General features: G+C 65.1%; 45 protein-coding genes and 1 pseudogene (1 of these 46 only partly in view). 10 read left to right on the top strand and 36 right to left on the bottom strand.

The features are described 5' to 3' along the window. Nucleotides 1–485 precede the first annotated feature (485 nt). Nucleotides 486–1,025 carry a GNAT family N-acetyltransferase gene (locus tag CXY77_RS10240; RefSeq protein ID WP_092341084.1) on the bottom strand — a complete coding sequence of 180 codons (540 nt, stop codon included), beginning with the start codon at nucleotides 1,023–1,025 and terminating at the stop codon, nucleotides 486–488. A 56-nt stretch (nucleotides 1,026–1,081) separates the two neighbouring features. Further along, the gene (tyrS, locus tag CXY77_RS10235; RefSeq protein WP_092341083.1) at nucleotides 1,082–2,383 is read right to left on the bottom strand and encodes a tyrosine--tRNA ligase; all 1,302 of its coding nucleotides are present in this window, start codon (nucleotides 2,381–2,383) and stop codon (nucleotides 1,082–1,084) included. Nucleotides 2,384–2,527: 144 nt separating this feature from the next. On the opposite strand from tyrS, the gene CXY77_RS10230 reads away from it, so the two are divergent. Continuing rightward, nucleotides 2,528–3,145: a hypothetical protein gene (locus CXY77_RS10230; protein ID WP_092341082.1), complete on the top strand. Its 618-nt coding sequence runs from the start codon at nucleotides 2,528–2,530 to the stop codon at nucleotides 3,143–3,145. Next, nucleotides 3,142–3,741 carry a hypothetical protein gene (locus CXY77_RS10225; RefSeq protein ID WP_104088882.1) on the top strand — a complete coding sequence of 200 codons (600 nt, stop codon included), beginning with the start codon at nucleotides 3,142–3,144 and terminating at the stop codon, nucleotides 3,739–3,741. The genes CXY77_RS10230 and CXY77_RS10225 overlap by 4 nt, the downstream gene beginning before the upstream one ends. Here the strand turns inward: CXY77_RS10225 and CXY77_RS10220 are convergent. The 8 genes and pseudogenes from CXY77_RS10220 to argC all read right to left on the bottom strand — a co-directional run bounded on the left by CXY77_RS10220 (nucleotide 3,738) and on the right by argC (nucleotide 12,531). Beyond that, nucleotides 3,738–4,333, bottom strand: a pseudogene (locus CXY77_RS10220) (DNA-3-methyladenine glycosylase). The gene CXY77_RS10225 and the pseudogene CXY77_RS10220 sit on opposite strands and share 4 nt — an antisense overlap. A 2-nt stretch (nucleotides 4,334–4,335) precedes the next feature. Then, nucleotides 4,336–5,766 carry an argininosuccinate lyase gene (gene argH, locus CXY77_RS10215; protein ID WP_092341080.1) on the bottom strand — a complete coding sequence of 477 codons (1,431 nt, stop codon included), beginning with the start codon at nucleotides 5,764–5,766 and terminating at the stop codon, nucleotides 4,336–4,338. Between the two features lie 7 nt (nucleotides 5,767–5,773). Further along, a complete protein-coding gene (locus CXY77_RS10210) occupies nucleotides 5,774–6,973 on the bottom strand; it encodes an argininosuccinate synthase (protein WP_092341079.1) in 1,200 nt (399 codons plus the stop codon). 162 nt (nucleotides 6,974–7,135) lie between these two features. Beyond that, nucleotides 7,136–8,065, bottom strand: a complete 930-nt coding sequence (gene argF, locus CXY77_RS10205) for an ornithine carbamoyltransferase (RefSeq protein ID WP_092341078.1) — start codon at nucleotides 8,063–8,065, stop codon at nucleotides 7,136–7,138. A gap of 107 nt (nucleotides 8,066–8,172) precedes the next feature. Next, a complete protein-coding gene (locus CXY77_RS10200; protein ID WP_092341077.1) occupies nucleotides 8,173–9,354 on the bottom strand; it encodes an acetylornithine transaminase in 1,182 nt (393 codons plus the stop codon). After that, nucleotides 9,351–10,265, bottom strand: a complete 915-nt coding sequence (gene argB / locus CXY77_RS10195; protein ID WP_104130026.1) for an acetylglutamate kinase — start codon at nucleotides 10,263–10,265, stop codon at nucleotides 9,351–9,353. Before argB ends, CXY77_RS10200 begins: the two co-directional genes overlap by 4 nt. A 2-nt stretch (nucleotides 10,266–10,267) precedes the next feature. After that, nucleotides 10,268–11,449 carry a bifunctional glutamate N-acetyltransferase/amino-acid acetyltransferase ArgJ gene (gene argJ / locus CXY77_RS10190; protein WP_104130025.1) on the bottom strand — a complete coding sequence of 394 codons (1,182 nt, stop codon included), beginning with the start codon at nucleotides 11,447–11,449 and terminating at the stop codon, nucleotides 10,268–10,270. Then, nucleotides 11,446–12,531 carry an N-acetyl-gamma-glutamyl-phosphate reductase gene (argC, locus tag CXY77_RS10185; protein ID WP_104130024.1) on the bottom strand — a complete coding sequence of 362 codons (1,086 nt, stop codon included), beginning with the start codon at nucleotides 12,529–12,531 and terminating at the stop codon, nucleotides 11,446–11,448. Before argC ends, argJ begins: the two co-directional genes overlap by 4 nt. Nucleotides 12,532–12,859: 328 nt before the next feature. Here argC and CXY77_RS10180 point away from each other — a divergent pair, with 328 nt between their 5' ends. Together CXY77_RS10180 and CXY77_RS10175 are read left to right on the top strand one after the other, a co-directional pair. Next, nucleotides 12,860–13,258, top strand: coding sequence for a hypothetical protein (locus tag CXY77_RS10180; protein ID WP_104130023.1), 399 nt, complete (start codon nucleotides 12,860–12,862; stop codon nucleotides 13,256–13,258). Beyond that, on the top strand, nucleotides 13,255–13,875 hold the full coding sequence (locus tag CXY77_RS10175) for a hypothetical protein (RefSeq protein ID WP_092341072.1): 621 nt from the start codon (nucleotides 13,255–13,257) through the stop codon (nucleotides 13,873–13,875). Before CXY77_RS10180 ends, CXY77_RS10175 begins: the two co-directional genes overlap by 4 nt. 193 nt (nucleotides 13,876–14,068) lie before the next feature. Here CXY77_RS10175 and pheT read toward each other — a convergent pair whose 3' ends face one another. From pheT to CXY77_RS10140, 7 genes are all read right to left on the bottom strand, one after another. Then, complete coding sequence (gene pheT, locus CXY77_RS10170) at nucleotides 14,069–16,729, bottom strand: phenylalanine--tRNA ligase subunit beta (RefSeq protein WP_104130022.1); 2,661 nt, start codon at nucleotides 16,727–16,729, stop codon at nucleotides 14,069–14,071. After that, on the bottom strand, nucleotides 16,729–17,754 hold the full coding sequence (pheS, locus tag CXY77_RS10165; RefSeq protein WP_104130021.1) for a phenylalanine--tRNA ligase subunit alpha: 1,026 nt from the start codon (nucleotides 17,752–17,754) through the stop codon (nucleotides 16,729–16,731). Before pheS ends, pheT begins: the two co-directional genes overlap by 1 nt. A gap of 156 nt (nucleotides 17,755–17,910) precedes the next feature. After that, entirely contained in the window at nucleotides 17,911–18,762 is an 852-nt protein-coding gene (locus CXY77_RS10160; RefSeq protein ID WP_104130020.1) for an amino acid ABC transporter permease, read from the bottom strand. Further along, a complete protein-coding gene (locus CXY77_RS10155; RefSeq protein ID WP_092341068.1) occupies nucleotides 18,759–19,406 on the bottom strand; it encodes an amino acid ABC transporter permease in 648 nt (215 codons plus the stop codon). The genes CXY77_RS10160 and CXY77_RS10155 overlap by 4 nt, the downstream gene beginning before the upstream one ends. A 92-nt stretch (nucleotides 19,407–19,498) precedes the next feature. Beyond that, a complete protein-coding gene (locus tag CXY77_RS10150) occupies nucleotides 19,499–20,392 on the bottom strand; it encodes a glutamate ABC transporter substrate-binding protein (RefSeq protein WP_092341067.1) in 894 nt (297 codons plus the stop codon). Between the two features lie 96 nt (nucleotides 20,393–20,488). Next, nucleotides 20,489–21,277: an amino acid ABC transporter ATP-binding protein gene (locus CXY77_RS10145; RefSeq protein ID WP_092341066.1), complete on the bottom strand. Its 789-nt coding sequence runs from the start codon at nucleotides 21,275–21,277 to the stop codon at nucleotides 20,489–20,491. A 132-nt stretch (nucleotides 21,278–21,409) separates the two neighbouring features. Continuing rightward, on the bottom strand, nucleotides 21,410–22,882 hold the full coding sequence (locus CXY77_RS10140; protein WP_338061580.1) for an MFS transporter: 1,473 nt from the start codon (nucleotides 22,880–22,882) through the stop codon (nucleotides 21,410–21,412). A gap of 142 nt (nucleotides 22,883–23,024) precedes the next feature. Here CXY77_RS10140 and CXY77_RS10135 point away from each other — a divergent pair, with 142 nt between their 5' ends. Continuing rightward, nucleotides 23,025–23,870 (top strand): helix-turn-helix transcriptional regulator, encoded by an 846-nt coding sequence (locus CXY77_RS10135; protein WP_104130019.1) that lies wholly within the window; start codon nucleotides 23,025–23,027, stop codon nucleotides 23,868–23,870. 60 nt (nucleotides 23,871–23,930) lie between these two features. Here CXY77_RS10135 and CXY77_RS10130 read toward each other — a convergent pair whose 3' ends face one another. From CXY77_RS10130 to CXY77_RS10110, 5 genes are all read right to left on the bottom strand, one after another. Beyond that, the gene (locus CXY77_RS10130; RefSeq protein ID WP_233197335.1) at nucleotides 23,931–25,082 is read right to left on the bottom strand and encodes an acyltransferase; all 1,152 of its coding nucleotides are present in this window, start codon (nucleotides 25,080–25,082) and stop codon (nucleotides 23,931–23,933) included. A 17-nt stretch (nucleotides 25,083–25,099) separates the two neighbouring features. Then, entirely contained in the window at nucleotides 25,100–26,839 is a 1,740-nt protein-coding gene (locus CXY77_RS10125) for an FAD-dependent oxidoreductase (protein WP_233197334.1), read from the bottom strand. Continuing rightward, nucleotides 26,836–28,110 (bottom strand): VCBS repeat-containing protein, encoded by a 1,275-nt coding sequence (locus tag CXY77_RS10120; protein WP_199181910.1) that lies wholly within the window; start codon nucleotides 28,108–28,110, stop codon nucleotides 26,836–26,838. Before CXY77_RS10120 ends, CXY77_RS10125 begins: the two co-directional genes overlap by 4 nt. Continuing rightward, the gene (wecB, locus tag CXY77_RS10115; protein WP_092341061.1) at nucleotides 28,107–29,273 is read right to left on the bottom strand and encodes a non-hydrolyzing UDP-N-acetylglucosamine 2-epimerase; all 1,167 of its coding nucleotides are present in this window, start codon (nucleotides 29,271–29,273) and stop codon (nucleotides 28,107–28,109) included. The genes CXY77_RS10120 and wecB overlap by 4 nt, the downstream gene beginning before the upstream one ends. 66 nt (nucleotides 29,274–29,339) lie before the next feature. Beyond that, complete coding sequence (locus CXY77_RS10110) at nucleotides 29,340–30,023, bottom strand: hypothetical protein (RefSeq protein WP_134343665.1); 684 nt, start codon at nucleotides 30,021–30,023, stop codon at nucleotides 29,340–29,342. Between the two features lie 222 nt (nucleotides 30,024–30,245). Between CXY77_RS10110 and CXY77_RS21105 the strand changes: the two genes are divergently transcribed. Genes CXY77_RS21105 through CXY77_RS10095 form a run of 3 tightly spaced genes read left to right on the top strand, consistent with a single transcriptional unit; the run spans nucleotide 30,246 to nucleotide 32,535 of the window. Further along, complete coding sequence (locus CXY77_RS21105; protein ID WP_104130018.1) at nucleotides 30,246–31,085, top strand: alpha/beta hydrolase fold domain-containing protein; 840 nt, start codon at nucleotides 30,246–30,248, stop codon at nucleotides 31,083–31,085. Then, on the top strand, nucleotides 31,082–31,612 hold the full coding sequence (locus CXY77_RS10100; protein ID WP_092341058.1) for a hypothetical protein: 531 nt from the start codon (nucleotides 31,082–31,084) through the stop codon (nucleotides 31,610–31,612). The genes CXY77_RS21105 and CXY77_RS10100 overlap by 4 nt, the downstream gene beginning before the upstream one ends. After that, nucleotides 31,606–32,535, top strand: coding sequence for an LLM class flavin-dependent oxidoreductase (locus CXY77_RS10095; protein WP_092341057.1), 930 nt, complete (start codon nucleotides 31,606–31,608; stop codon nucleotides 32,533–32,535). The genes CXY77_RS10100 and CXY77_RS10095 overlap by 7 nt, the downstream gene beginning before the upstream one ends. Nucleotides 32,536–32,538: 3 nt before the next feature. Here CXY77_RS10095 and CXY77_RS10090 read toward each other — a convergent pair whose 3' ends face one another. The 4 genes from CXY77_RS10090 to infC all read right to left on the bottom strand — a co-directional run bounded on the left by CXY77_RS10090 (nucleotide 32,539) and on the right by infC (nucleotide 34,731). Next, nucleotides 32,539–33,339 carry an RNA methyltransferase gene (locus CXY77_RS10090; protein ID WP_092341056.1) on the bottom strand — a complete coding sequence of 267 codons (801 nt, stop codon included), beginning with the start codon at nucleotides 33,337–33,339 and terminating at the stop codon, nucleotides 32,539–32,541. A 133-nt stretch (nucleotides 33,340–33,472) separates the two neighbouring features. Next, complete coding sequence (gene rplT, locus CXY77_RS10085; RefSeq protein WP_092341055.1) at nucleotides 33,473–33,865, bottom strand: 50S ribosomal protein L20; 393 nt, start codon at nucleotides 33,863–33,865, stop codon at nucleotides 33,473–33,475. A 52-nt stretch (nucleotides 33,866–33,917) separates the two neighbouring features. Beyond that, nucleotides 33,918–34,112 (bottom strand): 50S ribosomal protein L35, encoded by a 195-nt coding sequence (gene rpmI / locus CXY77_RS10080; RefSeq protein ID WP_092341054.1) that lies wholly within the window; start codon nucleotides 34,110–34,112, stop codon nucleotides 33,918–33,920. Then, nucleotides 34,105–34,731, bottom strand: a complete 627-nt coding sequence (gene infC / locus CXY77_RS10075) for a translation initiation factor IF-3 (RefSeq protein WP_104130035.1) — start codon at nucleotides 34,729–34,731, stop codon at nucleotides 34,105–34,107. The genes rpmI and infC overlap by 8 nt, the downstream gene beginning before the upstream one ends. Before the next feature lie 289 nt (nucleotides 34,732–35,020). Here infC and CXY77_RS10070 point away from each other — a divergent pair, with 289 nt between their 5' ends. Continuing rightward, nucleotides 35,021–35,386 (top strand): DUF1844 domain-containing protein, encoded by a 366-nt coding sequence (locus CXY77_RS10070; protein ID WP_092341053.1) that lies wholly within the window; start codon nucleotides 35,021–35,023, stop codon nucleotides 35,384–35,386. An 82-nt stretch (nucleotides 35,387–35,468) separates the two neighbouring features. Here the strand turns inward: CXY77_RS10070 and CXY77_RS10065 are convergent, their stop codons facing one another. From CXY77_RS10065 to CXY77_RS10030, 8 genes are all read right to left on the bottom strand, one after another. After that, on the bottom strand, nucleotides 35,469–36,257 hold the full coding sequence (locus tag CXY77_RS10065) for a DNA-formamidopyrimidine glycosylase family protein (protein WP_092341052.1): 789 nt from the start codon (nucleotides 36,255–36,257) through the stop codon (nucleotides 35,469–35,471). Next, nucleotides 36,250–40,875: an ATP-dependent helicase gene (locus CXY77_RS10060; protein WP_104130017.1), complete on the bottom strand. Its 4,626-nt coding sequence runs from the start codon at nucleotides 40,873–40,875 to the stop codon at nucleotides 36,250–36,252. Before CXY77_RS10060 ends, CXY77_RS10065 begins: the two co-directional genes overlap by 8 nt. 45 nt (nucleotides 40,876–40,920) lie before the next feature. Continuing rightward, nucleotides 40,921–41,781 carry an SseB family protein gene (locus CXY77_RS10055; RefSeq protein WP_092341050.1) on the bottom strand — a complete coding sequence of 287 codons (861 nt, stop codon included), beginning with the start codon at nucleotides 41,779–41,781 and terminating at the stop codon, nucleotides 40,921–40,923. Next, nucleotides 41,781–42,527 (bottom strand): bifunctional 1-(5-phosphoribosyl)-5-((5-phosphoribosylamino)methylideneamino)imidazole-4-carboxamide isomerase/phosphoribosylanthranilate isomerase PriA, encoded by a 747-nt coding sequence (gene priA / locus CXY77_RS10050; protein WP_092341049.1) that lies wholly within the window; start codon nucleotides 42,525–42,527, stop codon nucleotides 41,781–41,783. Before priA ends, CXY77_RS10055 begins: the two co-directional genes overlap by 1 nt. An 83-nt stretch (nucleotides 42,528–42,610) precedes the next feature. Beyond that, entirely contained in the window at nucleotides 42,611–43,240 is a 630-nt protein-coding gene (hisH, locus tag CXY77_RS10045) for an imidazole glycerol phosphate synthase subunit HisH (protein WP_092341048.1), read from the bottom strand. Beyond that, the gene (gene hisB, locus CXY77_RS10040; RefSeq protein WP_092341047.1) at nucleotides 43,237–43,860 is read right to left on the bottom strand and encodes an imidazoleglycerol-phosphate dehydratase HisB; all 624 of its coding nucleotides are present in this window, start codon (nucleotides 43,858–43,860) and stop codon (nucleotides 43,237–43,239) included. The genes hisH and hisB overlap by 4 nt, the downstream gene beginning before the upstream one ends. A 4-nt stretch (nucleotides 43,861–43,864) precedes the next feature. Further along, nucleotides 43,865–44,959 carry a histidinol-phosphate transaminase gene (locus CXY77_RS10035; protein WP_092341046.1) on the bottom strand — a complete coding sequence of 365 codons (1,095 nt, stop codon included), beginning with the start codon at nucleotides 44,957–44,959 and terminating at the stop codon, nucleotides 43,865–43,867. Between the two features lie 31 nt (nucleotides 44,960–44,990). Then, nucleotides 44,991–45,419, bottom strand: coding sequence for a LysM peptidoglycan-binding domain-containing protein (locus CXY77_RS10030; RefSeq protein WP_092341045.1), 429 nt, complete (start codon nucleotides 45,417–45,419; stop codon nucleotides 44,991–44,993). Nucleotides 45,420–45,710: 291 nt separating this feature from the next. On the opposite strand from CXY77_RS10030, the gene lexA reads away from it, so the two are divergent. Beyond that, entirely contained in the window at nucleotides 45,711–46,415 is a 705-nt protein-coding gene (gene lexA, locus CXY77_RS10025; RefSeq protein WP_092341044.1) for a transcriptional repressor LexA, read from the top strand. A gap of 54 nt (nucleotides 46,416–46,469) precedes the next feature. Here lexA and metE read toward each other — a convergent pair whose 3' ends face one another. After that, complete coding sequence (gene metE / locus CXY77_RS10020) at nucleotides 46,470–48,812, bottom strand: 5-methyltetrahydropteroyltriglutamate--homocysteine S-methyltransferase (RefSeq protein WP_092341043.1); 2,343 nt, start codon at nucleotides 48,810–48,812, stop codon at nucleotides 46,470–46,472. 87 nt (nucleotides 48,813–48,899) lie between these two features. After that, on the bottom strand, nucleotides 48,900–49,450 hold the 3' portion of the coding sequence (locus CXY77_RS10015) for a methylenetetrahydrofolate reductase (RefSeq protein ID WP_092341042.1). The gene runs 415 nt beyond the window's last position; 551 of the gene's 966 nt are visible here — the last part of the coding sequence; its start codon lies beyond the right edge, outside the window; its stop codon occupies nucleotides 48,900–48,902.

The following is a 49,450-nucleotide window of genomic DNA, read 5'->3' as shown; positions in this document are numbered from 1 at the left end:
CTAGAAACGGGCCGACAACCACGAGGTTTTTGGCATTTGACATTGTGCACGCTGTTGAGTTCTCAAGGATCGGACACACCCAGCCGCCGGCCACGAAGACCATTGCACTGGAGTACTACTCTTATTTCTTGTCGCCCAGCACGAGTCAAATTGAATCGACTTCGTGTGAACTTCATCAAGTCACTGTCACGCGAAAAATTTCGGGCTATTTTGACTTGGGATTGGTCCCGCTTGAGGCCGGAAGCGCTTGGCTTTTTCCGAACCTGTGGGGTGACTTAGATGACATTACGGTGAATCCTGATACCCCGCAACTCACTGCTACATCCCGGGCGTGTCGGGGGCGGTCATCCGCTCGAAACACGTCCGAAATGCCCCTGGCGGGCCTCCCGGCGCGTCCGGGCCCACCTTCTAGCCGTGGGCCCAGTTTATAAACTGGGCCCACGGACGGGGCCTGGGCCCCGTCCGAAAGCAGGGAAGCGCGGAGGCTAGGGCTCGGGGGCGAACGCCAGGAAGAGTTCGCTCACCGAGTTGTAGTACTGGTCGGTCCTGCCCTTATGCGTCATGCCGATACGAAGGCACACCCGCTGCGACGGCCGGTTGCTGGGCGTGGTCACCGCCACCACCCGGTCGAGTCCCGTCTTCCAGCCTTCGGCCAACACAGCGGATGCCGCTTCAGTCGCGTAGCCGTGGTGCCACGCGTTCGGGTGAAAGTGCCAGCCGATCTCGGTATCCCCCGACGGCACGAGCGGCGTCACCGGACTCGACGCCGGAATGGACTTGAGCAATAGGTTGCCGAAGATCTCGCCGGTGTCGGCATCCGTCACCGCTCGAATGGCATGAATGGGATGTTCCATTCCCTGCCAGCGGTTGATCACCGCGATCGCCTCGGCGCGGTCGGTCATCACCCGTGGATTCAGCCCGATGTGTTGTTGCACGGACCACAGCGAATACAGACCGAAGACGAAGTCGGTGTCATCGAGGGTCCAGGGGCGCAGCAGCAGGCGTTCGGTTCGAAGAGTTTCCACGTCGACATCTTGCCATCCGCATCTGTCGCCCCCCTGCAACGGAGCCGTCGAGGTGGCTACTCGACGAAAATACCCGCGAGCGTCTTCTTGCCGCGGCGCAGCACCGCTACTCCCCCGGGAAGCACCGATCCCTCAATGGTCAGGTCGACACTGGTGACCTTCGCATTGTTCAGGTACACCCCACCCTGCTGAACCGCACGCCGGGCGTCACCGATGCTCTTCGACAGCTCGGTGTCGACGAGCAATTGCAGCACGGTCGCGTGCGGCGCCGTCGTGGTGTGCGGAAGTTCGCGCAGGGCGGCCTCCAGAGTGTCCGGGTCGAGCTCGGCCAGGTCACCCTGGCCGAACAGGGCCTCGGCGGCGTGGATGGCAGCATCCGTCGCCGCCTGGCCGTGCACGAGGCTGGTCACCTCGAGCGCGAGCCGGCGCTGCGCTTCTCGGCGGAACGGTTCGGTTTCGACGAGTTCGGCGAATCGCTCGATCTCACTACGTGAGAGAAACGTGAACACCTTGAGCCGAAAGACCACGTCGGCATCATCGGTGTTGAGCCAAAACTGGTAGAAGGCGTAGGGGCTCGTGAGGTTCGGGTCGAGCCAGACCGCGTTGCCCTCGCTCTTACCGAACTTGGTGCCGTCGCTGTTGGTGATGAGCGGGGTGCCGATGGCGTGCACGGTGCCGCTTTCGGCGCGACGGATGAGATCGGTTCCGCTGGTGAGGTTGCCCCACTGGTCGCTGCCACCGGTCTGCAGCACGCAGCCGTAGCTGCGGAACAGTTCGAGGTAGTCCAGGCCCTGCAGAATTTGGTAGCTGAACTCGGTGTAGCTGATGCCGGCGTCGGAATTGAGACGCGCGCTGACGGCATCCTTTTTGAGCATGGTGCCCACGCGGTAGTACTTGCCGATTTCGCGCAGAAAGTCGATCGCGCTCAAGGGCGCGGTCCAGTCCAGGTTGTTCACGAGCGTGACGGCATTCTCGCCCTCGGAACTCAGGAACCGGGAGACCTGCGCCTGCAGGTAGCCCACCCACTCTGCCACGGTGTCGGTGGGAGTCAGCGTGCGCTCGGCGGTGGGGCGCGGGTCGCCGATTAGTCCGGTGGAACCGCCGACCAGGCCGAGCGGATGATGCCCCGCCAGTTGCAGACGCCGCATCAGCAGCAGCTGCACCAGGTTGCCGAGGTGCAGGCTCGCCGCGGTCGGGTCGAATCCGCAGTAGTAGGTGATCGGGTCACCATCGAGCAGCGCTTTGAGCTCGGTTTCGTCGGTGGAGACGTGCACGAGGCCGCGCCAGTTGATCTCCTCCCACACGGAATCGAAGGAGAGATCATTGGTCTGCTGGGCAAGGATGGTGGGGTCTGACACGCGTTCAGATTACCAGCCGGGGCCGCCTCACCGAATCGGCGGCAGCATCCACTCTCCTCGCGTGACAATTCAGCCTAAAGCCTATACTGGACTTGATTTAGCCTGTGGGCTTAATTAGACTGAATGCAGGACGGAGCCTGAGCCATGTTTGTCATCACCGCTGACCAGATCGACAGCCGCAACGATCACGATCGTGCGCGGGAGATGATCGCCCGACTCCTGGCGCAGAATCCGGATGCCTTCAGCCTGCCGCCCGACCAGACCGCCGGCGATGAGATTCAGCTGCTTGTGTCGGCGGCGCGGCCGACTCTCTCCACGATTCTCGCGCTCCATCGGTCCGGCCACTGGAGCGTCGGGCTCGGTGTGGGAAGCGTGCGCACTCCCCTGCCGGCGTCTACCCGGCAGGCCACCGGCGGTGCGTTCATCGCGGCCCGCGATGCCGTGGTGCGCGCGAAGCGAACCGAGGCGCACTTTGCGCTCGAGGTCAGTCCAGCTGATGCAGCCGCCCCGGGCATCGAGGCACTCGTCACCATGCTGTTGCTGCTGCGTCAACGCCGTACCCCCCAGGGCTGGGAAGCCGGCGACCTCTTCGAAAGCGGGCTGGCCCAGACCGATATTGCTGCCGAGCTTGGAATCACGACTGGGGCCGTGAGCCAGCGACTCAAGGCAGCGCAGTACCGGGTCGAGCAGGCAGCCCGACCGGCGTTGGTTAGGCTGCTAGAGCAACTCGACCACGACGCGAACGAATCGGAAACCCTATGACTTTCAACGTTCTCACGTTCCTGTACTGGGTCGCCCTGATCCTGGTCACCCTGGCCTCGCTCACCTGCGCCGCGATCGCCTTCAAACTGCACCGCCAGCTCTACGCGATCGCTGCCATGGCCACACTCGCCCTGGCCCTCGTGCTCGCCGCGGTCCCGATGGGCCCCGGCCCCAGCGCGTTCGGTATCGTGCTCGGAATGCTCGCGCTGGCCCTCGCCGTGATCGGTGGCGGCCCGGTCGCCGTGCTCGCCCTCGATCTGGCCACCAACAACTCGGTACCGCCCGGCCAGCACGGCGGAATCATGGTGCTGAACGCCGGCAAACCGGCCCCGACCTTGGCCGGGGTCAGCGACCCGGAGACTCACGAGGTGCTGCGGGGCGGCGTGACCATCGGCATCCTGGAACGTCTGGCCGTGGCCGGCGCGATCCTGGCCGGCTTTCCCGAGGCCATCGCCATCGTCGTCGCCATCAAGGGTGTCGGCCGGTTCACCGAGCTGGCCGCAGCCGAATCGCGTGAGCGGTTCATCATCGGCACCCTGTCGAGCCTCATCTGGGCCTGCGGCTGCGCTGCCCTGGTGCCGACGGCGCTGGTCTAGCGACGCGCCTGCCGGGTCGATCGCCGATACGGCGAAACGGATGCCTCCACCGGCACCCAGAAGCGCCACGGGTACTCGACTGCCCACCGAGACCGCTCACCCCGGTACGCGGCCCGGTGGCGAAATCGGCGCGGCGGGCCGGCACCTCAAGGTCGAACGGTGCCACAGCCAGATCGGCGCCGTCATCGCCGAGCACAATGCCGAGGGCCTTGGTCAGCCGGGCCGGGCCGCGCGCGAGGTCAGCATCCGTTTTCGACGTCAGGCGTCGACTGCGGGCCTCGTCGATTCCCGCGACGACCTCGCCGCCGCGCAGGAGTACGGCCGATGCCTCACCGTCCGGCGAGCAGACAACGTTGGCGCAGACGTGCATGCCGTAGCTGAAATAGGCGTAGAGATGCCCGGGCGGGCCGAACATGGTTTGCGTGCGGGGTGTGCGACCGCGAAAGGCGTGCGAACCGGGGTCGCTCTCGCCGAGGTAGGCCTCAACCTCGGTGATGCGTACGGAGACCGCCCCACGGGTCGCTACCGCGCCGAGCAACAGCGGGGCGACCTCGAGTGCGGGTCGCTCCAGCAGGCCCGGCGCGAACGTCACTACTACCGGCTGAGCGCGGCCGTCAGGTCGCGTACGCGGGCCACGAGGTGGGCGCGCTGCTCGGCGACTCGCACCGGGGCGGTGCCGCCGGCGCCGTCGCGGCTGTCGACGGATCCACGGATGGTGAGAACGTCGCGCACCTCGGGAATGAGGTGCGGTGAGATCGCCAGTAGTGCGGCGTCATCGACCTCGTGCAGGTCGAGTCCGTTGGTCTCGGCGAACTTCACCAGGGAACCGGTGATTTCGTGCGCGTCACGGAACGAAACGTGGCGTTTGACCAGCCATTCGGCGACATCGGTGGCGAGGGAGAAGCCCTGCGGTGCGAGCTCGGCCATCCGCTCGGTGTGAAAGGTCAGAGTCGCAACCATGCCGGTGAAGGCGGGCAGCAGCACCTCGAGAGTGGTGATCGAGTCGAAGACCGGCTCTTTGTCTTCCTGCAGGTCGCGGTTGTAGGCGAGCGGCAGTCCTTTGAGCGTGGTGAGCAGCCCGGTGAGGTTGCCGATCATGCGGCCCGACTTGCCGCGAGCGAGCTCGGCGATGTCGGGGTTCTTCTTCTGCGGCATGATCGAGGACCCGGTGGAATAGGCGTCGTCGAGGGTGACGAACCCGAATTCGCGGGTGTTCCAGAGAATGATCTCCTCGGCCAGCCGCGACATGTCAATGCCGATTTGCGCGGTGATGTAAGCGAATTCGGCGACCAGGTCGCGGCTTGCGGTGCCGTCGATGGAGTTCTCGACCACGGCGGCGAAGCCCAGGTCGGTGGCAACGAGGTGCGCGTCGAGACCGAGGGTGTTGCCGGCGAGGGCGCCGGACCCGTAGGGCGAGGCATCCGCTCGCCGGCCCCAGTCGGCGAAGCGGTCGAGGTCGCGCACCAGCGGCCAGCAGTGCGCGAGCAGGTGGTGGGCGAGCAGCACAGGTTGGGCGTGCTGCAGGTGGGTGCGGCCGGGCATGATGGCGTCCTCGTGCGCTTCGGCCTGTGCGGCGAGGGCGTCGATGAGCTCGATCACGAGCGAGGCGAGAATGGCGGCGTGGTCGCGCAGCCACATGCGCACGAGCGTGGCGACCTGGTCGTTCCGGCTGCGGCCGGCGCGCAGCTTGCCGCCCACCTCGACACCGATGATGTCGATCAGGCCACGTTCAAGAGCGGAGTGTACGTCTTCATCGGCTTCGGCTGGCAGAAATTCGCGGGCGACGACGGCGCGCTCGAGTTCTTCGAGCGCGCCGACCGTCTGGGTCAATTCGGTGTCGGTGAGATATCCGGCGGCGGCGAGGGCCCGCGCATGCGCGCGGCTGCCCTGCAGGTCGTATTCCGCCAGCATCCAGTCGAACTGGGTCGACTTGCTCAGCCGCGCCAGTTCCGGCGACGGTCCCCCGGCGAAACGGCCACCCCAGAGGGCGCCAGCTCGGCCGGCGCGGTTTTTCTCACTCGACACGCGGGCCCTACTTCGCGGCGGCGTCGCGGCGTGCGGCGACCTTGCTCGGCAGCGACCACAGTTCGATGAATCCCTTGGCCATGGTCTGGTCGAAGGAGTCGCCGGTGTCGTAGGTGGCGAGGTTGAAGTCGTACAGGCTGGTCGTGCTCGAGCGTCCCGTGACGACGGCGGTGCCGGCGTGCATTTTCAAGCGGATGTCGCCGGTCACGTATTTCTGCGTGTCCTCGATGAACACGTCGAGGCTCTTCTTCAAGCCGGAGAACCAGAGTCCGTCGTAAACGAGTTCTGCCCATTTGCTCTCGACGCCGCGCTTGTAACGGGCTACGTCACGCTCGAGGGTCATGTTCTCGAGTTCTTCGTGCGCGGCGATGAGCGCTATTCCGGCGGGGGCTTCGTAGATTTCACGGCTCTTGATGCCGACCAGACGGTCTTCGACGATGTCGATGCGGCCGACACCCTGGTCACCGGCGAGACGGTTCATGAGCTGGATCATCTGCAGCGGACTGACCTTCTTGCCGTCAATAGCGACGGGCACGCCCTGCTCGAAGGAGATGACAACCTCGGTCGGGGCGCGGGTGACCGAGGGGTCCTGGGTGTAGGTGTAGAGGTCTTCGATCGGCGCGTTCCACGGGTCTTCGAGGAATCCGGTTTCGACGGCCCGACCCCAGACGTTCTGGTCGATAGAGTACGGGCTCTTCTTGGACTGCGCGATGGGCAGGTCGTGCTTGGCGGCATATTCGATGGCCTTGTCGCGGGTCAGTTCGAAGTCGCGCACCGGGGCAAGCGAGGTCAGCTCGGGGGCGAGGGCTGCGACGGCCGCTTCGAACCGAACCTGGTCGTTGCCCTTGCCGGTGCAGCCGTGGGCGACGCTGTCGGCGCCGAGTTCGATGGCGGTGGAGGCGAGGTACTTGGCGATCAGCGGACGGCTGATGGCCGAGACCAGCGGGTATCGCTTCTGGTACAGAGCGTTCGCCTTGAGCGTCGGCACGATGTAGTCGTTCGCGAACTCGTCCTTGGCGTCGATGACGATGGATTCGACGGCTCCGCAGTCCAGGGCGCGCTGACGGATCACGTCCATGTCTTCGCCCTCCTGTCCGACGTCGACGGCGAGGGCTACGACCTCTTTGCCGGTGGCATCCTTGAGCCAGCCGATGCCGACCGAGGTATCCAGCCCGCCCGAGTATGCGAGTACAACGCGTTCCGCCATGGTTCTCCCTAAATCTTGATCTGTCTAAAGTTTACGTGTTGCGCCGCGGCCCCCGGTCGCCCGCCTGCACTGCGGACGGGGCCCGGGCCCCGTCCACGGGCCCAGTTTATAAACTGGGCCCCGGGACGGGGCCTGGGCCCCGTCCCAAAGGCGAGGGGTCGGTCAGGCGGCGTTTTGCGCGAGCAGCCAGACCAGCAGCGCCTTCTGGGCGTGCAGGCGGTTCTCCGCCTCGTCCCAGATAATGCTCTGCGGGCCGTCGATGACCTCGGCGGTGACCTCGTAGCCGCGGTCGGCCGGCAGGCAGTGCATGAAGTGCGCGCCCGGCTTGGCCAGGCCCATGAGCTCGGCATCGACCCGGTACTGACCGAGGTCGCCGAGCCGCGCGGCCTTCTCCTCTTCTTTGCCCATCGACACCCAGGTGTCGGTGATGACCACATCGACGCCCGCGACAGCCTCACGCGGGTCGGTGAAGAGGGCGACCGAGCCGCCGGTGCGGGCGGCGATGGCCGTCGCATCCGCTACCACCTGGTCGGTCGGCGTGTAACCGACCGGTGAGGCGATGCGCACGTGCATGCCGGCAGTGGCACCGGCGAGCAGGTAGGACTGGCCCATGTTGCAGGCGCCGTCGCCGAGAAAGGCGAGGGTCTGGCCCGCCAGGTCGCCACGGTGTTCGCGAATCGTGAGCAGGTCGGCGAGCAGCTGGCAGGGGTGGAAGTCGTCGCTGAGCGCGTTGACGACGGGCACCGTGGTGCCGAGCGCCATTTCTTCGAGCCCGGCCTGGCCGTAGGTGCGCCAGACGATCGCGGCGACCTGGCGTTCGAGCACGCGGGCGGTGTCGGAGGCGGTTTCCTTGCCGCCGAGCTGGCTGTTCGCGGTGCTGATGATGAGCGGGCTGCCTCCGAGGTCGGCGATGCCGACGGCGAAGGAGACCCGGGTGCGGGTGGAGGACTTGTCGAAAATGACCGCGACGGTCTGCGGGCCAGCGAGCGGGCGCACCGCGAATCGGTCTCGCTTCAGCTCCAGGGCCAGATCGAGAATCTCGGCCTGTTCGGCCGGGGAGATATCGTCGTCGCGCAGGAAATGGCGGGTCACGGTGTCACTTTCGGTTGTCGTTGTTCAGTTGCAGAGCGGATGCCGCTCCACCGTCTTAAAATCACACGCGCCGGCGTAAAACCGGCGCAAAGTGGGATTCGTCCAGCCTAGAGGCTGGCGAGGGCGCGCCCGAACCGCACTTGGAAGTCGGCGATTTCGGCGTCGCCCACGATCAGCGGCGGGGCGATGCGAATGCTGGTCTCGTTGGCGGCGTTCACGATGAGTCCGTTGGCCAGGGCGGCCGCACCGAGCTTCAACGCGACCGGTTCGGTCAGGCCGACGCCGAGCAGCAGGCCGCGTCCGCGAACCTCCTCGATCAGCGGCGAGTGGAAGCCGAGGATGATCTCGCGCAACTGCTGGCCTCGCCGGAAGGCGTTCGCGGCGAGGTCGTCGCGTTCGATCACGCCGAGCACGGCGTTTGCTGTCGCGGTGACGAGCGGGTTGCCGGCGAAGGTCGAGCCGTGCTGGCCTCGCCGAAACAGGTCGGAGGCCCAGCCGAAGGTGACCAGCGCACCAATCGGAACACCGCCACCCATCCCCTTGGCGATGGTGACGGCATCCGGAAGAATCTCAGCGTGGTTGTAGGCGAACCAAGCGCCGGTGCGGGCGATGCCGGTCTGGATCTCATCGATGATCAACAGAACGCCGTGTTCGGTGCAGAGTTCGCGGGCGCGTTTGAGAAAGCCGTCGGGCAAGTCGATGACGCCGGCCTCGCCCTTGACCGGTTCCAAGAACAGGGCGGCGACGGTGTTGTCGATCGTCGCTTCGAGGGCCTTGATCGTGCTGTCGATGTGTTCGACCCCGCCGGGAACCGGTTCGAACGCCTCCCGCATGTGTGGCTTGCCCGAGAGCGCGAGTGCGCCCATGGTGCGACCGTGAAAGGAGTCGTGCAGCGAGATGATGCGGTTGCGATGGCCCGTGTTATTCAGCCGGGCCAGTTTAAACGCGGCCTCGTTGGCTTCGGCGCCGGAGTTGCAAAAGTAGACGCGACCTTCGTCGCCAGCGCCGGTGATGCGCTTGAGGCGTTCGGCCAGTTCAATCTGCGGCGGCGTGGCGAAATAGTTGGAGACGTGGCTGATGGTGCTGATCTGCTTCGTGACCGCCGCGACGACCTCGGGGTGGGCGTGACCGAGCGAGTTCACGGCGATTCCGGCCAGAAAGTCGAGGTACTGGGTGCCCAACTCGTCCCAGACGTAGCAGCCTTCACCGCGCACGAGCATCGCCAGTGGCGGGCTGAACGTGCGCATCATCGAATCGGCGAACCGATTCTGCCAGGGTTGGTCGGTCATGCGGGTATTACCTCCGTGCCAATGCCGCTTCCAGTGAAAATTTCGAGCAGGATCGAGTGCGGCACTCGCCCGTCGATGATCGCGGCCTTGGCGACTCCGCCGTCGACAGCGTCGAGGCAGGCCGTCATCTTGGGAATCATGCCCGATTCCAGCTCGGGCAGCAGGCCACGCAGCTCGAGAACGTCGATGATCGATACGAGCGAATCCCGGTTCGGCCAGTCGCGGTAGAGCCCCGCAACGTCGGTGAGAATCACGAGTTTGGCCGCGCCGAGGGCGATCGCGAGTGCGGCAGCAGCAGCGTCGGCGTTGACGTTCAGGGATTGACCCGGGACATCCGTATCTGGGGCGATCGATGACACCACCGGAATGCGGCCGGCCGCGAGCTGCGCGAGCACGGCTTCGGGGTCGACGCCGACGACGTCACCGACGAGTCCGAGGTCGACCTCGACGCCGTCGATGAGGACGCCACGACGCCGTCCGCGAAACAGGCCAGCGTCCTCACCGCTGAGCCCGGCGGCGAGCGGACCGTGCTGGTTGATGTGGCTGACCAGGTCGCGGTTGATCTGGCCGGTGAGCACCATGCGCACGACGTCCATCGCCTCTGGGGTGGTCACCCGGTAGCCGCCGCGAAACTCGCTCTCGATGCCGAGGCGTTTCAACATGGCCGAAATCTGCGGGCCGCCGCCGTGCACGACGACCGGACGGATGCCCGCGTAGCGCAGGTAGACCATGTCTTCGGCGAAGGCACGCTGCAGGTCTTCGCTCACCATGGCATTACCGCCGAACTTCACGACGATGATCTGGTCGTGAAAGCGTTTGAGCCACGGCAAGGCTTCGATCAGCGTTGCCGCTTTAACGGATGCTTCGGCCTGGCTGGTCTCGTCGGGCTTGGTTATGGGTGTTTCGGTCATGGTCAGCTCGAGTACGCGCTGTTCTCTTCGACGTAGTCGTGGGTGAGATCGTTGGTCCACAGGGTGGCCGTTTCGTCCCCCGCGTGGAGGTCGATCAGCACGGTGACCGAGCGCTTCGTGAGGTCGACGAGGTCGCGCGGCTGGTCGGGCTCCCCCGCGGTACACACCTGCACACCGTTGATGGCGACATCGATGCCGTACGGGTCGAAGGCGGCGTCCTTGACCGGGACGGTTCCGGCTGCGGCGAGCACGCGGCCCCAGTTCGGGTCGTTGCCGAAGATGGCCGACTTGAACAGGTTGCTGCGGGAGACGGCGCGGGCCACCGTGACGGCTTCGTCTTCGGAGACCGCGTTGGTGACAGTGATCGCCACGTCGTGCGCGGCGCCCTCGGCGTCGCCCTGCAGCTGAAGGGTGAGGTCGCGGCAGATCTCGACGAGCGCTGCGGTGAATTCGGCCAGGTCGGCGCTAACGCCGCTGGCCCCGGAGCAGAGCAGGCTCACGGTGTCATTGGTCGACATGCAGCCGTCCGAGTCGAGGCGGTTGAAGGTCACTCGCGTGGCCGCGTGCAGCGCAGTGTCGAGCTCGGCCGAGTCGAGCACGGCGTCGGTCGTGATGACGACGAGCATGGTGGCCAGTCCGGGCGCGAGCATACCGGCCCCCTTGGCCATGGCGCCGATGCTCCAGCCGGCCGGGGAAATGTGCGCGGCCTGCTTCGGCCGGGTGTCGGTGGTCATGATGGCCTGCGCGGCCAGGAGGCCGGCGGCGGGGGTGGTGGCGGCATCCGTTTTGATGGCGAGGGTCGCGTCCCAGACGCCCGCGGTGACGAGGTCGAGGTTGAGCTGCTCGCCGATCAGGCCGGTGGAGCAGACCAGAACGTCGCCGGAGGAGAGGTCGAGCCGCTTCGCGACCGCTTCGGCGGTGGCGTGCGTGGTCTGAAAGCCGATGCTGCCGGTGTAGCAGTTGGCCCCGCCGGAGTTGAGCACGATCGCGCTGACCTGGCCATCGCTCATGACTTGGGTGCTCCAGATGACGGGGTTGGCCTGGCAGCGGTTGCTCGTGAACACGGTCGCGGCGTTCTGCAGCGGGCCGAGGTTCTGCACGAGGGCGAGGTCGAGCCCACCGGACTTCTTCAGGCCGGCAGTGACGCCGGCGGCAGCAAAACCGGCGGGAAGGGTGACACTCACGGAGCAACTCCATTCATGGTCAAACCGAGTGTTTCGGTCAGACCGAGGGCAATATTGGCGGATTGGATGGCAGCGCCGGCGGTGCCCTTGACGAGATTGTCGATCGCGGTGATGGTGACGACCCGGCCGGCTGCTTCGTCGACGGCCAGTCCGATCAGTGCGGTGTTGGCGCCGAGTACGTCGGCCGTGCGCGGAAAATGTCCGTCGGGCAACAGGTGCACGAACGGTTCGTCGGCGTAGGCGTCCTCCCAGGCGGCGCGCACGGCGGCGGCGCTCGTTCCCGGCACGAGTCGAGCGGTCGCCGTGGCGAGGATTCCGCGGGACATCGGCACGATCACCGGGGTGAAAGAGATGGTGGCGTCGGGGGACGAAGCGCATGCTGCGCTGGTCGGGTCGGCGGGGCCCGCCGCCGCGGCCCAGCGCAGCGACTGCACGATCTCCGGAATGTGCCGGTGCGTGCCGCCGACCGCGTACGGGTTAGCTGAACCCAGGATCTCGGCCGCGAGGTTCGGCAGCTTAAGGCTCTTGCCGGCGCCGCTCGGGCCGACGGCGAGCACGGCCACGAGGTCCTGCGCTTCGATCACGCCCGCGTGGATTCCGGGGGCCAGGGCGAGGGCGACGGTGCTGGCGTTGCAGCCGGGAGCGGCGATGCGGCGAGCGCCGACGAGCCGGTCGCGCTGTTTGCCGGCGCCGATGGGCAACTCCGGGACACCATAGGTCCAGGCGCCAAAGTAGTCGCCGCCATAGAAGGCCGCCCAGTCGTCGGAATTCTCCAGGCGGTGGTCGGCGCCGCAGTCCACCACGAGGGTTTCGGCGGGGAGGTGGGCGGTGATCTCGCCGGACTTGCCATGAGGCAGGGCGACGAAGACGACGTCGTGGCCGCTGAGATTCTGCGGCGTCGTGTCGACCAGGGTGAGGTGGGCCAGGGAACGCAGCGAGGGTTGAACGTCGATCAAGCGCTGCCCGGCGTTGCTGTGCGCGGTGACCGTGCGCACCTCGAATTCGGGGTGTCCGGCGAGCAGCCGCAGCAGTTCGCCGCCCGCATACCCGCTCGCGCCCGCCACTGCCACCGAAAAAACCATGTGTTAAACCTAGCGCGGCCCTGGCGGCCCCGCTTCCGCGCCGGGTGCGGCGTCATGCGCGGGTCGGGGCGCATCCGCTTGCTGCGCCGCACCCCACCGCGCACGGCTCGTGGCACCCGGTCGGCTCGTGGCACCCGGTCGGCTCGTGGCACCCGCCCGGCTCGTGGCCCGTGTTGAGGAAGCTCGCACGTGTTCAAACCAGTGCCACGTTCCCCAACACGTGCCACGAGGAACGGATGCACCTCCTGCACATCACCCCTTGGCACGAATACTCCACAGGTCGTCTCCAGGTCACGGCTCACCCTCGTGCCCGCGGCACACTGGCCACATGCGCGAGATCTTTGAGACCTGTGAGGCCCTGCACGATGGTCTGATCCCGGCGGAGGCACTGCGCGCCTCGGGCATGAACTCCCATGCCGTGGATTCACTTCTCAAACACGGCGAGCTCGTGCGGGTGCGACGGGGGGTGCGACGGGGGTGGTATGTCCTCGGCCCGCGCTGGGAGGAGATCGGTGCAGATGGTCGATACCGCCTCCTCGTTCGGGCGACAGCGGCCCAGGCCAAACGTGACTTGATGTATTCGCACCATTCCGCCGCCGCACTGCACGGACTGCCGCTGATTGGCCAGTGGCCCCAGGGCGTGCATGCCATCGATCCCGACACCGCCGGTGGCAGCAGCTCGAGGCTCCTCACGACTCACCGAGGGCCGGTCGACCCATCCCCGTGATCATCGACGGCATCCGAGTAACGAGCCTGTCGCGCACTCTGATCGATGTGGCCGCGACGTCGAGCTTTCTAGTCGGAGTCACGATGATCGACCACGTTCTACATTGTGAAGCAGCCCGGATGGCCGCCGCCCAACGGTCCGGGAGTGTTGGGGCACCACCGATCACTCATGCAACGCTACTGACCGAGCTGGATGGGGTGCAGCCGAGAAATGGGCACCGGGCGGCCGAGAGGGCCATCGCATTTGCCGATGGGCTCTCAGCTAACCCCGGCGAGTCGCTCGGGCGCGTGCGGTTCGAGGAATTGGGCTTCGAGATTCCCGAATTGCAAGTGCGTTTCGACGTGGGCGGGCGCACCTGCTACGTGGACTACTTCTGGCGAGGGGTGCGCAAGATCGGCGAGTTCGATGGCCACATCAAGTACACCCGTGCGGCAGTTATGGCCGGTCGCGACACCGTACAGGTTGTCGTCGACGAAAAGGACCGGGAGAGCGTTCTACGGCCGGAGGTCAACAGCTTCGACCGGTGGGGATGGAAGCTCGCGCTCTCGCCGCAGGCGTTTTATCGCTTCCTGATGGACAAGGGTGTGCCGCGAGCGCCCACAAGACGCGACAGGTGACGACGGCACGCGCCTGACTCACGAGAGGGATCGTGGCACTCGTTGGGGAAGCCCGCACGTGTTCAAACCAGTGCTAACTTCTCAAACACGTGCCACGAGAGGCGGATGCCACGCAGCCGGCCCCGTTAGGGCGACTCACGGCATCCGCTGCCCGCGGGCGGCACAGGCACAGGCACACGCGCAGGCACCAGCGCTATTCGCGCAGGGTGGCCCCGAACCGGTCGGCGGCCAGGGCCACGCCGGCCAGACGGGCGGCGCTCGCCTCGGCGGCGGTCAGCGTGCGGTCCTCGCCGCGAAAACGAAGCGCGAAGGTGAGCGACTTGTGGCCGGGTTCGACACCGGCACCCCGGTAGTCGTCGACCAACACGATGCTCTCGAGCAGCCCACCGGCCCCCTCGACGACGGCCGCGCGCAGGGCCGCAGCCGGCACTGAGGCCGCGACGACGAGCGAGAGGTCCTGCGTGGCGGCGGGCATCGTGCCAATGGGCGTGACCGTGAGATCCCCGTCGGACTGCCCGAAGACGAGTCCCAAGTTGATCTCGGCGACGGCGACGACTGCGGGCAGGTCGTAATCGTCGGCGACTGTGGGAAGCAGCTCGCCGGCGAATCCGACCGACACCGTCGAAGCCGCGGCAGTCGCAGCGCCGGGCTCGGTGACGAACAGCTCGGCCGTGCGACCGGGGTGCATCGCCGGGTGCAGGCCCTGGCGCACCTCGATGCGAACCCCGGTAGCCAGAGCCACCTGCTGCACGGCGGCCAGCGCCGACTGCCAGCCGGCAGCAACGGCGGGCTGGTTCGGCTGGTGCCGCACGTCGTTGCCGACGAGAACGAAGCCGACCAGTAGCGGCTGCGGAACGATTCCCGCGTAGAGGACCGCCTCCACCTCAGCGCTCGGGCGCTCTCCCCCAGCCGGAAGCACGGGCGTGCCATAGGTCACTCCGGGTTCGGGCCGAAAAACCAGTCCCTGCTCGTAGATGGCGAGATCCACGAGGCCGCGCGAGCGGTTGCGGTGTGCGATCTGCAGCAGGCCCGGCAGCATCGTGGTGCGCAGGAACGGCGCCTCCCCGTCAAGCGGGTTGGCGACCTTCATCTGCGGCACCGAAACGGGCACCGAAACCGAACCCGCCAGAGCGGATGCCGCACCCGCGTCGGTAACGCCGGCGTCAGCATCCGCTTCGCCAGCTGGCACAGTAACAACCGAAGCAGCGGCGGGCGCAACGGCCACGCCAAACAGGTTGTTCGCCGCTTCCGACACGAACGGATAGGTCAAAACCTCGGTGTGACCGGTGGCCGCGAGGGTCTGCGCGACCGTGCGGCGCAGTGTCTGCGTGCGAGTCAGGCCGCGGCCGGGCGGCGCGACGGGCAGCACGGAGGGAATGCGGTCGTAGCCGACGATGCGGGCGACTTCCTCGGCGAGCGTCCACTGGTCGGTGAGGTCGGGGCGCCAGCTCGGCGGGGTGACCTGCAGGTCACCATCGGCCTCGACCAGCGAGGTGCCGATCTGAACGAGGGCATCGCGTACTTCGTCACCGGTGTAGGCAAGGCCGATGAGGCCGGACACGAACCCGGTCGGCAGCAGAATCGGCTCGGGGGCCGGTGCCACGTCGTAGACCGAGCCGAGGTCGTCGGCGACTCCCCCGGCGAGGTCCACGAGCAGCTGTACGACGCGGGCGGCGGCAACGGCGGCCACGCGGGGGTCGACGCCGCGTTCGAACCGTTTGCTCGCCTCGCTCGGCAGCTTGTGGCGGCGGGCAGAGCGCGCGATCGACACCGGGTCGAAGTTGGCGGCCTCGACGAGTACGTTGACGGTCGTCGAGGTGATCTCGGTGCTCGCCCCGCCCATCACGCCGGCCAAGCCAATCGGCCCGGATTCGTCGGTGATCAGCAGATCTTCGACGTTGAGCGTGCGGCTGACTGCGTCGAGCGTTGTAAATTTCTCACCGGCGGTCGCGCGACGCACGATGATGCCGCCGGCCAACTTGTCGAGGTCGTAGCCGTGCAGCGGCTGGCCGAGCTCGAACATCACGTAGTTGGTCACGTCGACCACGAGGGAAATGGAACGGATGCCGACCAGCCCCAGCCGGGCGATCATCCAGGCCGGAGTCGGCCGGGTCGGGTCGACGCCGCGCACAACGCGGGTCACGAAGACGGTAGAGCCGATCCGGTCCCGAATCGGAGCCTGATCGTCGATGGTGACCGGGAAGCGGGTGACCGGGGCCACGACGGTGAGAGCGAGGGCAGGGTCGCGAAACGCCACGCCGGTGGCGTGCGAGTATTCGCGGGCGACGCCGCGAATGGAGAAAGCGTAGCCGCGGTCGGGGGTGACGTTGATTTCGACGGCGCTGTCATCCAGGCCGAGCAGGGGAATAGCATCCGTTCCCACCGGGGCGTCGATGCCGAGGTTCTTCAGCAGCAGAATGCCGTCGTGCTCGTCGCCGAGGCCGAGTTCACGGGCCGACGCGATCATGCCGTCGGAGACGTGGCCGTAGGTCTTGCGGGCCGCGATCGGAAATGGGCCGGGCAGCGAGGCGCCGGGCAGGGTCACGACGACCTTGTCGCCGACGGCGAAGTTGTGGGCGCCACAGATGATGCCGTGAACGGCTGGGCCGCCGTCAGCGGCGAGTTCACCATCGGGTGCGACGCGCACCTGGCACCAGTTGATGGTCTTGCCGTTGGTCTGCTCTTCACCGACGAATTCGAGTACTTCGCCGACCACGATCGGGCCGGAGACCGCGATTCGGTGAATATCTTCCTCTTCGAGGCCGACGCTCACGAGGGCAGCATGGACGTCTTCCGGCGTGGTGCCGGGCGCGAGGTCGACGTATTCGCCGAGCCAGCTCAGTGGTACGCGCATTAGAGGTTCATTCCGAACTGCTGGCTGAACCGGATATCGCCCTCGACCATGTCGTGCATGTCCTTTACGTCATTTCTAAACATCACAGCTCGTTCTACACCCACGCCGAACGCAAACCCGGAGTACACCTCGGGGTCGATCCCAGCCGAGCGCAGCACGTTGGCGTGCACCATGCCGCAGCCGCCCCACTCGATCCAGCGTGCGCCGTCCTTGAAGGTGGGGTGCCAGACGTCGAGCTCCGCGCTCGGTTCGGTGAAGGGGAAATAGTTGGGGCGCAGCCGCACCTTGGCCTCCGGGCCGAACAAGGCCTGCACGAAGTGGTCGAGCGTGCCGCGCAGGTTGGCCATGGTGAGGCCCTTGTCGATGGCGATGCCCTCGATCTGGTGGAACACCGGCGTGTGGGTGGCGTCGAGCTCGTCGGTGCGAAACACGCGTCCGGGCGCGACCACGTAGACGGGCAGTTCGCGGCTGAGCAACGCGCGCAGCTGCACCGGCGAGGTCTGCGTGCGCAAAACGAGGTGGGCATCCGTCGGTTCGACGAAGAAAGTGTCCTGCATGGCGCGGGCCGGGTGGTCCTCATCGAAGTTGAGGCCGTCGAAGTTGAACCATTCGCTCTCGAGCTCCGGCCCTTCGGCGACTTCCCAGCCCATGGCCACGAACACGTCGGCGGCCCGTTCCATGAGGAGCGACGTGGGATGCCGCGCCCCGGCTTTCCAAGCGGATGCTGCTGCGGTCACGTCCACCGTTTCAGTCAGGAGCCGGGCGGCTGCTTCCGCCGTGCCGATCTCGTCTTCGCGAGCGGTCAGCGCTTTGGTGACGGCGCCGCGGGCCTGGCCGACGAGCTTGCCGGCAGCGGCTTTCTGGTTGCCGGGCACGCTGCGCATGAGGGCATTGAGCTTCGACAGCGGAGAGGACTCCCCTGCGTGCTCGCTGCGTACGAGCTTGAGCGCGGCGGTCGTAACGGCTTCGGCGATGGCGGCCAGTGCGGCGTCAACCGCGGCGTTGACGGCGGCGTTGGAGATCAACGGCGCAGCTGGTTCAGATGCTGGTGGATCTACTGGTGTGGTGGGCTCTGGGGGAACGCTGGGAACAGACACAAGGCCCAAGTTTAGTGCGTACTGCGCGCGGGCCCGCCCGAGGCGGCGCCGGGGCGGGCATCCGCGCGCCGCGCGACCGGAGAGCTAAGCGGCCTCGTTGACCAGTTCCTGTGCCTTGATGTTCTTTGCGGGACCACGCTTGGTACGCACCTCGATGAACTTGGCGAGGCCGGCAAGGAGCAGACAGAGCGAGATGTAAATGGCCGCGACCACGATGGTCGATGGAATGATGGGCGACCCGATCTGCGACTGGGTGCCGTACATCTTGGCCAGGTACAACAGCTCCTGGTAGGTGACAATGAAGCCGAGGGCGGTGTCCTTGAGCACGACAACGAGCTGCGACACGATAACCGGCGCCATGGCACGCAGGGCCTGCGGCAGCAGAATCATGCGCATGACCTGGGTCTTGGTCATGCCGATCGCGTAGGCAGCCTCGGCCTGACCCTTGGGCAGCGATTCGATGCCGGCCCGAAAGACCTCAGACAGCACGGAGCCGTTGTAGAGCGTGAGCCCAGCGACGACAGCGATAAACGGTGTGACGAACGTGTAGCCGAGCGGCGGAAGGCCGTAGTACATGATCATGATGAGGATCAGCAGCGGAACAGCTCGGAACAATTCAACGAAAACGTACGTGGGCGCGCTGATCCATTTATGCTTCGATACCCGGCCGACCAAAAGGAGCAGGCCGAGCGTCAGGCTGAGCACGGCAGCGAGACCGAAGGCCTTCAGCGTGGCCACCGTGGCTTCTACAATTTTGCCCTGCGCGTACGGAAGGGTAAAGATGTTCCACTTTTGCGCGGTGAACTGGTCGGTCTCAATGAAGCGGTAAACGATGAAACCGAAGATGCCGAGCACAACGATCAGGGTCAAGACCCCGATGTAGCGGTGGCGCACGCGTGCGCGGGGGCCGGGAGCGTCAAACAGCACGTTACTCATCGGAGCACCTTCAAACGGTTTTCCAGCACCCGCTGAACGAACGACAAAACGGCCACGAGCAGAATGAAGATCAACGCGACCCAGAGCAGCACCACGATGGCGGGTTCACCGCGCTCCGAGAGGTTCGCGCGAATGTAGCCGGCCTCGGCGACGGAGAATCCAGCCGCGACCGTGGTGTTCTTGAGCAGGGCGATGAAGACGCTCATCATGGGCGGAATCACGGCGCGAAATGCCTGCGGCAGCAGAATATGCGACATGCTCTGGCCGAAGGTGAGTCCGATGGCCCGTGCGGCTTCCGCTTGGCCGAGCGGAACGGTGTTGATGCCGGCGCGCAGCGTCTCGGCAACATAGGTGGCGGTGTACAGGCCCAGGGCGAAGATGGCCAGGGTGGTGTAACTGACGGTAGGAAGATCAAGTTTGGGGTACCCGAAGGCGAAGAAAAACATGATCAGGGTCAGCGGGGTGTTGCGCACGAGGTTGACGTAGCCGGTGCCGACCCACCGCATGGGGGCGACGGGGGAAACGCGCATGGCGCCGACGATGGTTCCGAGAATCAGGGCGAAGAGGGCGGCCCAGAGGAACACCTGCAGCGTCAAAGCGAACCCGTCGACGAAGACGTCGAGGTTATTGAGCAGTGTGTCCATGGGCCGAACCTCTCCTTTCGTTCTAGATGGTGACAAGCATTAGTGCTGGTTGGTGGCGACGGTCTCGACGCCACCAACCGTGAGCGGATTTCTTAGTACGCGTCAACCTTGGGCTGCTCGACGACCGTGCCCGACTGACCCAGGGTCTCGTCGTAGATGGCCTGCCAACTGTCATTGCCATTGGTGAACATGTCGTTGATGAAGCCGCGCAGGGCGTCGTCACCCTTCGGCAGGCCAACGCCGTAGTTCTCTACCGAGAAGGGCTCACCGACGACCTTGAGGTTGTCGGGGTCTTGCGAGGCATAGCCGAGCAGAATCGCCTGGTCGGTCGTGACCGCGTCGGTCTGGCCGTCCTTGAGCGCTTCAACACACTGCGAGTAGGTGTCGAAGGAGTTGGTTTTCGTGTCGGGGAAGTTCGCGACGATGTTCTGCAGCGGCGTCGAGCCCGTCGCGGAACAGACCGTCTTGCCGGCCAGGTCATTCTCGCTCTTGATCGAGTCGTCGTCGGCGGCCACCAGAAGGCCCTGGCCGGTGATGAAATACGGTCCGGCGAAGTCGATCTGTTCCTTGCGCTTGTCGGTGATCGAGTAGGTTCCGACGTAGTAATCGATGTCACCGTTCACGATGGCGGACTCGCGGTTCGCGCTTGGGATGGCCTTGTACTCGATCTTGTCCTTGGCGAAACCGAGCGATGCGGCAACCCACTCGGCGATCTCAATGTCGAAGCCGCTGCGTTCTCCGGTCGTCGCGTCGAGGAAGCCGAGGCCGGGCTGGTCTTCCTTGACACCGATGACGACCTTGTCGGCGGACTTCATCGCGTCGTAGGTGGGGCTGCCGGTCAAGGACACGTCGCTGGCAACCGCGAAAGGGCCTGTCGCAGCGGGAGCGTCCGATGTTCCGGTGCCCGCGGTGTCTCCGCCGGAGCATCCGGCGAGAAGCAGTGCCGCCGTGGCTGCTGTGGCCAGGAGACTGAGTTTCTTACGCATTGTGATTTCCTTTTCTCGTTGGGAAGGGAGCTGTCAGGGTGGATTGCGGCGACCCTGTGGCCGGTGCAACAGCTCAGATCGTGAGCTGGCACCGGGCTAGTGGTCGAGAATCTTGGAGAGGAAGTCCTGGGCGCGGGTGCTCTGCGGGTTCGTGAAGAATTCCTCCGGCGAGGTCTCCTCCACGATTTCGCCGTCAGCCATGAAAATGACGCGGTCCGCGGCCTTTCGGGCGAATCCCATCTCATGGGTGACCACGATCATGGTCATGCCCTCGTTGGCGAGGTCGACCATGACCTCGAGCACCTCGTTGATCATTTCGGGGTCGAGGGCGCTGGTCGGCTCATCGAGCAGAATCAGTTTCGGCTCCATGGCGAGCGCTCGGGCAATGGCCACGCGCTGCTGCTGGCCGCCGGACAGCTGGGAGGGCATTTTGTGCGCCTGGTTGGCCACGCCGACGCGTTCCAGCAGGGCGAGACCCTTCTTCTCGGCGTCCGCCTTCGACAGGCCGCGCACCTTGATCGGTCCGAGGGTGACGTTGTCGAGCACGGTTTTGTGCGCGAACAGGTTGAACGCCTGAAAAACCATGCCGACATCCGCACGCAGGTGGGCCAGCTCTTTGCCCTCTTCGGGCAACTTGACGCCATCGATCGTGATGACGCCGTCATCGATGGTCTCGAGGCGGTTGATGGCCCGGCAGAGGGTCGACTTACCCGACCCACTCGGTCCGATGACCACTACCACCTCGCCGCGGTTGACCACGGCGTTGATGTTCTTGAGAACGTGCAGTTCCCCGTAGTGCTTGTTGATGTCTTTGACGACGACTAGCGGTTCCCCCCGGCGAACGGTGATGTTCGACGTAGCCGGGGACGAATCTGATGGCTCCATACCCCCTAACCTAGGTCAGAACGCGGGTCTAGGCATGCCAAATGCCCGGACAGTAACGCATTTGTAACAGTCCGGGCATCCGTCGTTTGTGCTATGCAGCAGGCGAGCCTGCGGTCATCGGCCGTGCCCGTCTCAGCCCTTCGGTCGGTTCGGCAGTCGCAGAAAGAGCGCGACCGCGAGAGCCGTGACGAGGCACAACGCCGTGTTGACGACAATGGCATCGGACACCCCGCTGAGCACGGTTTCGGACGTCTCGACACCGAGTTGGTTCACCCGGGCTGCAACGATCGCACTCATGATCGGAATACCCAGGGTGATGCCCACTTGCTGGCTCATGGTGGCCAGGCCGGTGGCCAGGCCCTGCTCTCGATCGGGCAGTCCCGAGGTCGCGGTGACCATGAACCCGACGATGACGACCAGGTTGGCCACGCCACCCACAAAGGTAGCGATGAGCAGCAGCACAATGGAACTTCCGTTCGTACTGAGCAACAGCAGGGATCCAGTCGCTGCTGCCTGCACGACAAAGCCCCAGACGATCGACGTCTTCGTGCCCCAGCGACCGATGATGCGGGGGCCAACGATTCCGCCGAGCACGGTCCCGATCCCGAGCACAGCGAACGAGAGTCCAGCCATCAGGGGCGAGTAGCCGAGCGTCTTCTGCAGGTACAACGTGAGTAGAAACACCAGTGACGTCTCGGTGACGAAGGCGAGCATGCCGGCAATGTTGCCCCAGGCGATGGTGCTGCGGCGAAGAACGGCAAACGGTACGAGCGGATGCTCCGCCTTGCGTTCCACCGCCCAGAAGAGCACCAGAAGTAGCACGCCCGCTCCGAGCGACCCCACGGTGACCGGGTCCGTCCACGATGTCTGCGCCGCTGAGGACAGTCCGTAGACAATGGCCAGGAGCCCCGCCGTCACGGTGATCGCCCCGGGCAGGTCCATTTTCGATCGGTTAGCCGGTCGCGATTCGGCCACAACCATCGGCGCCAGCACAACGACGGCGAACGCGATGGGAACGTTGATGAAGAACGCCCACCGCCAGGAGAGCAGGTCGGTCAGCACACCGCCAAGAATCGCGCCGGTGGTGAAGCCTGCGGCCATCAGGGCTCCGTTGAGCCCGAGGGCCTTCTCCCGCAACTTTCCCTCGGGAAAAGTTGTCGTCAACAGTGACAGTGCCGCCGGAACCACGGCGGCCGTTGCCAACCCCTGCAGAGCGCGCGCGATGAGCAGCAGGGCAGGAGACGTTGCCAATCCCCCGATGAGCGACCCGACGCCGAGCACCGCCATGCCCAGAACGAAGAGACGCCGGCGACCGACGAGGTCCCCGACGCGGCCGAAGAGCAGCGTGAACCCGGCCGCGCAGAGGGCGAATGATGTAGCCACCCACTGCAGGGTGTCCAGGCCGAAGCCGATCTCATCGCCGATCGCCGGCAATGCCACGTTGAGAATAGAGAAGTCGACAGCGAGGGTGAAACTCGCCGTCAGGAGCAGCACGAGGATCAGCCTTTGCTTGCCGGTCATGCTCGTGGATGACGTCGCCGCGCCCGCCACAGTGGGTGGCGGTGTTGCGTTCGTCGTCTCGCGGACGCCGTTCGTTTGTGTCATGGGGTGCACCTTCCGGTTGCCAGTGGCGGTTGTCTTTTTCCTGCCTCCAGCCTGTGCACTCCGGCCGGGAACAACCACACCGCGTCGTGCGTATCCCTGGCAAGGGTAGGTAGTCCTCGCTCGGGTAGGACAGACTGAAAATATGACTGGCCCCACAGAACTTGGTGAATTTCTCCGGATCCGACGTTCCGGGTTGCAGCCGGAGGACGTCGGGCTTCGGAATTACGGCGTCCGGCGCGTTCCCGGGCTGCGCCGGGAGGAACTGGCGATGCTCGCCGGAGTGAGCATTACCTACTACACGCGTCTCGAGCAGGGCCTGAGCAGCAATGCCTCGGAATCGGTGCTTGAAGCCATCACCAGGGCGCTCCAGCTGAATGAGGCCGAGCGCTCGCATCTGATGGATCTCGCCAAGCCGACGAGAACAAAACAACGCAGTGGCGCGAAACCAGACAAGGCCAGGCCCGGAACCCTTCGCCTGATCGAATCGATGTCGAGCATGCCGGCCGTTGTGTTGGGCCGCCGCAGTGAGGTTCTGGCGTGGAATTCGCTCGGCCATAAACTCGTCGGGTCGCACCTGGACTTCGAGAGTCCGCACTGCCCCGCCGACCGGCCCAATATGACGCGGATGCTGTTTCTCGATGCCCACACGCGCGAGTTATATGCAAGCTGGTGCGAGGAAGCGACACGAGCGGTCTCGTCACTGCGCCTGTTGGCTGGACGTTTCGACGACGACCTGGACTTGATTTCGCTCGTCGGCGAGCTGACCGTAAAAAGTCCGGAATTTGCGAAACTGTGGGCGAAGCATCCGGTTGAAAATTGCATGTCGGGTCTGAAGTACTTCCAGCATCCTTCCGTCGGTTCGATGGAATTGGACTTCGAGGTGCTCACCTCACCGGATGAATCGGGCCACCGAATATTGATGTACACCGCCGAGCCGGATTCTCCAAGCGCGGCGGCGTTGCAGCTTTTGCAGGCCACGGCGGCCTGACTCTCGGCCGCAGAGGGGGTTTCCGTCCAGGTCGGAAACCACCCTGAGGCCGGTGCAGACCTACTCGGTCAGAACCGGTACCGGCGCCGCGACCGGCACCCGACGAGGTCTGGCCCAGCGGTCCATCGCCGGCTTTTCGACCAGGGCATACAGCCCCCATCCTCCGAGCAGGGTCGCGCCGAAGAAACCAACCACCACGAGCAGGGCAATCGGGGTGGAATAGGTCTCGTTCCCGAGCAGAATTCGCCCGAAGAAGATCACGACGCCCTGGCACAGATAGAAGCCGAACGAGGTATTGCCCAGCCACTGCATGACTCGGCTGGCCAGGAAGGCGTTCCCGCCCCTCAAGTCGGCGGCAGCACTGGTGCATATCAGGGCTCCGATAGGAATAATCATGGCCAGCGTGAACGAGTACACAAACGGCACAACTTGGGCGACGCCGTAGCCCACGAGGCAGAGCAGGAGAGCCTGGTACATCTTGAGGGGAATCCACCGCCCCGACAGCACGATCAGGGCCAGGATCGAGCCGAAAATGAACTCGAACAGACGCGGGGGCGGAAAGATATAGCCGAACCAGAACTGGGTGACCGAAATGGGTGTCAGGGCCGAGACCGGCGTCGCGGGAATGAGGTAGAGCGTGACGAGCTGCACCCCGGCCATGCACAGCACCATGACTCCCGCCCACGCCCAGAGGTGCCTGGGCGGAATTCGCCGCAGAAGGTTGATGATGAGCGGGAACAGCAGATAAAAGAGCAGCTCACTGCACAGGGTCCAGGACGGCGGGTTGACTGCCACATAGACCGATCCATCGGGCGAGTACGAGTTCAGCAGGAAGAGATTCGATATCGCCCCTAGCGGTGTCGTCAAGGCCGCGGCGAACAACACCATCGCCAGTACCCACATCACGATGTGGTTGGGAAAGATCTTGAGGAGTCGACGACGCCAGAAGCGCACGAACGGTTCCCCCGGTCTCGACGCCCACGCGAGCAGGAAGCCGCTAAGCACGAAGAAGAACGAAACTCCCGCGTAGCCCGCCTTGCTGAAGATGGACTCGAGGGTGTCCCCGAGCTCCTGGTCCTCGAACGGGTTGATGGCGTTGTTCGGTGGGATGGGCGAGTTCGACAGGGTGATGTGGAAGCAGAACACCAGGAGCGCTGCAAAAAAGCGCAGCCCGGTGAGCGACGAGAGCTTGCTCCGGACTGCATGGGGCACAGGCTGGAGGTTCGCGCTCATCGCCGAGCCGCCGCTCGGTCTTCAGCGGATGCTGCTGGCAGTTCGATTCCGAGCCGGTGGCCGAAGAAGCCGGTCGGATCCCACTCCAGTTTGGCTTGCTGGAGGCGGGGATAGTTGTCCTGGAAGTACAGCTGTTGCCAACCAACGCCGGAACGATTGTGCTCCGCCATGGCAACGTCCGTGTCGGGATAGTTGATGTAGCAGCCGTCCGTGTCATCACCGGGAACAGGGACTCCACCGGTGGCTGCGAACATGCCCTCGTAGGTGTCTCGCTCCCACCCGAGATAGTAAGCGTCTTCGGCCTGGTCGGACCAAAACGTCTGCAGGCAGAGCTTGAACGATGAGTTGCGCTGCGCGTTTGCCGTGGCGTGTTGTTCGACGGCATTCACCTGCCCACCGAAGGAGAACAGCACCATCATGGTGTTGGGGTTGGTGAAGCCGGGCTTCGTCATCTGCTGGTAGAGCACGCGGAGCTGCTCATTCGAAAACCGCTTATTCATGTAGGCCGACTTGTGCGCCCCCCGGCTGGTGGGATTCGTGATGGTGGGGTTGTCTGTTCCCACGAGTCGGGTGGCCTGCAACCAGGGGATCTCCTGGGGAGTGAAAAAGTCCGGAACAGCCGGAATCTCCCCGTTCGCCGTCGTGACCGGTTGTGGGGTGATTGCGACGCCAGCGAGGATGGCCGCCAGGTATTCCTCGAGTACAGCGCGCGCCTGGGGCGCGCCCGAGTCGATCTGGGTGAACATTCCCAGACTCCCGTGTGCCTTGTGGCTGACGTTGAACAGGCTGCTCAAATTCGCCTCTGGTGTTCCCGGCGCGCGATGCCTCTCGTGCCAGTCACCGAAATTCGTGAGCAAACGGCTGAATTTCTGCTCGTCCAGCTGGTCCCAGGGCAGGCTGATGGCGCTGACGAGAACCTTCGACGGTGCCGGGATGAGCTGCTTCTGGGGAGAAGCACCCCTGGCTCCCGGTGAACGAAACCAATATTTCGTGATGAGTCCGAAATTGCCGCCACCCCCGCCGGTATGGGCCCACCATAGGTCGCGTTTGTCCCCGACATCGTCTCGGGTCGCAACAACGGTTTTTACCGTGCGATCGGCGGCGACGGTCACCACCTCCACGGCATACAGGTGATCGACGGTGAGTCCGTGGGCGCGGGACAACAGTCCATACCCACCGCCGGAGATGTGCCCACCAATTCCGACGCTGTAACAGATGCCCCCGGGGATGGTGACTCCCCAGTTCTTGTACAAGGTCTCGTAGACGTTCATGATGCGGGCGCCCGGCTCAACGGCGAAAGCCCGCATGCCTTTGTCGTAGTACACGGCGGTCATCGGCGAGAGGTCCAGGATGACCTGAATCTCCGGGTTGCAGACGAAGTCGGCAAAGCAATGCCCGCCGCTGCGGATCGACACCTTCTTCGTCTGGGCGACGGCATCTCGGAGTGCTGATTCCGCATCCGTCGTTGTGGTGATGAGTCTGACGTAGTCAGGGTTCGCCACAAATCGCTGGTTGTTTCCGGTCATCAGATCGGCGTACCGCCCGTCCCCCTTAGGCACAGTGGACCCGTCGGGGGTGTTGGGGCCGGACGATGACGGAATCGAGCCGGTCAGCGTATCGGGCGTGGCCGCGGACAGCGAGCCAGGTGACAGCGCCAGGGCTGCTCCGGCAAGGGTGCCGGTTGAACCGGTGAGGAACAACCGACGGTTGAGCGGGGAAGCTATTGAGCGCTTCACAGGAATTCTCCTGCCGCGGGTGCTCGAACGGTCAAATTTTGGTGCAGGGTGATCTGCGCCTTCGGTGCGACAAAATAGTGCGCGACCGAGTATGAGATGGTGGCGAAGTCGTCCACGCCACTTCCGCTAAAGTCGCCCGCCACGATTCGAGCGACCGATTCGCGCGATACCCGCCACTTCAGGAACAAGCCCCGCGCTGCGTCGACCGCCTTGTAATACATCGCGCCCTGCCACGGATCAGGTCCGCGCAGCCCGACCAGAAATTCATCGTCACCGTCCCCATCGAAGTCGCGACACATGACCGTGTGGCCCGTTCCCTCCCCGTTCTCATTCGGGTCACCGTAGATATCGAGCACGTGCCGCCTCCACTCGCCCGGGACCCCGTTTTCGGGCGCCGTGCGGGCATACACCGCCACGGTATTTCCGTGGAATGGCTCGACAGCGGCGACGTACGCCAGAGCATTCGTTCCGAGACGTCCCCCGTCGACATCCCCGCTGCCCTTGAAGGTGGTCTGCTCGAACTGTGATTCCTCGCCGCCACCGACGTGCTCCCAGGTCCACTCCCCCGCAACCGCGTCGTAGTAGAGCCAGGTCACACCCTCATCCGATGCCATCAGGATGGAATCAAGGTCGGACCCGGGAATCAGGCCTTCCTTTCGGGCAACGCCATGGATCATTCGAAAGTCCCGGTTGGAGACGACCTCCATCGGCCACTCCGCAGCAGACCTGACATCCGCTGGTTGGGTGAAGAGCACGATGGGGAGCACGGCATGCACGCCCTCCACGGCCACGATCGGAAAGCCGATTATCTGCATCACATCGTTGCGTGTGAAGTGACCCAGGCGCAGGCGGTGCATCCCCGTGGCGCGACCAACATAGTGGCGCATCCATTGCTCACTCGTTTCGGCTGCGTTTCCCGGGTTTTCCAACCAATCGATCTTGCCGCCCTCCGGGTCGGCGTGGTGGATCGTTCCGCCGGGGCCGTAGAGCTGGTAGCACACGGCAAGATCGGCCAGACCGTTACCGGTAATGTCGCCGTGGTCCATCCCCACGGGTTCTTTTACCTTGTCCACAACAAGGCGCTTCTGCCACCCAGGGTTCTGGTACCAATAGATCTCACCGAGCGAGAGGCCGTAGCCGACCAGGTCCGGTCGACCGGTTCCCGTGATATCAGCGGCCTCAAGCCAGTACCCGTCGCGAAGGAAGTCGGTGACCGTCTCGGAACCGAAACGCGGTTCGAGGATACGAGACCCGTACGCGGACATCGTCATGCTGCGACTCTCACCGGCTCGGCCCCGGGAACAAAGGGCATTACAGCCGGTCCCCGGCCGAAGAAGTGCGCCACCGCGGCGACGGTGCGTTGGGTGGCGCATCCGTCCCCGTACGGGTTGATGGCCTCGGCCATCTCACGATACGCATCTTCGTCGTCGAGAAGGTGCCGCACCTGTGCCACGATGTGCGGGCGGGACCGGCTGACGAGTCGGGAACTGCCCGTCAGGATCGATTCCTGTCGCTCGGTGATGTCGCGCAGCACGAGCGTCGGCTTGCCGAGGGCCGGGCCTTCTTCTTCAGCCCCCGAACTGTCCGACAAGATGATGTCGCTGCGAACGAGCAATCGGCAGAAGCTCAGATAGGGGAGCGGATCCACGATCGTGACGTTGTCGAGGCCGGAGAGGATGGGAAGCATGATCGAACGCACGAGGGGGTTCAAGTGCAGGGGCACGACAATCCGCACCCCAGGATCCTGGGCGATATCGAACAGTGCGCCCGCGATTTCCCGCATCGGCTGACCCAATGATTCCCGTCGGTGTGAGGTGGCGACGATCACGCGACGCGGATCGTCGTCCAGGTCCTCGAGCGCGGCGTCTCCATAGGAACCGAGGTTCTGCAGCCCCCATTCAAGGGCATCCACGATGGTGTTTCCGGTCACGACGATCCGATTCTCTGGGATTCCCTCGCGAATGAGGTTGGCGCTGTTCCCCATCGTCGGTGCGAGGTGCAGGGCGGCGATTTGACCCACGAGCTTTCGGTTCACCTCTTCCGGATACGGAGATAGGTTGTTACCGCTCCTGAGACCGGCTTCGACGTGGATGATCGGAATCTGTTGGTGCAATGCGGCCAGCGCCCCAGCCAGAGTGGATGCCGTATCGCCGTGAACCATGACCGCGTCCATGCCGGCCAGGTGATCGCCGTCGCTGATGCCTTCGAGGATGCGGTGGGTGACCTGGCTGAGGGTCTGCTTGTCGCGCATAACCCGGAGGTCGAGATCGGGGGTGATACCAAATTCGGCCAGCGTCGAATCCAACATCTCCCGATGCTGCCCGGTTGAAATAAGTATCGGCGTGAATCGGGCGTCTTCCTGCAACGCTTTAATGATGGGTGCGAATTTCACGGCTTCGGGCCGGGTTCCAAAAATTAATCCGATGGTCTTCATGGTGCTCCTCAAGAGGTCGAGCCAGGTTTCGCAAGGGTGCCCCGCACTATGACGAGGACTCCGAATTCAGATCCGGTGGTATTCGACGGCAAGCCACACGCAGTCGGTGTCGGCGTGGTATTGGTGCCAGGGGTAGTGGAAGGTTCCGCCGACTCCGATGCAGAACGGAGTCGGGTTGGTATTCCCCGGGCTGAGCAACTGATCTTCGTAGAGTGTGTCTTCGTTTTCGGACATGAATTTCTGCATTCGGCCGCGCCCGAGCACCTGGGTGTGCACCTCGATGAAGTCGTGTTGATTGTGAATGCCGCAGTCAGTGCCGGCCGGGCTGAACCAGAGGTTGGCTCGCACCTCGAAGCGGGACGTCCCGATGGCGTTGTCAGTGATGCCGAGTATGTCGGCGCAATTCAGCTCCACCGTCCCCAACCGGTCCTGCGGCGATTTCAGAAGGACCGGAGAACCAAACTGGGAATCATAGAAGTTCGTCCACCCACGGTGTACGAGTTGAGCTTCCTGCACGGCTGGTGATTCTATGGTCAGGACGATGAGTTTCTCGCCGGCGACCGTGCCCTGCCGAAGAATCGTAGATGAGAGGGCGGGGAGGATGCTCCGTTGGGAACCGGAGGTGAACGCGCGGGTGGGTGCCACGTTCACGACGATGCCTGCTCCGACGATCGGCACTTCTGCCGGATCGTCGAGCACGCGGGCTGAAATAAGATCGCTGGTGAAGTTAAGGAGTCTCGCTCTTTCCATTTCTTAGGTCCCTCAGTTTGGCCTCTGCGAGGCTTTTAGGACACAAGATGCCGCTTCAGCGGCCCGGGAAGAGAACTGAAACAACGCGGTCACCTGCGCCGATCAACAGCTCTGTTACAACGCCCCCAGTATGGGTGGTGTTATTCCCCAGTATCCACACCCTGTCAGTGATAGGCAGCGCAGGGAGAGGCGGTGACCCGCCGTTCTTGTCAGGATCGACCTATGAGATTCGGCGCGATGACAGCAGCATCCGTGCGGTGGTCCGAGTCGGAAGTGCAGGCCGAAGACGGGTATCGCATCCCGCTCAGAATCTATGACGGTCCCCGAGCCGGCCTGGCCACACTGGTATGGGCGCACGGCGGAAGCTGGACGCGCGGTTCCCTTGAGGACTGGCACGCGGCATGCCTGGCCCTGACCTCCCTGTGCGGCCTTCGTATCGTCAATGTCGGCTATCGGCTGGCTCCGCGGTGGACGCACCCCACCGCCCTGAATGACCTACTCAGGGTGGTGCGGTGGGCGTCCGCGCATCTGACAGACCCCGCGAGCCAGCTGGTGATTGGCGGGGACAGCGCCGGAGGCACGATTGCCGCTGGCGCTGCATTGTGGTGCCGTGATCACGGAATTCCCCTCGCGGGACAAATACTGGCCTACCCACCCTTGGACCCAGAGTGCACAGCGCCTTCCTACCTCGCCATGCCGGCACGATTCCCGGAGCGTCGCCAGCTTCAACAAGCGTGGGCTCGCTACCGGGGGCCACTCGCCGACCGAATGGGTGAGTCCTACCTGACACCGCTGAACGGGTCAAACCTGTCCGGACTCTGTCGCACCGCCCTCATCACGGGGACCTTCGATCCTGTCTCAGACGACGTGCGATCCTACGCCGCAAACCTGCAGCGCGACGGAGTTCCTGCCCTTCTGCACACCGATCCGGCGCTGGAGCACGGCGACTTTCTGTTTCAGAGAGGACCGCGGCCCAATCCTGTGCACGTCTGGATCAACACAGTGCTGGACACCTGGTTCGACACCACACACGACCACAACAGAATGAGGACCCCACGATGACCAGCCCATACCCGATTGACCTCTCGGTGACAGACAATGCTTCAGCCCTTCTCCGGCACTTCGCCGATCTCCGCGACGGCACGCACGGTCAGGCGCACAGTCGTGCCGACAAGGAGGCTCTGTTCGCGACCACAGCGACGCTCATGGATTCGCCCTGCCGCTCAGCGCTGACAGAACTGAATGCGGCGCTCTTGCTGAACACTGGAACGATCCACAGCACCGGTGTGGCCCGAACGCAGGACGGCGGGCTCGGCTGCTCGTGGACGCTGTCGTGGCCCCGTCAGGTAGCCGCAGAGATCCCTCCGATCACTCTGACGGCCTACTTCGGCCGCAACTTTCACCATCCACATCTCCGCGGAGGGACGGTGCGCGACTGGCCTCTCAACGTCTTCACCCCCCTGCAGGCTGCGGGCGAGCTGCCGACGTTACGCGCGATAGCGGCCGCCGAACTGCACAACCTGGTCTTCCTCGCGGATTTCCGCATCGTGCCGGCAACCGGACCTGCTGAAGCAGTTTCGCCGTGGTGAGGCTGTCGATTCTTGACCAGTCGCCGATCGCCGAAGGCACGACCGCTGCTGCGGCAATCCGCGACACGGTGCGGCTGGGGACGGTGGCGGCCGAGCTCGGTTATGAGCGTTTCTGGGTGGCCGAGCATCACGACTCCCCCAGTTTCGCCGGCACTGCACCGGAGATTTTAGCGCTCGCGCTCCTCGAAAACACGAGCGGGATCCGGATCGGTACCGGCGGGGTGCTGCTCGCTCGGTACACTCCGGCGAAGGTGGCCGAGACGTTCAATATTCTGGCTGCCTTGCACCCAGGGCGAGTCGATCTGGGGATCGGGCGGGCCGGCGACCGCGACGGTTCATACCCCGCGAAGGTTGTTGAGTTGCACGAGAGGCTGGGTCTCCTGCCCGATGATCCGGAACGCACGGATCTTCGACTCTGGATGCTGGGTGCCGGCCGCAGCACTGCCCCGGTCGCCGGAGCGATCGGAAGCGGCTACGCGCACGCCCACTTCTTGAATCAGGAATCCGCACAGGCTGCCCTGCACGCCTATCGAGACAGTTTTCTTCCCACCGTCCATCGCCTTGAGCCCGAGCCTCTTCTTGCCGTACGAGTCATCACAGCGGAGCACTCCAGCGTCGTGTCCGGGTTGCGGGAGATCGCCCTGCTGTGGCGGTCACGCAAAGACCTGGGTGATGACAGCCCGTTCCCCGCCATGAACGTGTCCTTGGCGCACCGCTGGAGCGGGCACGAAACGACCCGCCGCGCTGCCAACCAGTCATCGATTATTTCGGGAACACCACAGGACGTGAGACGTCAGCTTGAAGATCTGGCCCGCCTCCACGGTATCGACGAGATCATGGTCAACAGCCCGATTGCCGGGTATGCCGATCGAGAAGCTTCGTACGCCTTGCTCGCTGAGGCTTTTGCCCTGGTGCGGAAGTGATGCTCAGGCGCGCTGGGCGAATGCACTTTCATACAGGCAAACGGATGCCGCGGTCGCCAGGTTCATCGACTCGGCTTCGCCGTAGATCGGCACGCTGACACTGCGGTCGACCCGAGCGAGGTCTTCGTCGGTCAGGCCGCGAGCTTCGTTGCCGAACAGCCACACGGTCGGAGCTGCGAGCAGCCCCTCGTTGCGGGCGGTGAGCAAGTCGGAGCCTTTAATGTCGGCGGCGAACAGCTGCAGGCCGGCGGCGCGGGCACGGTCGAGCACGTCGGAAAGGTCGGCCGCGATGGCGACGGGCAGGTGAAAGATGGAGCCGGTCGAGGAACGGATGACCTTGGGGTTGTACAGGTCGACGCTGCGACCGGTGAGGATGACGGCGTCGGCGCCGGCGGCATCCGCTGCGCGAATGATGGTTCCTGCGTTTCCCGGGTCGCGTACCTCTTCAAGGATGGCGACGAGTTTGGGTTCGGCGTTGAAGATCTTCTTCACCGAGGTGGGGAACTGGTGGCAGACGGCCACGAAGCCCTGCGGGGTGACCGTGTCGGCCATGGCCTCGAGCACCTCTTCAGAGACGAACTCCACCTCAACCTGGGCGTCGACCGCTTTCTGGGCGAGGTCGGAGTAACGATCGAGCGCGGTCGGTGTGGCAAACAACTCCACGACCAGCTCTGGACGAAAGGTGAGGGCTTCGGAAACGGCCTGTGGGCCTTCGAGCAGAAACAGACCGGACTCGAGGCGCGCGTCGCGCTTAGCAAGTTTTGCGACGGCACGGACGCGCGGTGAACGTGAATTATCAAGCATGTACCCCAGTTTAGGTGCACAGCGAATGCGTACAAAAAAGGAGCGGGTGACCAGGTCACCCGCTCCTTGTTTTGAGCCGTTCACGACATTCACGCCCAGGAGGCAGCCAGTGATGAACGGTTCGGTTGACGCATTACGCCGTGACGGAGACCTTCGGTGCCGAGGTGTCGGCAGGAAGAGCAGCCTTGGCGCTCTCAACGAGGGCGGCGAACGTCGCTGCCTCGTTGACGGCCAGGTCGGCGAGGATACGACGGTCAACCTCGATGCCAGCCAGGCCGAGGCCCTGGATCAGACGGTTGTAGGTGAGGCCATTCGCGCGCGACGCAGCGTTGATCCGCTGAATCCACAGGCGACGGAAATCGCCCTTGCGTGCGCGACGGTCACGGTAGCTATAGGTGAAGGAGTGAGTGAGCTGCTCCTTCGCCTTGGTGACCAGGCGTGAACGCTGACCGCGGTAGCCCTTGGCGCGTTCGAGAATAACGCGGCGACTCTTGTGGGCGTTTACGGCCCTCTTTACTCTTGCCATTTTCTACAAATCCTTACTCGTATTTACGAGGCCTGGTTTCCGGTGTTGGAATTTACAGACCGAGAAGCTTCTTGATGACCTTCTGGTCTGACTTGGCCAGCACCTGGTCCTGGTTCAAACGGGACTTGCGCTGCGTGCTCTTGACCTCGAGGTTGTGTCGAAGTCCGGCCTGCTGCTTCATGATCTTTCCGCTGCCGGTGACCTTGAAACGCTTCTTGGTTCCGGAGTGGGTCTTCATCTTAGGCATCTGGTTCCTCCTGTTTCGCTGCCTTGTCGGCAACCTTGTCTGCCTTATCGGCTACCTTGTCTGCCTTCTCGGCAGCCTTGTGGGCGTTGATCTCAGCCTTGGCTTCTGACTTGTTCTTCAACGGGCCAATCACCATGACCATGTTTCGACCGTCGATCATCGGAGTAGATTCCACGGAACCGTACTCGGCGACATCCTCGGCAAATTTTTGGAGCAGTCGTACGCCCTGATCGGGACGGGACTGTTCGCGGCCACGAAAAAGAATCATGGCCTTGACCTTGTCACCGCTCTTCAGGAAGCCCTCGGCGCGTTTGCGCTTGGTCTCGTAGTCGTGCGTATCAATCTTGAGACGGAAACGAACCTCCTTGAGGATCGTGTTCGCCTGGTTGCGCCTGGCCTCCTTGGCCTTCTGCGCAGCCTCGTACTTGAACTTGCCGTAGTCCATGATCTTGGCCACGGGCGGCTTGGCTTCGGGTGCAACTTCGACGAGGTCGAGGTCGGCATCCTGTGCCAGGCGCAGGGCAACATCAATCGCCACGACCCCGACCTGCTCGCCGTTGGGACCAACGAGACGAACTTCGGGGACGCGTATACGGTCATTTGTACGGGGATCGCTGATGCGTCTCTCCTCTTGGTTAACTTCGTGATCACAACCAGCCAGCGGATGCTGACCGGGGACGAAGAGAGGAAAATCACGCGTTTTCCACACCAACTTTTTCGTTGACGTGTTCCACACGACACCCTGTCTACCCTCGCCCTGCCACCTTCCCGGAGGAGGTGATAACGCGACGGCGGAGTGCAATCTACCCGGTAACCTTGACGAAGCGGTATGCGCGGGTGGGAGATTCTCCACTTTCGTACCGAGACTATTGTCCCGGAACCAAAGATTAGCCTAGCAGAGGAATGCAGTGAGCCAAAGTTTTGAGCACGATACGAGTTTTGAGCAGGATGCAGCACAAGCCACACGCGATATCGCCGATGTGGCCGCTGTGGAGATCATCACCACGGCCGCGGTGCACCTGATGAGCGCGGCCGCCGTGAAGTGCGGACTGGCCGAAGACCCCGACGCCCAGATCGACCTCGACGAAGCCCGCAAACTCATCACGGCCCTCGCCGGGCTGGTCACGGCAGCGGCTCCCGACATCGCCGATATGCATGCCCGCAGCCTGCGTGACGGACTGCGTTCCCTGCAACTCGCGTTCCGCGAGGCATCCGCCATTCCCGACGCCATCGGCGAGGGCCCCGGCGAGAAGTACACCGGACCGGTCAACTAGCCCATTTTTTTTCGAGCGGATGCCGCGGTCGCCCCGACCGACGGCATCCGCTTTGTGTTGTGAGCACCGGAGCGGACCCGAGCTAGATCTGGCAGCGGGAGCACCAGAATGTGTTGCGCTGCTCGACATCACTCCGGCCCAGGGTGCCGCGACTGATGCGGGTACCGCAGCGCCGGCACGGCTGGCCGCCTCTCCCGTACACCCACACTTGCGCTCCGCGGCGCAGGTTGCCGGTGGTCGTGCGTTCGTCGCGGTCCTTGTTGGCCAGAAGCAGGCGGCGGGCCAGCGCGACGAGCCCGGCGATATCGCTGACCTCAGCCATGGGCCGGGTCGGCAGCAGTCCACGCAGAAAACAGAGCTCGTTGACGTAGACATTGCCGAGTCCGGCGAGATTGCGCTGGTCGGCGAGCGCGAGAATAACCGGTTGGTCGGGCCTGGCAGCGAGTCGATTGGTGGCCTCGGCACCGTCGACCGCGCTCCAATCGGGGCCCAGCAGGTCGGGCCCGAGATAGCCGACCACCTCCGACTCGGCGCGGGTCGGCACGAGTTCCAGAATGCCCAGCTCGAAACCGACGGCGACCCACTCGAGGGTCTGCAGCACGATACGCGCCTGGAACGCCGGCCGGTGCCAGCGCGTGCCCGGCCGATAGAGGTGCCAGGCACCCTCCATTTTGAGATGCGAGTGGATACTCGTCTCGCCGACCCGATGCAGCAGGTGTTTGCCGTAACTCACGACCTCGTGCACGGTCTGCCCGGTCAGGTCGACGGTGGCGAAGGCCGGCACCCGAATGTCGCAGCCGGTCAGGATGTTTCCGCGCAGGGCCTGGTCGAGGGAACGAGCCGTGCGGTAGACGGTATCGCCCTCAGGCACGCAGCCTCAGCCCCTTCGGCGTTTCGGTGAATCCGGCGGCGCGCAGGGCCGCGCCGAGTTCGGTGCCGATCACGAACACGCCGTTGGCCGTTTCCACGGCGATCTTCTGGATGCGCCCGGCAGTGACGAGGGCAGCCAGACTGGCGGTCGCTGCGGCGAGCACGGCAGCATCCGTCTCGTAGACAACCACAGTCTTGCCACCGCGCTCGACATAAAGCACGAGGCCGCCGTCGACGATCACGACCAGTGCCCCCGCCTTGCGACCCGGGCGGTGGGTGGTGTCGCCGGGCAGCGGCGGCCACGGCAGCGCGGCGCCGTAGGCGTTCGCCGGGTCCGCTGCGGCCAGGGTCACCGCGACGGCTGGCGAGGTGCGTCGGGCAGCGGACGGGTCGGATGCCCCCGCAGCGAAGGTGCGCAGCCGGTCGATGGTGCCGCCGGTGGCGAACTGGGCTGCGCCGAGCCCTTCGATGAAGTAGCCGCGACGGCAGCGGGCCATTTCTTCGAATCCGGTGAGCGTGCGGTAGACGAGCGAGAACCCCCCGGCGACACCCTCGGCCATCACCGCGCCGCGGGTCACGACGCCGTAGCGTTCCAGCAGGGTCTCCCCCAGCGCGTGCGCACGACGGGTCGGCGAGTCGTCGGCCACCGGCAGGATCGACCACCGCCCCGACACCATTGGTGGTCCGCTGCGACTCGGCAGACTGGGCCGCGGCATCGACCGCCCGCGATGCAGGCGCGCCCGGGGCACGGCGCGGCTCTGCCGGTGCGCGGTATGCCCGCCGGCCAGGAGCGAGCGAACCGGGGCGAAGGTGTCGTTGTTGATCAGCCCGGCCCAGACCAGGTCCCACAGCGCCTGCACCAATTCCTTGTCGTCCTGGCTGCCCACGGCATCGGCGAGCTGGCGAAAGAAGTAGGCCCCGCCGCTGCCGAGGGTCGCGAGGATCTCCTGCTGCAGGGGCGTCATGTCCACATCGATGGGCAGTGGCAGCGTGAGCTGGGCGGTTTCGGCGAGGTGCAGGCTGACCCAGCCGTCATTGCCGGCGAGGGTTCCCGCGCCCGCCCAGAGTACTTCGCCCGCGTTGGTGAGTTCGTCGAGCATGCCCGGCTGGTAGTCGCTCACTCGGGCTGGCAGAATCAGCGTCTCCCAGGCGGACGCCGGTATGCGCGCTCCCTCGAGCTGTTCCACAACGGATGCGACGCCGTCGATTCCGCGCAGCTTACCGCCCACGTGTTGCCAGGCCGGCAAAAACCGGCCGATAGCCTTCTGATCGACGGGTTCCACCTCGTGCCGAAGCGCGGCGAGGGAACGGCGGCGGAGGCGGCGCAGCACCTCGGAGTCGCACCATTCCGGGCCGGTGCCGTTCGGTCGGAATTCGCCGGCCACGATGCGTCGGGCATCAGCGAGGCGGCCGAGGGCAATCTGCACGACGGCCTCGCCCAGCCCGAACCGCTCGGCGACAGCCCGCGTGGTGAACGGTCCATGCGAGCGAGCAAAGCGGCTCATCAGGTCGCCGAGCGGGTCCTTGACGGATTCGGTAAACGCTGCCGGTACACCGATTGGGAGCGGAACCCCGAGTGCGTCGCGCAACCGGCTGGCGTCTTCGACGGCCGCCCAGCGGTCCTGGCCGCCGATGCTCACCCGGATCGCGCGGCGGGAGTCGACGAGGGCGTGCAGGGCGTCGTCGGCGACGAGCGAGTCGGCGGCGGGCTGCGACTCGGGCGTGAGCATCCGCTCGGCCACTTCGACGGTGCTCAGCGGGCCGAGCGTGCGCAGCAGGTCGGCGACGCCTTCCACGCCATTCACTAAATAGTCGGGGGCGAGCCGTTGCAGCTCCCGGTCGGTCTGGTCGATGACGGTGGGGTCGAGAAGTTCACGCAGTTCCACCCGCCCGAGCAGTTCGGCGAGCAGGCTCGAGTCGATTGCGAGGGCCGTGGCGCGCCGCTCGGCCAGCGGAGTGTCGCCCTCATACATGAACGCGGCCACGTAGCCGAACAGCAGGGTGCTGGCGAACGGGCTGGCGGTCTCAGTTGTGGTTTCGACCAGGCGCAGTTCGCGGGAGGCGATCTGCCGGGCCAGCGCCCCGAGGGCCGGCAGGTCGTAGACGTCCTGCAGGCATTCGCGCAGGGTCTCGAGAATGATCGGAAAAGTTGGAAAGGTGCGGGCCACGTCGAGCAGCTGCGCGGCTTTTTGCCGCTGCTGCCAGAGGGGCGAGCGGACACCGGGCTTGTACCGGGGCAGGAGCAGGGCCCGAGCGGCGCACTCGCGAAACCGGGAGGCGAACAGCGCGGAGCCGCCGACCTCGTCGGTGACCAGCTGTTCGAGCTCGTCGGGATCGAACACGAACAGGTCACTGCCGGGCGGTTCGGTTTCGGTGTCGGGGATGCGCACGACGATGCCGTCGTCGCTAGCGACGCAGGAGCCATCGATTCCGTAGCGCTCGCGCACGCGGGCCCCGACGGCGAGTGCCCACGGTGCGTGCACCGGCGTGCCGTATGGCGAGTGCAGCACCACGCGCCAGTCCCCGAGTTCATCGCGGAACCGTTCGACCACGAGCGTGCGGTCAGTAGGCAGCTGGCCCGTTGCACCGCTTTGCTCGCCCAGGAAGGCAAGCAGGTTACTGATGGCGCGCTGATCGAGGCCGCCCACGGCACAGCGCTCCCGCGCCGCATCGGCCGGCAGGCTCCCGACTTCGCGCACGAAAGCACCGATGGCCTGACCGAGTTCGGCCGGGCGGCCGAGGCCGTCACCCTTCCAGAACGGCAACCGCCCCGGCTGCCCAAACGCGGGCACGACGAGTACCCGGTCGTGGGTGATCTCCTGGATGCGCCAGCTCGTGGTGCCGAGCGCGAAGATATCGCCCACCCTCGATTCGTAGACCATCTCTTCGTCGAGTTCGCCGACCCGTTTGCCGGTGATCTGCTCGCCGCCGACCATGAAGACGCCGAACAGACCGCGGTCAGGGATGGTGCCGCCGCTGGTGACGGCCAACCGCTGCGCGCCGGGACGGCCGGTCAGGGTGCCGGCGTCGCGATCCCAGACGATGCGCGGGCGCAACTCGGCGAACTGGTCAGAGGGGTAGCGGCCGGCGAGCAGGTCGAGGGTGGCCTCGTAGGCGGAGCGGGGCAGCGTCGCGAACGGTGCGCTGCGCCGAACCATGTCGAACCAGGTCTCCACGTCGATCGGTTCGAGCGCGCAGGCCGCGACGGTCTGCTGGGCCAGAATGTCGAGCGGGTTGGTGGGAACCCGCAGCGATTCGATCGCGCCGGCCACCATTCGCTCGGCCGCGACCGCCGCGTGGATCAGGTCTGCCCGGTGCTTGGGGTAGATCACCCCGCGACTGATCTCACCGACCTGGTGCCCGGCGCGGCCGAGCCTCTGCAGCCCGCTCGACACCGACGGCGGTGACTCGACCTGCACGACCAGGTCGACGGCGCCCATATCGATGCCGAGTTCCAGGCTCGACGTGGCAACGACACAGCGCAGCCGGCCCGATTTCAGGTCGTCTTCAATGAGCGCGCGTTGTTCTTTGCTGACCGAACCGTGATGTGCGCGGGCGAGCAGCGGCTCGGCGCCATCGGTTTGGCCGCTCGCGCCCATCAGTTCGGCTGGCGGGCGAACGGCCGGAGGACTCCCCACAACACCTCCGTGCACCACGGGAACCAGAGCGGAGGCCGCCAGCCTCTCGGCATAGATTTCGTTGAACCGGGCCGTCAGGCGTTCGGTGAGCCGTCGCGAATTGGCAAACACGATGCTCGAGGAGTGTGCCAGCACTTCGTCGACGATGGCCTCTTCGACGTGGGGCCAGATCGATCCGGTCTGCGGCGCCGCGGCCGACGTGACCCCCTCGCGTTGAGGCACCGGCCCGAGGTCGCTCATGTCATCGACCGGAACGACCACACGCAGATCGAACCTTTTCAGCGCGGGCGGCGACACGATCTGCACCGGGGCGGCGCCGCCCAGAAACCGTGCGACTTCGCTCTGCGGGCGTACCGTAGCCGACAGTCCGATTCGCTGGGCCGGCTGATTGAGCAGTGCGTCGAGTCGTTCGAGGGACACGGCCAGGTGGGCGCCGCGTTTGCTCGCCGCGACCGCGTGCACCTCGTCGATGATGACCGTCTGCACACCGCGCAGCGATTCGCGGGCCGCCGACGTGAGCATCAAAAACAACGACTCCGGGGTAGTGATGAGAATGTCGGGCGGCGTGGTGATCAGTTTGCGGCGGTCGGCGGCAGGTGTGTCTCCGGAGCGCACCCCGACCGAGACGTGCGGCGGCTCGAGCCCGAGCCGCTCAGCGGCGCGGCTGACGCCCACCAGGGGCGCGCTGAGGTTGCGTTCCACGTCGACGCCGAGTGCTTTGAGCGGCGAAATATAAAGCACACGAGTGGCGGGTGCATGCTTGGTTTGCTCTGTTCCTGGTGCTGACTCGGTATAGAGCCGGTCGATGGCCCACAGAAACGCGGCCAGGGTCTTCCCTGATCCGGTCGGAGCCACGACGAGGGCGTGCGAGCCCTGCGAAATAGCGTTCCACGCCCCGAGTTGAGCCGCGGTCGGCGCGTCGAACGCTTCGGTGAACCAGGCCCGGGAGGCCAAGGAGAAACGATCGAGAACGTCGGTCATAGGGTTATTGTCGCCTACCCCACCGACATTCGTGCTGCGCAAAATCTAGGCCGAGGCGATGAGCTTCACCCGCAGCGAATCGACACCGGTCGTAATGACCTCGCTCTCCGACCAGCGAGTGCCGAGCCGGCTCAGAATGGTGTCCAGGTCGGGCTGGGTGAGGCCGTCGACCAGTTCCAGTTGTACCACCAGTTCGGGCCCCTCCAGCCGCCCCAACGGGTCGCCGGCTGAGAGCTGAACGGTCAGCACCGACAGCTCCGTTGCGATGGATGCGGCGAACGCGTCGGCCACATGATGGCTGGCATAACTCGGTGTCCAGGGCAGGGATTGGGCGATCGCCCAGAGCGCCGGTCGCCGGATGACGAATTCGCCGGGCGAGGTGGGGTCGAGCACCACGAGGTCGGTGTTTTCCTGCGCGGCGGCCAGGGCGACGCGCACGGCATCCGCTGGAACGGGTCGGGCGAGGGGATTCCAGGCCGTCATGGCGGCCGTGGAGGAGAAGGCGGGTAACACGGTGCGGCCGTCGGGACCGGCCACGGTGATGATCGACAGCTCCTGGGTTTTATCGATCGTCTGCCCGCGTGCGTTCAGGGCGGCCTCGCCGAGCTTCGTCACCAGCGGAATCAGCAGGCGGGAACCGCGGATGGCGTCGATGACGCTTTCTTCGCCCGCTTCCCGGGCCTGAAAGCGGGTGAGCGCCTCGGCAAGCGCGGCGGGGGCTGACCCGTCATCGCCGGCGTCCAGATTGGCCTCGAATCCTCGGCCGGCCCAGGGCTGACCGGCCGAATCGGCCAGCTCGCTCGGCTCACCGGGCTGGCCCGGCGAGCTTTGGGAACCGGGCTGGCTCTGTGAACCCGGTCGACCGGAGGGATCGCCCGTTGAGCCGAGGTTGCGCGCCTTTGCCATTAGTCCCCCGCGACGTCCAGGGCCTCGGCCAGAGTGAACGCGCCGGCATAGAGCGCTTTGCCAACGATGGCACCTTCCAGGCCGAGCGGCACCAGCTTGCGCAGCGCTTCGATGTCATCGAGGCTGGAGATACCGCCGGAGGCGATGACCGGCTTGCGGGTGCGATCGAGTACCTGGCGGAGCAGGTCGATGTTCGGGCCTTGCAGGGTGCCGTCCTTCGTGACGTCGGTCACGACATATCGAGCACAGCCGGCCTCCTCCAGCCGTTCGAGCACCTGCCACAGGTCGCCCCCGTCCTTGGTCCAGCCGCGGGCCGCGAGGGTCGTGCCGCGCACGTCGAGTCCCACGGCCACGGCCTCGCCGTATTGCGCGATCACGCTGGCCGCCCACTCCGGGTTTTCCAGGGCCGCGGTTCCGAGGTTGATGCGTTTGACGCCCGTTGTCAGTGCTGCTTCCAGCGATGCATCATCGCGGATACCACCGGACAGCTCGATGTTGACACCCTTGACCTGGCGAATGACCTTCTTGATCACGCCGGTGTTGGTGCCGCGGCCGAATGCCGCATCGAGGTCCACGAGGTGAATCCATTCGGCGCCCTGTCTGGCCCAGTCGGCCGCAGCATCTACGGGGTCACCGTAGTTCGTTTCCGTACCCGCCTCGCCCTGCGTCAGGCGCACGGCCTTGCCTCCGGCCACATCGACGGCGGGCAGGAGGACGAGCCTCGGTGTCTTGTTGAACTCGCTCATTGGTGTCCTCGGTTGTGCGGTCGCAGGCTGCGGCCAATTTCATAGTGGTGGGGCGGATTGTGCAGTCTAGGCGCGCAGTTCTATTAGCGCAGGGTACCGATCCAGTTTTTCAACAAGCGGATGCCCGCCTCGCCCGATTTCTCCGGGTGGAACTGGGTTGCGGTGAGCGGACCGTTCTCGATCGCGGCCAGGAACGGCGCTCCGTGTTCGGCCCAGGTGAGCCGTGGTTCGGGGAACGGGGGCATGACCTCAAGCGTCCAGGACTGCGCGGCGTAGGAGTGCACGAAGTAGAATCGCTCGTCTTCGATCCCGCGAAACAGCTCGGAGCCCGGCGCGCTCGTGACGGTGTTCCAGCCCATGTGCGGCAGGATCGCGGCGGGAAGTTCGGTGACCGTTCCGGGCCATTCGCCGAGGCCCTCGGTGTCGACGTCTCGTTCGACCCCGTGCTCGAACATGACCTGCATTCCCACGCAGATTCCGAGCACCGGGCGATCGCCGGCCAGGCGACGGTCGACGATCTCGTCGCCGCGAACCGCTTTGAAGGCCTGCATGACGGCGCTGAACGCGCCAACACCGGGCACGACGAGGCCGTCGGCTTCGAGCGCGACCGTGCGGTCGCTCGTCAGGGTGACGTCAGCACCGGCCAGTTCGAGCGCCTTGACCGCGGAGTGCACGTTGCCGGTGCCGTAATCGAAGACGACGACCCGAGTCACAGGGCTCCCTTGGTGGAGGGGATGCCCTGCACGAGCGGGTCTAGGGCCTTGGCGAGACGGAACGCACGGGCGAAGGCCTTGAACTCGGCTTCGGCGATGTGGTGCGGGTCGCGGCCGCCCAGCACGGTGACGTGCACGGTCAGCCCGGCGTGAAAAGTGATCGCTTCGAAGACGTGACGCACCATGGAGCCGGTGAAGTGTCCGCCGATGAGGTGGAATTCGAAGCCGGCCGGCTCGCCGGCGTGCACGAGGTAGGGGCGACCCGAGATATCGACGACGGCCTGGGCGAGCGCCTCGTCGAGTGGCACGAGGGCATCACCGTAGCGGGAGATGCCCGACTTGTCGCCGAGCGCCTGGCGAATGGCCTGGCCGAGCACGATTCCCACGTCTTCGACGGTGTGGTGCACGTCTATTTCGATGTCACCGCTGGCGCGCACCGTGAGGTCGGTCAGGGAGTGCTTGGCGAAGGCTGTCAGCAGGTGGTCGTAAAACGGCACCGAGGTGTGGATATCGCTGACGCCGGTGCCATCGAGGTTCAGTGAGAGATCGATGCTGGATTCACTCGTCTCCCGTTGCAGGTGTGCGACGCGGGGCGCGGAAATGCCAACAGGTGAGCTCATAGCGCTAGTTTATCGGTCGTCCGAGGCGGGCCAGAGCGTCAAGGAACAGCGAAGTCTCCTTCTCGGTACCCGCCGTCACCCGCAAGTGGTTCGGGATACCGACATCACGAATGAGAATTCCCTCCGCCAGCAGCGCCTCAAACGTCTGCTGCGGGTCGGCCACTCCCCCGAATAATACGAAGTTGCTCCAGCTTCGGTGCGGGGCATAGCCCAGACCGGCCAGCTCGACCACGAGCCGATCGCGCTGTCCACGAATATCGTCGACCATGGCGAGCATCTCCGCGCTGTGCGCCAGGGCAGCGTTTGCGGCGGCCTGGGTGAAGGTGGAGAGGTGGTACGGCAGGCGAACCAGGCGCAGGGCATCCGTTACCGCCGGATCGGCAGCCAGATAGCCGACCCGCGCACCGGCAAAGGCAAAGGCCTTGCTCATTGTGCGTGAGACCAACAGTCGCTCCCGGCCTGGCAGCAAGGTGAGCGCACTCGGAGTTCCGGCGGGCGCGAACTCGGCGTAGGCCTCGTCGACGACGACGATGCCATCGGTCGCGTCGTAGGCGGCGGCGATGGTCTCGAGCGAGAGCGGGGTGCCGGTGGGGTTGTTCGGTGAGCAGAGAAAGATGATGTCCGGATTGGTGCGAGTGATCTGGCTCACTGCGGTGGCCGGCGACAGCTCGTAGTCGGCATCGCGCGTGCCGGCAATCCAGGTGGTGTCGGTTCCGGCCGCGAGGATCGAGTACATCGAATAGGTGGGGGCAAACCCGAGCAGGGTGCGCCCAGGTCCACCGAAAGCCTGCAGTACCTGCTGGAGCACTTCGTTGGAGCCGTTGGCCGCCCAGATGTTGTCGGAGGTGAGTGCCTCGCCAAGATACTGCGCGAGTGCCTCACGCAGGGCGGTGAACTCGCGGTCGGGGTAGCGATTCACCGAGCGGATGGCCTCGGCCAGGCCGGCGAGAATGTCGCGGGCCACTGCTTCGGGAATTGGGTGCGTGTTCTCGTTGACGTTCAGGGCCACCGGAACGTGCAGTTGCGGAGCACCGTACGGGGTGAGGCCTTGCAGGTTGGTGCGGAGCGGAAGATCGTCGAGAGTGGTCACACTCTCCATGCTACGACCCTGTGCTGGCGCGCATTGCTACTTACGAGTTGGCGGGCAGTTCGAGTCGCTGACCGGGCTGGAGCGTTTCGACGGTGAGCGCGTTCAGTCGTTTGATGTCGGCGACGACGTCGCGCGGGTCGGCGGACGGCGAGACCTCTTCGGCGAGGTCCCACAGGGTTTGGCCGGGTTCGACTGTGATGAACCGGGCAGACCCGACGTCGGTCGGCGAGTAGGCCAGCGTCGCCACGATTCCGGAGTCGGTCGTGTACGACGTGAGGTCGATGCCCGTGGCGGAATTGGATGCGCCGGCCGCTCCCCCGTTGAGGGCGAATGCGACGGCACCGATGACGAGGGGCACGGCTGCGAGGGTCGTGAACACCACTCGCCCACGCCGGGTGAGGTGCAGACGGGTGCCGGGGGTACGAGAAGCGCCGTATTCACGGGCTGTGGGTGCAAGTGCTGTGGTCATGTCAAACCTCCAAGGTAGGCGGGCTGCGAGTCTCGTATCCGGCCCTCGGCCGGGAAGGCCGGATACGAAACTATGTTCCGAATATAACTTCGAACAATCGAACATGCAAGCTTTTTCTGATCCTCACCCCGAATTTCGCGCAACACACTCGAATAAGTGTTTGTTGCAGGGCTCGGAACTGGATAAACTTTCGATAGGCCAATTGCTTGATTTACACTCAACCAGACACCACCGACATCCCCGTGTGACACGGTTTCAGACCACGCGGGGCCAACTCCAGGAGGGCACATCGTGACACAGGACACCAGCGGTACCCGTGACAAGGGCGGCACCCGGCGCCGCAAGAGTTTGAGCCAGCGGCAGCTCGCTATTCTCGACGTGATTCAGCGTTCGGTGAGTTCGCGCGGGTACCCGCCGAGCATGCGTGAGATCGGTGACGCGGTCGGGCTCGCCTCACTGTCGAGCGTGACCCATCAGCTCAATCAACTCGAACTCAGTGGCTACCTGCGCCGCGACCCGAATCGTCCGCGGGCACTCGAAGTTCTCATCGAGATTCAGCGCGCTCCCGAAGATGTCGGTACCGGTGACCAGGACAGCTTCCACCCCGGCGTTCAGGTCGGCGACGCCGCGATGGTGCCCCTCGTCGGTCGTATCGCCGCGGGAATCCCGATCACGGCCGACCAACAGATCGACGAGATTTTCCCGCTCCCCCGCCAACTCGTTGGGCAGGGCGAGCTGTTCATGCTCAAGGTCGTGGGTGAGTCCATGATCGACGCCGCCATCTGCGACGGCGACTGGGTCGTGGTTCGCCAGCAGAAGACCGCGGAGAATGGCGAGATCGTCGCGGCCATGCTCGACAACGAGGCCACCGTGAAGGTTCTGCGAAAGCGCGATGGCCACACCTGGCTGCTGCCGCGCAACAGCAACTTCGAACCGATTGTCGGCGACTTTGCGGACATCCTCGGCAAGGTCGTCGCGGTGCTGCGTTCGGTTTAATCTACGAAGGCCCGACCACCAACCGGTGATCGGGCCTGTTTTCGGTCTGCCCCGCTAGACGCCGACGGTGGCATCGAGGCGTTCGCGCACCACCCGCGTCGCGGCGAGCATGTTGTGCAGCGACTGCACGGTCTCGTCGTAGCCACGCGTTTTCAGTCCGCAGTCCGGGTTCACCCACACTTGGCGTTCGGGAATGGATTCCAGGGCGGTGTCGAGCAGGATGGTCAACTCGTCCACACTCGGTACGCGCGGCGAGTGGATGTCGTAGATGCCGGCGCCAATGCCGTGGTCGAAGCCGCCCGCCTCGATTTCCCGCACAACTTCCATGCGTGACCGGGCCGCTTCGATGCTCGTGACGTCGGCGTCGAGGTTGCGAATGGCTTCGATGACAACACCGAATTCTGAATAGCAGAGGTGGGTGTGGATCTGGGTCGCATCCGCGACCCCGGCCGTGGCGAGCCGGAAAGACCCGACCGACCAGTCCAGGTAGTCGGCCTGATCCTTCTTCTTCAGCGGCAGAAGTTCGCGCAGGGCCGGCTCGTCGACCTGAACGATCTTGATGCCCGCGGCCTCGAGGTCGGAGATTTCATCGCGCAGGGCCAGCGCCACTTGGCGGGCGGTCTCGCCCAGCGGCTGGTCGTCGCGCACAAAGGACCAGGCCAGAATCGTCACCGGGCCGGTGAGCATGCCCTTGACCGGCTTGGTGGTGAGGCTCTGCGTGTAGACCGACCAGTCGACGGTGATCGGTGCCGGGCGCGACACGTCACCCCACAGAATGGACGGCCGGGTGCAGCGGCTGCCGTAGGACTGTACCCAGCCGTTCTCGGTCACGGCGAATCCGTCGAGGTTCTCGGCGAAGTACTGCACCATGTCATTGCGTTCGGGTTCGCCGTGCACGAGCACGTCAAGTCCGATCTCCTCTTGCAACTGCACAACGCGGCCGATCTCGGCGCGCATCAGCTCGCGGTAGGCATCCGCTGCCAGGGTTCCCTTGAGGAACTGTGCGCGTGCTCGGCGAATGTCGGCGGTCTGTGGGAAGGATCCGATCGTGGTCGTTGGCAGTGGCGGAAGGTGCAGCGCCGCCTCCTGGGCGAGGAGTCGATCGGCGTAGTCGCCACGAGTGAAGTCGGCTTCCCTCAGCGCGGCGGCACGGCCGCGCACGGCTCCGTCACGCACGCCGGGAGCGCTGCGCCTGGCCGCCAGGGCCGCCTCGGCCTCGGCCAGCGGCGCCGCGATGGCCTCACGTCCGGCGGTGAGTCCGAGCGCGAGGGTGGCGACCTGACCGACCTTTTGGTCGGCGAAGGCCAGCCATCTGGTCAGTGAGCCCGGCAGCGATGTCTCGTCGGCAACATCGTGCGGCACGTGCAGCAGTGACGTCGAAGTGGACACGGTGACCGATGCGGAGAGGGCACGCACGCTCTCGGCGGCCTCGAAGGCACCGGCGAGATCGCCGCGCCAGATGTTGTGCCCGTCAATGACGCCGGCGACGAGGGTCTTGTCGGCCAGTCCGAGGACGGCCCGGGGCAGGGTGCCCCGCACCAGGTCCAGCCCGATCGCCTCGACGGCGGTGGCCGCAAGCACCGGCAGGGCGTCGTCGAGGCTGCCGTAGGGCGCGGCAACAAACAGGGCGGGCCGGCCGGTCAGTCGACCAAGCACTCCATAAGCGGATGCGACGGCCGCCAGCGTCTCCGCGCGCGGCACGTCGATGGATTCACTGACCAGGCCCGGCTCATCGAGCTGCACCCAGTCGGCTCCGGCATTCGCTAACCGCGCCAGGAGCGCCGCATACACGGGAAGGAGATCGTCCAGCCGCGACAGGGGCGAAAAGCCAGCCGGGGCTTCGTCACTGGCCTTGCTGAGCAGCAGGAAAGTGACCGGGCCGACGAGCACCGGACGGGTGAGGAACCCGGCCGCTTTGGCCTCGATGAATTCACGTACGATGCGGTCGCCGGCCAGCGAGAACGCGGTCTCCGGTCCGATCTCGGGCACGAGGTAGTGGTAGTTGGAGTCGAACCACTTGGTCATCTCGAGGGGCAGGTTCTCGCCCGCGCCACGGGCCAGCGTAAAGTATCCGGCCAGGTCGAGGGTGCCGTCAGCGGCGACGAGCGAGGCGAACCGGGCGGGAACCGCGCCGACGGCAACGATGGTGTCGAGCACCTGGTCGTAGTAGGAGAACGACTCGGGGATCGACGAGTCGGTGCGGCCCAGCCCGAGACTGGCGAGCCGATCGCGGGTCTGCTGCCGCAGCCCAGCGGCGACGGCCTCCAGGGCCGGCGCGTCGATCGTCCCCGACCAGAACGCTTCGACGGCTTTCTTCAGTTCGCGCCGTCGGCCGATGCGTGGGTAGCCGAGGATGGTGCCGGTGGGAAAGGTGCTGGAAACTGGCGAAATGGGCATGGTGATTCCTTCACTGGAGCGATGATGGCTGGAACGGTCGGAGGAACGAACGTGGTGGGTGGGCCTCGCGCCTGAGCGGCGTGCGGCCTAGGGCATGGCAGCGGGCACTGGCAGTGCCCCACACCCTTCGAGAACCTTCAGCACGGTGTCGTGCTGGTTGAAGGCGTAGAGGTGAAGCCCGGGGGCGCCGCCCGCGAGAACGTCCTGGCCGAGGCGTACGGCGTAGTCGATGCCGATCTGGCGCTGGCCTTCGTCGGTCGGTTCGACCTCGAGCTGGATGGACAGTTCGGCGGGCAGCTTCTCGCCGGAGAGCTGCAGAATACGGCGCAACCGGTTCGGGCTGGTCACCGGCATGATGCCGGGAAGGATCGGTAAGAGCACTCCGGCGGAGCGAGCCCGCTGGATGAAGCTCAGGTAGTCGTCGGCGTGGAAGAACAGCTGGGTGATCGCCAGGTTGGCTCCGGCGGCCTGCTTGGCCAGCAGGGTGTCGATGTCTTGGGTGACCGACCGCGAGTTCGGGTGGCCGTTGGGGAAGGCCGCAACGCCGATGCGTACCTTGCTGCGTTCCGTTTTCACCCCGCGGGCACCGGGCAGGCCCGGAATCACCGTCTCGATGTACGGCACCCGTTCGATCTGCA

Source organism: Cryobacterium sp. N21 (assembly GCF_002929575.1).
GTDB classification, from domain to species: domain Bacteria; phylum Actinomycetota; class Actinomycetes; order Actinomycetales; family Microbacteriaceae; genus Cryobacterium; species Cryobacterium flavum.
This window is presented reverse-complemented; position numbering and strand designations above follow the sequence as displayed.

What these genes read in the sequence shown, in the direction of transcription:
- CXY77_RS10030 (WP_092341045.1), bottom strand. Translation starts at nt 45,419, where the DNA reads ATGACCACAGCACTTGCACCCACAGCCCGTGAATACGGCGCTTCTCGT.
- CXY77_RS10180 (WP_104130023.1), top strand. Translation starts at nt 12,860, where the DNA reads ATGCGCGAGATCTTTGAGACCTGTGAGGCCCTGCACGATGGTCTGATC.
- CXY77_RS10140 (WP_338061580.1), bottom strand. Translation starts at nt 22,882, where the DNA reads ATGACACAAACGAACGGCGTCCGCGAGACGACGAACGCAACACCGCCA.
- CXY77_RS10200 (WP_092341077.1), bottom strand. Translation starts at nt 9,354, where the DNA reads ATGACCGACCAACCCTGGCAGAATCGGTTCGCCGATTCGATGATGCGC.
- CXY77_RS10210 (WP_092341079.1), bottom strand. Translation starts at nt 6,973, where the DNA reads ATGGCGGAACGCGTTGTACTCGCATACTCGGGCGGGCTGGATACCTCG.
- pheT (WP_104130022.1), bottom strand. Translation starts at nt 16,729, where the DNA reads ATGCGCGTACCACTGAGCTGGCTCGGCGAATACGTCGACCTCGCGCCC.
- CXY77_RS10110 (WP_134343665.1), bottom strand. Translation starts at nt 30,023, where the DNA reads ATGGAAAGAGCGAGACTCCTTAACTTCACCAGCGATCTTATTTCAGCC.
- CXY77_RS10035 (WP_092341046.1), bottom strand. Translation starts at nt 44,959, where the DNA reads ATGGAGAGTGTGACCACTCTCGACGATCTTCCGCTCCGCACCAACCTG.
- CXY77_RS10055 (WP_092341050.1), bottom strand. Translation starts at nt 41,781, where the DNA reads ATGGCAAAGGCGCGCAACCTCGGCTCAACGGGCGATCCCTCCGGTCGA.
- CXY77_RS10100 (WP_092341058.1), top strand. Translation starts at nt 31,082, where the DNA reads ATGACCAGCCCATACCCGATTGACCTCTCGGTGACAGACAATGCTTCA.
- hisB (WP_092341047.1), bottom strand. Translation starts at nt 43,860, where the DNA reads ATGAGCTCACCTGTTGGCATTTCCGCGCCCCGCGTCGCACACCTGCAA.
- CXY77_RS10060 (WP_104130017.1), bottom strand. Translation starts at nt 40,875, where the DNA reads ATGACCGACGTTCTCGATCGTTTCTCCTTGGCCTCCCGGGCCTGGTTC.
- CXY77_RS10150 (WP_092341067.1), bottom strand. Translation starts at nt 20,392, where the DNA reads ATGCGTAAGAAACTCAGTCTCCTGGCCACAGCAGCCACGGCGGCACTG.
- CXY77_RS10160 (WP_104130020.1), bottom strand. Translation starts at nt 18,762, where the DNA reads ATGAGTAACGTGCTGTTTGACGCTCCCGGCCCCCGCGCACGCGTGCGC.
- CXY77_RS10090 (WP_092341056.1), bottom strand. Translation starts at nt 33,339, where the DNA reads ATGCTTGATAATTCACGTTCACCGCGCGTCCGTGCCGTCGCAAAACTT.
- wecB (WP_092341061.1), bottom strand. Translation starts at nt 29,273, where the DNA reads ATGAAGACCATCGGATTAATTTTTGGAACCCGGCCCGAAGCCGTGAAA.
- CXY77_RS21105 (WP_104130018.1), top strand. Translation starts at nt 30,246, where the DNA reads ATGAGATTCGGCGCGATGACAGCAGCATCCGTGCGGTGGTCCGAGTCG.
- priA (WP_092341049.1), bottom strand. Translation starts at nt 42,527, where the DNA reads ATGAGCGAGTTCAACAAGACACCGAGGCTCGTCCTCCTGCCCGCCGTC.
- rpmI (WP_092341054.1), bottom strand. Translation starts at nt 34,112, where the DNA reads ATGCCTAAGATGAAGACCCACTCCGGAACCAAGAAGCGTTTCAAGGTC.
- CXY77_RS10120 (WP_199181910.1), bottom strand. Translation starts at nt 28,110, where the DNA reads ATGACGATGTCCGCGTACGGGTCTCGTATCCTCGAACCGCGTTTCGGT.
- rplT (WP_092341055.1), bottom strand. Translation starts at nt 33,865, where the DNA reads ATGGCAAGAGTAAAGAGGGCCGTAAACGCCCACAAGAGTCGCCGCGTT.
- CXY77_RS10225 (WP_104088882.1), top strand. Translation starts at nt 3,142, where the DNA reads ATGACTTTCAACGTTCTCACGTTCCTGTACTGGGTCGCCCTGATCCTG.
- CXY77_RS10145 (WP_092341066.1), bottom strand. Translation starts at nt 21,277, where the DNA reads ATGGAGCCATCAGATTCGTCCCCGGCTACGTCGAACATCACCGTTCGC.
- metE (WP_092341043.1), bottom strand. Translation starts at nt 48,812, where the DNA reads ATGCCCATTTCGCCAGTTTCCAGCACCTTTCCCACCGGCACCATCCTC.
- argC (WP_104130024.1), bottom strand. Translation starts at nt 12,531, where the DNA reads ATGGTTTTTTCGGTGGCAGTGGCGGGCGCGAGCGGGTATGCGGGCGGC.
- CXY77_RS10230 (WP_092341082.1), top strand. Translation starts at nt 2,528, where the DNA reads ATGTTTGTCATCACCGCTGACCAGATCGACAGCCGCAACGATCACGAT.
- CXY77_RS10135 (WP_104130019.1), top strand. Translation starts at nt 23,025, where the DNA reads ATGACTGGCCCCACAGAACTTGGTGAATTTCTCCGGATCCGACGTTCC.
- CXY77_RS10155 (WP_092341068.1), bottom strand. Translation starts at nt 19,406, where the DNA reads ATGGACACACTGCTCAATAACCTCGACGTCTTCGTCGACGGGTTCGCT.
- argB (WP_104130026.1), bottom strand. Translation starts at nt 10,265, where the DNA reads ATGACCGAAACACCCATAACCAAGCCCGACGAGACCAGCCAGGCCGAA.